Here is a 54,144-nt window from a genome sequence, read left to right on the forward strand (position 1 = left end):
CCGCCCCCCCCCCCCCCCCCCCCCGCGGCCGGCCCCCCCGCCCCCCCCCGGGGGGGCCCCGGGGGGGGGGGGGGGGGCCCCCCCCCGGGGGGGGGGGGGCCCCCCCACCGCCCTTCGTCGTGTCCGGGTCGGCGCCGGGGGCGGTGCGCCCCTCAGCGGCGCCGCGGGTCCCCGGGCCGGCGGGGCCGGGCCAGTGTCAGTTTGTAGAGGAGTCGACACTGCTCGGCCGTCCCGATGAGGTCCGAGGTCTCGACGGGCCGGTTGGCGCTGAAGTGGGTGCGCTCCACCACCAGCACGGGTATGCCGGGGGCCGATCCGAGCAGTGAGGCCTCGGAGTCGCGCAGGGAGCGCACGCCCACCTCCTCGACCACGCGGTCGACCGGGTGGCCCGCGGCGCTGAGCCGGTCGAGCAGGCCGATGTCGGGCGCCGCGTCGAAGGGGGTGCGCAGGGTCCCGGCGGTGAGTGACGCCGGTTCCCAGGACTGGTGCAGTGTGATGGGCAGCTCCGAGGCCAGGCCCCGCGAGGTGGTCCGGTAGACGGGCTCCCCGTCGCGCAGCCGCAGCCGTGAGCTCAGCGGCGCCGAGCACGGCTCCTGCTCGGTGCCGATGTCCTCACGTCGGAGTTTGCCCAGGCCGGAGCCGGAGGAGGAGTCCGTCCGGCACAGCCGGAAGAGCTCGGGGACCGTGCGTACGAAGTACCCGGAGCCGGGCCTGGCCTCGACGAGGCCCTCGGTCACCAGGAGTCGGAGCGCGGTACGGGAGATCTGCTCGCTGACCCGGTAGGAGCGTGCCAGCCGGGTCCTGGAGGGGAGACGTGTGCCGGGCGGCATCTCCCCGCGCAGGATCGGCTCGCGAAGCTGCTCGGCCAGCCACAGGTAGCGCGGTTGCCTCACCACGGTCATGAGGCCCGGTACGCGGGGCCTCCCGTGGACGGGGTGTCTCTGTGCTTGCGCGAAATGGGGGCGGTACGCCCGAGTTGGTGGTCGCGGGGGCCGGTGCCGCCACCGTTTCCGGTGCAGACGCCGGTTCGGAGGAGGGGAGTGAACCTGCAAGATCGCCGAAGCTCGCCCATGGTTCCCAGTAAAGCAGTGAAAAGACCTGGTAGGGGGCGCTAATCGAAAGTCTTCGGTCCGGCCGCGCGCGGTCCGAAGAATCGGAACCGGGACCCCAAGGCGGGGAAACGCCCGAAAACCACGAAATGCACGGGAGTGGGCACCCCAAAAGACTACTCTGCGTGACAATACGATCACGTCATGCTTGGGAGAGTCATGTTCACGAGCCTTGCTGACAGTACGGACACTGCCGTCGCCTGGATGAGCGGGATCACCGGGCTGGTCTTCCTGGTCATCGGTCTGGCCCTGCTGGTGCTGGTGATCGCCGCCGTGGTCTCCGCGCTGGCCCACGGCGACACCACGGGGGGCGGCAAGCTCCTGTGGATCATCTTCATCCTCTGGTTCCCGCTGTTCGGCGCCGTCGCCTGGTTCGTCGTCGGCAAGAAGGGGCACCTCAACCGCTTCCTCGGCATCGACAAGGGGAGGGCGCGCCACACGCTCCCGTCCAGTGTCGGCCAGCACAGCAACGTGGCCAACGGCCGGAACGGGGGCCCGGGAGGGGCCCAGGCGCACCAGGGCGAGGACCGGCCCGGGACGGACGGCGACCGGCTCGGGGAGGACGACGAGCGCCCCGGCGCGGGCGGGGACCGCCTCAGCATGCGTGAGGCCCTTCCCGCGGCGCGTGAGGACCGGCCGGGGGCGCGTGAGGCGCGGCCCGTGGCGGACGAGGACCGGCCCGGCGTGCGCGAGGTCCGGCCCGTGGCGGGCGACGAGCGTCTCGGCATGCGTGTGAGCCGTCCCCGGATGGGCTACGGCGGTCCCGCGATAGGCCACACCCAGCCGGAGATGGGGCACGCCTGACCGGGAGGCCCCGGGCCAAGGAGCGACCCCGGACGGGAGGCCCCGTCCGGGGTCGCCGCATGTCGGCGGGGCCTCCCCGGCCGCGCAGTCCGGCGGTCCCGTGCTCGGTCGCGGACCGGTGGCGTCCCACGGCGGCCGGTCAGTCCCCGGCGGCCTCGAAGTCGGCGAAGTCGAAGCCCGGCGACACGAAGCAGCCGGCGATGACCTCCTCGTCCGACAGCGGACGGGCGGTCTGCCAGGTGTCGCGGGGGACCACGAGCTGGAGGTGCTCGCCCTTCTCGATCGCGGGGCCCAGCACCGCGCCGCCCTCGGACACGGGGGAGTCCCCGCGCCCGCCCAGCTCCAGCCACAGCGGACCGCCGCGGTGGAAGGCCCACACCTCCTCGTGGCCCAGCCGGTGCCAGCGCGACTCCTCACCGGGCCCCAGCAGGAACGTGATCCCCGTGGCGGTGGGCCGCGGCCCCGGGCGGCCCCCCGGCCGGACCTGCGTCCCGGCACGCCAGGTCGGCCGGTACCAGCCGCCCTCCGGGTGCGGCAGCAGGTCCAGGAGCTCGGCGGTGGCCGACCGCTCCTCCGCCGCGGTGTAGCCGCCGAAGGGGTCCCTTCTCAGGTGGAGCACCTTGCGCACCGCGCCCCGCGGCAGGGGGCCGTAGACGTGCGGGAAGAGCACCTCCGGGCCCACCCCCGGCGGAGGGACGGGGTCGGGGGCCTCCCAGCCGACCTCGGCCTCGACGGCGTCCGTGTCCACGACGAGGGCGACCATGGGGCCGGCCGCGTCGGAGTACAGCGCGTTCGCCACGGCGAGCAGCGTCGGCTCGTCCGGGGAGGCGTGCACGAACCCCTGTTCGCGCAGGGAGTCGGCCTCGACGTCGCCGCCGGCGGTCCAGCGCTCCAGCTCGGTCAGGTGCAGGATGAGGGCCATGCGGCCGACCGTACCCGGCCCGCACCGCAGCGGGGGGCCGTCGAACGGATGCCCTTCCCGGTCCCGCCGGAGATCGGCGAGAGGGACCGCACCGTTCCCCGGGCGGGCCGGCGGCACCCGGACCCGCACCGGGCGTTCCCGCGTGCCACCCGCTCACCCGTCCGGGTTCTCGGCCCGGTCCAGCGCGGCCCCGACCGCGCTGGACCAGATCACGTCGGGGACGTACTCGTGGCGGGGATGGCCCGCGAAGGCGGCCCGGATGCCGTTCTCACTCGGGGAGCTGGTGGCTGTTCTCCAGTTCGGAGCGCTTGGAAGCCGGCCACGACAGCGACTCCACGAGCTGCTTGCCGCTCAGGTCGGCTTGTCGGCGCAGCTCGCGGAGCCGCTTGCCCAGAGCGTTACGTGCCTCGCGGACGTTGGACGCGCTGGATCCGCTGGTCGGCGGCAAAATCGTCCCGTCTGGTGGCGTGGTGCCATGCCGCGTCACGCCAGTGGTTGTGCTGAACGATCACGTCCGGATCCTCGACGATCTCACCGCCAAAGAAGGTGTCGGAGTCATCGAAATGCATCCTGAGGAGGGTGCGTGAGTCGAACAGCCAGTAGTCGTGCTGGGGTAGTCCGGCGGTTTCGGCTTCGCCGCGTTCGAGGTAGCGGATGTCCTCGCCGGCGCCGTTGGTGAACTGGGCGCACCAGACACCGAAGCGGCTGTAGTCGGTCAGCGGGATCGTGACCACCCGAACCCGGGAGAACCGACGTCCTGCGGCGGTGGCCTCCCTGATCATGTCGAGCCAGCTCTGCATCCAGGGCAGGTCATCGGGTTCTTCGGCGAGGAACTTGCGCAGCGACTCGTTCTCGTACGGAGCGTCGTAGCGGTCGCGTGTTTCCAGGCGGAAGGCGGTGTGCTCGAAGGATTCGAAGAGCTCTTGGAACTCCGGTCCGGGGTTGATGAACCTGGTCAGCGGTCTTCCTCCTGGCAATGGTGGGCGTAGTACCTCAGGACCCCTTCGGGGTCCTCGATCAGCGTCTCGTGGTCGGGAACGGGGCCGACCTCCGCGAGCCCTGTGGGCCTGTCAACTTCCAGTCCTGCGCTGTGTAGGTAGTGCGGTCCGTCCTGTCGGTGACGCATGGGCCTGTACCGGGTGCTTCCACATGCCCAGGCAGGAGCGGAGGGTGTGGGCACCGCTCCGCGCGTCCACCTCCAACGTGAGGGAGTTCAAGCCTGGCCACCCCGCCTCTTCCCACATCGTGTACGCCTTCGTGAAGGCGGTCAGAGCCCTCGTGCCGTTGCCTGTGGCTGAACCGTTCGGCCAGATGTGGGTCCAGTCGTCGCCTTCTCCCAGGGCGACGACCGGTGCGGCGCCGCCCGCCCAGGGGCGGCCTCCCACGGCGATGTACAGCTCCGGGCAGGTGAGCACGAGCCGGGTCAGCCGGTCGTTGCGCAGGAGGTCCCTCGATCCCTCGGGGAAGACCGTTTGCTCGGTGGCCTCCTCACCGGTTCCCGGGAACCTCTGCCGGGCCCCGCGCTGTCTGCGGTCGCGCATGAACGAGGCGTCACGGACCAGTGGGCCGACGGCGGTGGCGGGCCCCGTCCTGCGCAGCGCGACGACGGGTGTGGGCCCGCCCTCGGGGTAGGGCGCCCAGGGGACCACCAGCCGCGCGTCGCGACCGACCAGTTCCACCCATGCGAGGGGGACCCGCCGGACCGCGCACGTGGCGATGAGGGCGTCGAAGACCTCGGATCCGCCCGGGGCGGTGCCGGTAACCACCTCCACGTCGGTTCCCGTGAGGCGGCCTCGGGCGTGCGCGGCCACGTCGGGGTCGATCTCCACGCTCGTCACCGATCCGGTGGGGCCGACGAGGGACGCGAGGATCGCGGCGTTCCACCCGGTTCCGGTGCCGATCTCCACCACACGCATGCCCGGTTCGATCTCGGCCGCCCGGAGCATGTCCGCCATGAGCTGGGGCGCGGAGGAGGACGAGGTCGGGATGTTCACGGGGCCGGCGGCGCCGTCGTCGGTCTGCGTGGTGACGTAGTCGTCCGCGTAGACGGAAGCCGCCCACCCGTCCGGGTCGTCGGCCCGGTCCAGCGCGGCCCCGACCGCACCGGGCCAGATCACGTCGGGGACGTACTGGTGGCGGGGGTGGGCCGCGAAGGCGGCCCGGATCTCGTCGGTGGTGTCCAGCCGGTCCGTCAGGAGGGCATGGGCCCGGTCGAGGTCGGTCACTCCCTCATACCTTCCCTGTTCCGCTGCACAGCGGGCACTGCACGGGCTGTTTGTCGGTCCACGGTCCTTGACCGTCCCCACCGGGGAAGACCCATCCGCTTCCCCGGCAGTTGTCGCAGTCGGCGGCACGGGGAAGGAGTGGCCGGCGCCGGGGCGGGCTCGGGAGGGTCGTCGTGCCCTTGGGAGGAGCGATAGCTGTCATCGATGTTCTCAACGCCGTGGTCGTCGTCACCCTGGGTCGGGACCGCCGCGTCGCCGAGGTCGATCGGGGTCGGGCGCCATCGAACTGCTCTTCCATGTGAGCCCCTTTCGTTGAACCTGGGAGCAAGCTATGGAAGTGAGTACCTCTCGACTACGAAGATTCTCAGGTATTCGAATGAGAAACATAATTTTGGCCCTGGAGAGAATAATCCAGAATAATGCTGGACGCTCGTCCCTGGGTCGTTTATTGGTCAAGTGCTGGCTTGTCTTGCCGCGTTTCCGATCAGGGTCCTTGCCTGGCTGTTGAAGCAGGCGCCCGACGCGGTCATTTGGAAAACGTGAAGGTACTGCTCGACCTCGATTTGGTGGCTTAAGGTCAGTTCAGCGGAAATCGTTTCGACGACAACAGATGTTTCGTCCCGGATCAAAAAACCGTGGTTGGGTAGATAAGGGGAGGATGAGTCAAAAGGGATGATGCCGAAGGAGATATTGGAAAGCCTGCTCAACGTGATCAGTCGATCCATCTGGGCGGCCATGGTGTCTCGGTTGCCACGCCTGTGGTGTAAGGCGGCCTCGGCGACGATGTAACGAAAACTCTTGTCGCGGCGGTAGAGCACCTCTTGGCGCTTGATCCGTTGCTGCACGGCGTCTTCGATGTCAGAGGCCGACCTGTTCTTCCGGTTCGCCGCCTCAAGCACCGCACGAGCGTAGTCCGGTGTCTGGAACAGGCCGGGAATGAGCGTCGGTTCATAGCCGCGGAAGACACGAATTTGCTTCTCTTCGCTGGCTATGCGTGCCTGGATCCCGCTATGGCCATGACGCAATTGGTCTTTCCAGGCGATCCACATCGACTCAAGTTCGTTCAAACGGTTGATGAGGTCGGCCGCCTCGTCTGCCCTTCCGCAGGCCTGGACCCAGTTGGCAATCTCAGTTGCCTCCGGGGCCTGGCGCCCGGTCTCGATCTTGGAGATTTTTGGCTGGCTCCACGCCAACAGCTCCGCGAGCTGTACGCCGGTCAGTCCCGCTGACCGGCGTATCTCGCGGAGCCGCCTGCCCAGATCCTGCCGGGCACGATCGATGCTGTAGGTCACCTAGATATTGAACCGCTCACTGCTCTTGGGGTCGTACTCGCCGTGTGGGATCGCATGGTGCCAGGCGATATCGCGCCACCGGCAGTAGCGGGCGATCGTGGCCGGGTCATCGATGCTCTCGGACTTGAAGGGGACGTCATCGTCATCGAAGTGCAGGAGGCAACCCCACTCGCTGTCGAACAACCAGAAGTCGAAGTTCGGTAGCTCAGCCGCACCCGGGTGGTGCCGGGGGAGCCATCGGATGTCTTCTCCTGCTTCGATGTTGAAGCGGGTGACGGCATGTTCCCAGCGGATGTAGTCGCTCAAGGGCTCCGAGACGACTCGGACGCGCTGCCAGGTCTTTCCCTCGGCGCGACCGCTGGTGACGTTCCTGTGCCATGCAGAGGTCTGGGCGAAGTTCGCCTCACGCCCGAGGTCGCCGGTCTGGAGGAACCACTGGATGTCCTGGGTTTCCTTGCCGACGTTGTAGCGGTCGCGGACCTCCAGTTTCCAGGCCGTGTGCTTGAAGTCCTTGAACTGCTGTGAGAACTCGTCGTCGGTGATGACCCTGGCCATGCGTCACTTGCCTTCGTTCGCGTACCGGAGGAGTTCGCTGGGGATCTCGACCAGGGTTTCGTTGTCCGCCAGGTCTCGGACGTCGCCCATCGCTTCGGGATCGAAGACCTTGTACCCCTGAACAACGATGGTGCCGCGATCTGTCTTGTAGAGGGTCGGGCAGTGTCCGTCCTCGCTGTCGGTGCCCAGGAACGTCAGCCGCATCAGCGCCTGCCTTCTCATAGTCGAGAATATTCTAGGAGGATCGTGTCATGACTCTGCGGGGTCGACCAGACGTTTTACGTGACCGGATATGGCCACGAGAGTGTCGTGCGGCTGCGCCTCAGGTCCGATGCCGCACGGGAGCAGTTCCGCGCCTGGTCTGCTTCCTGAACGACGACGCCCCCGGCCGACGACCGGGGGCGGAGGTGGTGCGGAGGCTAGGGCTGGTCGCTCTGGGCGGTGCTGAGGAAGGCCCGCCACTCGGCGCGGTCGAAGGCGAGGGGAGCCTGCTCGGGAGACTTGGAGTCCCGGACCGCGTGCAGGTTCGGCGCGTCCGCGACTTCGACGCAGTTGTTCGAGCCGCCGCTGTAGCTGGACCTGCGGAACGTCAGGGTGTTCATCACTCGAAACCTTCTCTGATGCTGGCCACGAGGGCTTGTGTGTCGGTTGTGTTGAGCGCGGACTTCCGCAAATGCTCGAAGATGCGGCGGTAGTGTTCCACGTCCTTCGGCCAGTCCAGGAAGAGCTGTGCCGTAGGTCCTTCGATGAACACGGTGGACAGCCCTGCCTCCTGAACGTCCAGCACGGTGAAACATGCCATCTCCATAGCGCTGTGGCTACCGGATGAATAGGGAAGGACCTGAAAAGTGACACGTTCCTGGACTTCGCTCAGCTCCAGAAGCCGCTCCAGCTGCTGCCGCATGGTGGACGGTCCACCGACCGCTTGCCGGATTGCAGCCTCACCGACGATGGCCCAGACATGCGGTGTTCCCCGCTCTTGCCAGGCGGACTGACGGCGCATGCGGACTTGAACCAGATCCTCGATGTCCTCTGGTGACGCCCGGTTCGCCACATGGACAGCTCGGATGACCGAACGCGCGTAATCCTCTGTCTGGAAGAGCCCTGGGATCAGCTGGGACTCGAAGGTGGACAACTCGAAGGCGGCTTCTTCGAGACCGATGAAGGTGCCGTAGTGCTTCTCGACGTCATGTCCCTGCCACCAACCCGGGGTGCGAGCGATCCTGCGCAGCTCCATGATGCGAGCGACCTCGTCCGGTCCCACCTCGTAGTACGCCAGTAGACGCTCCAGGCTGTGCACACCCGGGACCTGCCCGTCAGCCTTTCCCGATTCCCAGCGGGACAAGGAGGACGACTGCGCCCGGACGGCCTTGACCACCTGGTTGAAGGGGCGGTCACCTCGGAGCCGGCGAAGTTCTCGGGCCAGTATCCAGCGCGCGACCGTTGGGGCGGTCGGGGGAGAAGCCTTGGCGGTCATGTCTCCAGAATGCCACACACCACGTCAAGGAACCTGTGAAACGAACTTCCCAAACGAACTTGCTAAAGCAGGTTGTTTTTTAGCGAGCGTTGGGTGACACTGAACGTCCGGGTGGCACAGAGATACGAGGAGTCACACAGTGTGCTCGTGTGGCTCTCAAGCTCTCGTGTGCCGCCTGTTCACAGGTAGATTCCGTGAGTTTCGGAAGGCGAGGTCCAATGGCGAACTCTGGTGGGCGTCGAGGGACAGACGAGGTGAGGGGCGGTCCGGACGGGGAGTGGAAGCGGTTCGGGCGGCGGGTGGGGGAACTGCGGGAGGCGGCCGGGCTCAGCCTCAACGACCTGGTGATACGGGAGGTGTGCGGGGCCTCCGAACTCCGCCGGGTGGAGGAGGGCGACACGGCCGTCCCGCGCCATCTCGCCGAGTACCTGGACCGCAAACTCGACGCGCAGGGCAGCCTGGTCAACGCCTGGGCCCGTGCCACGCTCAACACCCATCTGGAGTCGGGGGCCCGGCCGCACGAACTCGACTCCTCGGTGAGCGCCCTGCGCGAGTTCCACCCCGGGGCGCTTCCCACGACGGTCCAGACCCACGCCTACGCGACCGCGCTCGGCCGTGCGCGGGGAAGGGCCGTGGGGCAGTCGCTCGGCTGGAACAGCACGGCTTCGCTGCGGGTGGTGGTCAACGAAGCCGCGGTGCGGACCCGGGTGGGCGGGGCCGAGGTGATGCGCGAACAGCTGGGCCGCCTCATCGGTTCCATGCGGGCGAGCGGGCTGTGTCTCCAGGTCGTCCCGGCCGACGTGGCCGAACACCCCTGCCCGATGGGACCGTTCCGCCTCCTGTCCCTGGGACCGGTGTACACCGTCGCCCACCTGGTCTCCCCCTGCGGGGACGGTCAGCTCGTCTCCGCGCCCCAGGAGGTCCGGGCCTTCTCCGACCTGTTCGAGGACCTGCGCGGCGCGGCACTCCCGGTCAGCGACTCCCTGGACCTCCTGGTCCACATCGCCGAATCCCTCAAGCCCCCGGCGGAACGCAAGGCGATCACCAGCGGCGACGGTGAGGACAACGGGCTCGTGGCCGCCCTCTCCCCGTCCCGGGTCTCCCGCTGAGGCCCCTCGCGAAAAAGCTCTGGCGGGTGCTGAGAACACCCCCAGAGCAGGCCGACACCACCAAGCGATAATCCAGAAAGCGAGTTGTCGACATGTCCATTCTGCCGCACACGATCCCCGCGGAACACCGATGGCCTGCGCGGATCTACCCCGGAGACCTCTCCCGGACGAGCACGATCCGTGCGGACCTGCGCTCCGACCTCGCCGGGTTCACCGAGGACCTGGTGGAGACCGTCGTCCTGTGCGTGAGCGAGATGGCCGCCAACGCCGTCGAGCACACCCGCTCGGGAGCCGACCCGGACGGCCGGGTGCTGCGCGCGCTCCTCGTACCGGAACCGGGCGTGCTGCGCCTGGTCGTCGTGGACGACGGGGCACGGGAGTCCTCCCCGGAGATCCCGGCGCGGCGCACCGAAGCGGAGTGGACGAGCGCCGAACGCGGACGCGGCCTGCTCCTGGTCGACGCCCTCGCGCGAGCGTGGGGCACCTACCCGGTGGTCCCCTTTCCCTTCTGTGCCGGCCTGGGCACGGCCGTGTGGGCCGAGTTCACCACCGGGGGGACCGGCTGATGACCACCGCCGTTGACCCGCACATGCGTGCGGTGCCCTCCATGCCTCGTGGACACCGTCCCTCCCGCACCGCTCTCACCTCCCACACCCCCGGGCCCACCCCGCCCACCAGGGAACAGCAGCTCCTCGACCGGATGCACGGCAACCCACGGGTCGCCTACCGGCTCGAACACGGAGCCCTGCCCCACTGGATGAGGGTGGCGGAGGAACGTCGCGTTCAGCTGGAACGGGCCCCGGCCCGATCGGACGTCCCGGAGGCGGGTCCCGTGTCCGCCGAAGGTGGGCGTCATCGGCGGCCCCGTGCCCGACGGGTCCGGTGGTCCGGACGGCGGGCGCTGTCCTACGTCCTCGCCGTCGCGGGGGGCGTCCTCCTCGGCCAGGTCGTCGCCATGTCGCCCTGGTGACCTGTCGCCCCGGCCGCCCGCACGCCTTCCGGCTTCTTCGCCGGACCGCTTTGTCCACAGGCTGTGGACAGGGCTCGCCGACCCGCCGGCGCGCGGCGGTTCCGGGAACGGCGGACGCCCCGGCCGTTGCTCGGCCGGGGCGTCCGCGTGCGGGTGCTGCGGGTGCTACAGGATGATCCGCATCGGCTCTTCCAGGATCTCCGCGAGGTCCTTCAGGAAGGCCGCGCCGACCGCGCCGTCCACCGCGCGGTGGTCCACCGACAGCTCCAGGGAGATCCGGTTGCGCACGACGACCTCGCCGTCCACGACCACCGGCTCCTGGCGCATCGCGCCGACCGCGAGGATCGCCGCCTCCGGCGGGTTGATGACCGCCGAGAAGCTGTCCACGCCGAACATGCCCAGGTTGGACACGCTGAACGTGCCGCCGCTCATCTCCTGCGGCTTCAGCTTGCCGTCACGGGCCTTGCCCGCCAGCTCGCGCGTGCGCGTGGAGATCTCCGACAGCGTCGCCTTGTCGGTGTCGTGCAGCACCGGCACGACCAGCCCGGCGTCCACGGCGACGGCCACGCCGACGTTGATCCGGTGGTGCTGGAGCAGCTTGTCGTCGACCCACGAGGTGTTGACGGCCGGGTGCAGCTTGAGCGCCGTCGCGCACGCCTTGACGATCAGGTCGTTGAAGCTGATCTTCGCACCCGTGGACGCCAGCTGCTCGTTGATCTGGCCGCGGAAGCCCTTGAGGGCCTCGGCGTCGATCGTGCGCCGCAGGTAGAAGTGCGGCACCGTCTGCTTGCTCTCGGTCAGGCGGCGCGCGATCACCTTGCGCACGTTGCTGACCTTGAGCTCCTCGGAGTCGCGGCCGTCGTCGAACGCCGGCGCGGCCTGGGCCGCGGCCGGTGCGGGCCGCGTCTCCTTCGCGGCCGGCGCAGCGGGGGCCGACTCGCGGGCCGCCCCGTCCTTGGCGGCGGCCTCGATGTCGGCGCGCACGATCCGGCCCTTGGGGCCCGACCCCTGGATGCTGTTGATGTCCAGGCCGTACTCCCGGGCCAGCCTGCGGGCCAGGGGGGACGTGCGCGGACGCGGACCGTCCTCGCCGCCGCCGGACGACGGGGCGGGGGCCTCGGCGGGAGCGGACTCCTCGGCGGACTCGGAGGCGGCCTCCTCCGCCCCGGCGGAGCCGGAGGACTCCTCCGCGGGCTCGGAACCGCCGGAACCGGAGTCCTCCGGCACCGCGTCGGGGGAGTCGCCGATCACGCCGATGACGGCGCCGATCGGCACCGTGTCGCCCTCGGACACGGACTGCTTGACCAGGTAGCCGTCCTCGTAGGCCTCGTACTCCATGACGGCCTTGTCGGTCTCGATCTCGACCAGGACGTCACCGGAGGCGACCTTGTCGCCCACCTGCTTGACCCACGTACTGATGACGCCTTCCTCCATGGTGTCGGAGAGGCGCGGCATCTGGATCTCGCTCATACTTGGAATCTCCCTCTACCCGACCCGTTTGCCGACGGCGCTCAGGGTCTCCTTGATGGCGGTGCTGATCGACTCGACCGACGGCAGGGCGGCCGTCTCCAGCGGCTTGGCGTACGGCATCGGGACCTCGGCCATCGCGACCCGGCGCACCGGGGCGTCCAGGTAGTCGAAGGCGCCCTCCTGGATCGACGCGGCGATCTCCGCGCCGATGCCGTAGGTCAGCCAGTCGTCCTCGCAGATCACCGCGGCGCCGGTCTTCTTGACCGAGTCGACGAAGGTCTGGCGGTCGAGGGGCCGGAGGCTGCACAGGTCGACGACCTCGACGCTGATGTCCTCCTCGGCCAGCTTCTCGGCGACCTGGGTGGCGACCATCGCCATCCGGGAGTAGCCGATGAGGGTGATGTCGGAGCCCTCGCGGGTCACCTTGGCCCGGCCGATCGTGGCGACGGTGTCGTTCGACGGCTGGGCGTAGTCGTCGGGGACCTCGCCCTTGGAGTTGTACAGGCCCAGGTTCTCCAGGAACAGGACCGGGTCGTCGTCGCGGATGGCCGCGCGCAGCATCGCGGAGGCCTCGGCCGGGGTGCTGGGAGCGAGCACCTTGAGGCCGGGGATGAACGAGTAGAACAGCTCGATGTTCTGCGAGTGCGTGGCGCCGAGCTGCTGGCCGCCGCCCCCGGGGGTGCGGATGACCATGGGCACGCTGGTCTGGCCGCCGAACATCCCGTAGATCTTGGCGGCGTGGTTGATGATCTGGTCGATGGCGATCAGCGAGAAGTTGATCGTCATCAGCTCGACGACGGGGCGCAGGCCGAGCATGGCCGCGCCGATGGCGGCGCCGACGAAGCCCTCCTCGGCGATCGGGGTGTCCTTGACCCTGCGGGGGCCGAACTCCTTGAGCAGGCCCTCCGTGATCTTGTAGGAGCCCTCGAAGACGCCGATCTCCTCGCCCATGACGAGGACGTTCTCGTCGCGGACCATCTCCGCGCGGAGCGTGTCGCGCAGAGCCTGGCGGTAAGTGATCACAGACATGTGCTCGGTCCCTCTCTACTCTGCGAACACCGGGTCGGCGGGCATGCGGCGCGACTCGTTGGGGACGGGCGTGGCGTACGTGTAGTCGAACAGCGTGGACACGTCCGGGTGCGGGCTGTTCTCGGCGAAGTCGGCGGCCTCGGCCACCTCCTCCTTGACGGACGCGGCGAGCTCGTCGCGCAGCTCGTCCGTGAGGATGCCGGCCTCGGAGAGCCGGGAGTCGAAGAGGGCGATCGGGTCGTTCTCCTCGGACCGGGCCTCGTCCTTCTGCTCGTCGGTGCGGTACTTGGCCGGGTCGACCACGGAGTGGCCCTTCATCCGGTAGCTCCACGCCTCCAGCAGGAACGGCGTCTGCTCCTCGCGGGCGCGCTCGACCAGGCGGGCGGCGGTGTCGCGGACCGCGAGCACGTCGCGGCCGTCCACGCGCTCGCCCTCGATGCGGAAGGCGGAGCCGCGCTTGTACAGCTCGGGCTCGGCGGAGGACATGTCGACGGTGGTGCCCATGCCGGTGAAGTTGTTGATCACCACGAACACGATGGGCAGGTTCCACAGCTTGGCGATGTTGAGGGACTCGTGCCAGGCGCCGATGTTGGTGGTGCCGTCGCCCATCTGGCACATGACGACCTCGTCGCCGCCCCGGTAGGAGATGGCCAGGGCGGCGCCCGTGGCCAGCGGGAGCTGGCCGCCGACGATGCCGTAGCCGCCGAGCATGCGGGTCTCGGTGTCGTACATGTGCATGGAGCCGCCCCAGCCCCTGGACACGCCGTCGGAGCGTCCGTAGAGCTCGGCCATGACCCGCTTGGGGTCCATGCCCTTGCCGATCGCGTACCCGTGGTCACGGTAGTTCGTGAACAGGTAGTCGCGCTGCTGGAGGGCGGTCATCAGGCCGACGACGGTGGCTTCCTCACCGAGGTTGAGGTGGCAGTAGCCGCCGATCCGGGCCTGCGTGTAGGCCTGCGCGGTGCGCTCCTCGAACCGCCGGATGAACAGCATCTGGCGGTAGTAGTCGAGGAGGACGTCGGGGGTCTCGCCGGCGAGGCCGGCGGCGGTGTCCTTGCGACCGCGCCGCCGGGTCCCTGAGGACCGGGCGGTGCCGGTCTTCGGCTTGGCCGTGTCAGCCATGGTGTGCCTTTCTACGTACGAGAAGGCCTGTCGCCCCGGCCTGTGGGCCGGGGTGCCAGGCCCGCCGCGGTCCCGCTGTCGGGCGCGACCTCGGCGTGCGCCGCCGCCGGGCTCATTCGGCTGCGGTGCTCTGTGGCTGTTGCGGGGCGCGTCGCGGGAAGCGTGGCTCGTCCTTCCCGGACGCGAAGCGCTCGTGGGGTCTCGTGTGCAGTTGTCGCCCGGACCCCCGACCGCATTGCTTCCCGGTCTCCACTGCCCTATGCATCCGTGGCTCGGCGTGGCAGTGTCGGTCGCGAGGGTTCGTCCACCGGCCGGATGAACGACTCCGCGCATCCGAGGGGGCGCGCGCGTACGTGTGACGTGCGTCGCGCACACTCTACGGTCTGATCGATGATCGATCAATACGACTTTACGGCAGATAGCCCAAGTTTGGTGCAACGGGGCAGGTCAAGGCCGAAAGGCGGGATCCGGGGCGGGAAGGCGACACGCGGGGAGGGATCCGGGCGCCTCCCCCGAAGCGGAGAACGGCCTCAGCGCACGCTCTCGTGGGACTTCAGCGCGGCCTCGACGTAGTTGAGGACGTGCTCGCTGACCATGTCCCCCACCGACGGGTCGCCGTCACGGAACGCCCGGGTGATCTGGTCGTGGTCGGCGGCCTTGGCGTGCAGCTCCATGTTCAGCCAGCGCACGGACAGCGCGGTCCACACCTCGACGCCCAGCGACTCCCACGTGTGCAGCAGCACGCTGTTGTCGGCGGCCCGCACGATCTCCCGGTGGAACTCCACGCTGTGCCTGATCTGCTCGGAGACGTCCCCCTCCGCGGTCGCCCGCTTGAGGGCCTCCACCTCGCGCTCCAGCGCGGAGGGGTCGGCGGCGAGCCGGGGCGCGGCCAACCTGGCGGCGACGAGCTCGAGGCCGGCGCGGACCGGGTAGATCTCCGCCATGTCCTGGACCCCGAAGTCCCGCACGCGGGCGCCCTTGTTGGGCACGGTCTCGATCAGGCGCAGGGTCTCCAGCTCCCGGAGCGCCTCGCGGACCGGCGCCTGGCTCACCTTCAGCTCGGTCGCGACGCGGCGTTCCACGATCCGCTCGCCGGGCTGCCAGCGTCCGGACAGCAGGCCCTCGACCAGTACCTGCCGGATCTGCTCCCTCAGCGGCTCGCGCGCGAGCTTCGAGGGATCATCCGGCAACTGGGGCAGGTCGACCATCCAGGGCCCTTCCGTTCCACGGCCCGCGCACACCGTGTGCCCGGGCCGGTTCGCTCAGCTTCGTACAAGCTCTTTGAAGGGTGCCACACGCCGACGGGTCAACCGGCCAGTAGGCCTCGAAAGGCTAACGGATGGCTCACGAACGTGTCGCGCCGCGGTGAACCGCCGGGGACCGCAGACGGGGCCCGCGGCAAAGCACGAGGCAGAGGCGCCGCACTTGAGCGGCCGTGCCGCCGATGCGGCGAAGTGTCCGGGTAGGCTCATCTGTTGGCAACACTCACCCACCGTTGTACGTGGTAGGGGCCACGCAACGGCAACGAGTCCGACAAGAGCGCCTTGACCTGCGCCGAACATCGCCGGGAGGGACCCGGCGCGACACATCCAGCACTGTTGGGCCGCGTCTTCCCCGACACGGCACCCGACCGGTGGCCGGTCACGACATAGTGAACCAGTCCCCGGGTAGGGCCGTCGAACGGGATGAGCGGGGTAGGTCTACCCCGGCGCCCGTCCCAACCCCGAGTCGACCCTGAGGACGTCAGGATCAGTTCCAGCAACCACGGCTAGCCCGTCCCCCACGCTTCCCAGGTGCCACAGGCAAGCCCACGACGTGTGAGACAGCACTGAGCACATGACGCACTCTTCGAGGACCCGACATCCACGGTCCAGGCAGTTGAACCAACCACACGACAGGGAAGAGCGTACGACCCCGGCGGCGGGGCCGTACAGCGGACCCATCCCCGTGGTGCGTGCCACCGAGTACGCCCCCGGCCCCCCTGTCGTGCGCGCGGTCCGCTGGCCGAGCGTGAGCGAGATCGCGTGGGGCGTCGCCTCCGACCGTGTGGCCATCATGCTCGCCGTGGCGCTGATCGTGATGACGATGCTCGCGGCGGGCCCGCTGCACCCCGTGGACAACTTCCTGAACGAGCTGCCCCGGCCCTACTGGGACGTGCTCCGCGAACCGCTGATCCTCTGGCCGGACACGGTCGCCTCCCGTGCCGTGGCGCTGCCCGTCCTGGGTGTCACGGTGCTGCAGCTCGCCTACTGGCACCGGAGCTGGCGGCCGATCGTGCTGGGCACGGTCGGGGTCGTGGGGATGATGTCCCTGGTGTCCGTGATGAAGCTGGGCACCAACCGCGGGCACGCCAAGCACTTCGACCCGGACTTCTTCATGGGCCCCGGGAACGTGGCCTTCCCCTCCGGGCACGGGGCCAACGCGATCCTGATCTACGGGCTGGTGCTCTTCCTGATCATCAGGTTCGGCGCCGCGCGGCCGCACATCATCCGGCGCCTGGCGTACTGCATCGTGGGCATCGCCCTGCTGCAGTCGACCGTCTCCATCTACCTGCACTTCCACTGGTTCACGGACCTGGTGGCCGGGATGCTGGCCGGCGGGTTCGCGCTGAGGGTGACCATCCGCCTCGACCGGATGATCCCGCACGGGCGCACGGTGGAGTGGTGGCCCTGGTACGGCCGCAAGGAGGGCCCGCTCGCGGCGAAGGAGTGAGCGCCCCGCCGAGGCGGGGCGGGACCGCGGCCCGCGACGACGGCGCCCGCCGGACACTGTTCCGGCGGGCGCCGTCCGTCGTCCGGGGCCGGTCTCCGAGGGCGTGCGGGGAGGTCCGGGTCCCGGCCGGTCACGCGGTGGGTCCTCCGGTCGCGGAATGCCGGATACCGGCGCGGGACGCCGCGCATTCTACGGCAAGCGCTTACCGATCAAAGTCCTGAAAATACGCCGGGAAGGCATATCCGTGCGCGGTGCCACCTGGGACGGCGTCCATTTCGGAGAATGCCGACGCGGTTCCAGCAGGTGATCACAAGCCCGTTCACCAGGGAGGATGTCGCGGATTCCCTTTGGCGCTGCGTAATCGGACGGTGATTCTCCGGACATGGAGTGTTGACATGGCGTCGGTCGCCGATTTACCGTCCTGGCACGGAAAGCGCTTTCAGATCATGGTCGGACCGCTCGGGCAACCGGGCGGCAACGGCACACCGGCCCCGGACCGTGCGGGGCCGCGTCACTCTTCAGACCCCTCCCGGAAGAGACCCGCCATGCGCACACCCCTGGGCACGCCGCACGCACGAACCGCGTCACCGCGGGTCGGGGCCGTCGAAGGCCCCGCGGACCCCGCGAATCGCGCCGGTCACGCCGCGGCGCCGGGCGGTCTCCGACCACAGGCCCGGCGGGCGCGGTCCCCACTCTCGCGTCCGCCGGAACGGAGCCGGCGCCGACCGGTGCGCGGCCGGCCTCCGGAGAACCCCCCGGCGCACCGCCCCTCCCTCACACCAGAACGAGGAGAACCCCCCATGAGAACAGAACACCCGAAGACCCCCTCGGTCCGGGCGCTCGGCGTCGGCGGCGCGGCGCTCGGCGCGGCCGCCCTCGCCCTCGGACTGCTCGGCGTCCCCGGCAGCGCTTCGGCGGCGGCGGGCAGCCCGCAGGGCTGGGCGTCCCAGAACGGCGGCACCACCGGGGGCGAGGGCGGCGACACCGTCACCGTCTCCTCCGGATCCGAGTTCCTCGACGCCCTGGAGGGCGACGGGCCCCAGGTCATCCAGGTCAGCGGCTCCATCGACATCTCCGGCATGAACGACGTGCCCTCGGACACGACGATCATCGGCCTGGACGGCGCGGAGATCACCGGCGGCGGGCTCGACATCAGCGGCGTCAGCAACGTCATCGTCCAGAACATCGCCTTCTCCGGCTGGGACGACGACGCCGTCAACATCCAGGAGGGCTCGACCAACATCTGGATCGACCACAACAGCTTCACCGACGGCTACGACGGCGCGGTGGACACCAAGCGCGAGTCCGACTTCGTGACCGTCTCCTGGAACCACTTCTTCGACCACGAGAAGACGTCCCTCGTCGGGCACTCGGACGGGCACACCGAGGACGAGGGGCACCTCCGGGTGACCTTCCACCACAACTTCTACGACGGGACGGGGAGCCGGCACCCGCGGGTGCGCTTCGGCAACCCCGTCCACGTGTTCAACAACTACTACCTCGACAACGCGGAGTACGGTGTCGCCTCCACCATGGGCGGCGGCGTCCTGGTCGAGGGCAACTACTTCGAGGGGGTCGACAACCCGACCCACACCGGCTACGCCGACTCGGACATCGGCGCCGTCGAGGAGCGGGACAACGTCTACGACGGCTCGGGCGAGCCCGAGACCGGAGGCGGCGACGTCGCCGCGATCCCGTACGCGTACGACCTCGACCCGGCCGAAGACGTCCCCTCGATCGTGCGTGGCGGCGCCGGGCCCGGGAACATCTAGATGTCCGCGGAGTCCTTCCGGTAGCGGGAGGGGCACCGCGGGAGGCCACCGTCCCGATCGGATACGGGACGGTGGCCGTCTCACGGCCGCCGCCCGCCCCCGCCCCGGCGTGCCCGGTCCGGCAGGAGGCGCCGCCACTCCGGGTCGAACGCCGGGTGGTCCTCGTAGGCGAGCGCGACGCACGCGAGCACCCGCACCGCCACCGCGGCGGCGGTCCGCTCGGGATCGTCCCCGAAGACGCCGGGGTCCGCAGCCGGGTCCTCCTCCGCGGGGTCGTCCCCGGAGAACCATCCGCCGAAGACGTCCGCGAGGGTCTCCGCCCAGTTCCGGTCCTCCTCCTCGGACGCCTCCTCGCGGAGCGCGTCCACGGTGGCGAGGAGCGCCAGGTGGGAGCGCGTGCACGGGTCCGGGCGGCCGCGGTCGGCCTCCCCGACCCGGTCCCTGACGAACCGTTCCAGCCTCCGGTCGGCCCTCGTCCTGGTGTTCATGCCGTCCTCCTCCCGGCGGGTTCCGTCCTGCCCGGTCATCCGGGCGGGCGCAGCGAGTCCAGATGGGCCCGCAGGACGCCCGTGGTCCGCTCGGCGACGGCCTCCGGTCCGCCCTCGGACGTGAGGGCGTGCAGGGCCAGGCCGTCGAGCAGCGCGTGCAGGCGAAGCGTCTCGGCGTCGAGATCGGCGTCCGGGCGGACGCGGCCCCGGTCGAGCAGGTGGCGCAGCACCCCGTGGCAGGCGGCGCGGATGCCGCGGTGCGCCTCCTCCTGGATGGCGCGGAGCCCGGGGTGCGCGGGCGTCTCGGCGATGATCGCCACCTCCAGCTCCATCTCCGCCCGGCGGGTGCTGTCGAGGGGGAGGAGCTCGTGGAGGACCGCCTCGGCGAGCGCGAGGGGGTCGTGCAGGCCGGTGTGCCGCGCGACGCGCTCGCGCGCCCGGGCGTGCACCAGCGCCATGGAGAACTCCAGGAGCTCCTTCTTGCTCGGGAAGACGTGCCGCACGGAGCCCACGGCCAGGTTCGCCTCGGCGGCGACGGTGCGCACGGAGACGGCGCCCACCCCCTCGCGGAGGATGACCCGCCAGACGGCCTCCGCGATCTCCTCCCGGCGGTGTTCGTGGTCGATCAGTTTCGGCATGGGTCCATGCTAGCACGACTGTGCTAGTGTGGTAGCACGATCGTACTAACAAAGATCGGGGCGAACGGCGCCGCGAGCGATCGCCGGGGGTGTGTCCAGTGGTGGAGTTCATCGTCCAGAACCCCGTGGCCGCGGTGATCGTCCTGTGCGAGTTCGGCCTGTGGGTGCTGCTGGGCCTCGGCCTGGCACTGCGCTACCTGTTCCGGCTGCGGCGCGCGAGCGCGCTCGTCCTGTGGTCGATCCCCCTGCTCGACGCCGTCCTGGTCGTCGCCACCGCCCTCGACCTGCGCGGCGGGGCGGACGCGGGCACGGTCCACGGCCTCGCCGCCGTCTACCTGGGACTCAGCGTCGCCTTCGGGCCCGCGATCGTGCGGTGGGCGGACGCCCGCTTCACGTACCGGTTCGCGGGCGGTCCGCCGCCCCCGAGGGCGCCGCGGAGGGGGCCCGGGCGCCGGGCCCACCTGCTGCGGGAGTGGTACCGCGCCGTCAACGCCGCCGCGATCGCGTCGGCCGTGCTGCTCGGCCTCATCGTGTTCTTCGCCGCCCCGGAGGGGCGCGAGGTGCTCGCCTGGTGGATCGGCCGCGTGTGGATCGCGGCCGGCCTCTGGTACGTGTTCGGCCCGCTGTGGGAGGGCGGAGGCGGGTCCGGGCACGGAGGGGCCGACGCGTCCGCCGGCGACGCGGGCCGCGGGGCCCGCGCCTGAGGGTCCGGGAGGGCCTCCGCCGACCGCGCCCGGAGCGCCGCCGGGGGAGCGGAAGCCCGTCCCCCGCGGGCGTCGCGGGGGTGTCGTCGCCGTTCCGGGGCGGTACGGCCCCGGACCGGCGGGGTTTCACGTGAAACATCCCGGGCGCCCCGGCGGCGGTCGGGGCCGGGCGTCACATGGACGTCCGGGCGTACTCGTGGAGGGAGTCGCGGACGAACGCGGCGCCCTCCACGGTCCCGTACGTGGTGGAGAAGTTCGGGTCCTCGACGTACATGGCGCCCAGGCAGCGCACCAGCTCGACGGAGCGCTCGCGGTCGCCCTCGGCCACCGGCGTCCCCGGGATCGCCCGGAGCCACTCCACGTGCCGGGCGGCCAGCGCCTGCGCGCGGTCCGACCCGGGGGACACGCCGTCCTTCCAGGCTTCGGCCCACGAGTCGACCAGGTCGTCGGTGTCCCGCTTCCACGCGATCTGCTGCCGCACGGTCTTGCCGTGCCACCAGTCGTTGCTCTCCTGGAAGACCCGCTCACCCCAGCGGGCGACGACCTCGTCCCGGTAGGGGTCGTTGAACCCCTCCAGCATCATCTGCATGGAGGGGTCCGACCCCGAGGCCCGGGCGTCCAGGGTGTGGCGGACGGCCCTGATCCGCTGGTCCAGGCGGTTGCGCTCGGCCTCCAGGAGGTCGATGTGCTCGCCGAGGGCCCCCTCCTCGTCCCCCTGCCGGTCAAGGACGTCCGCGATCACGGGCAGGCCGAGGCCGAGGTCCCGCAGGAGGAGGATGCGCTGGAGGCGGGCCACCGCGTCCATGTCGTAGTAGCGGTAGCCGTTGTCGCCCACCCGTGAGGGGTGCAGGAGCCCGATGCCGTCGTAGTGGCGCAGGGTCCGACTCGTCACACCGGCGCGGGCCGCGACCTGCTGGATGGTCCACTCCACGCACCCCCCTCTCCGGGCCCCGCGGGCCCTACTCCCCGACGACGAAGTCGCCGCTCCGCATATTCTCCTCGACCCACTCCTTGGCGTCGTCGGCCTCCGCCTCACGGTAGGCCGTGAGGACCACCCGGTTGCCGTCCGGGTCGTCGACGGTCAGGTCGGAGGTGAACCAGGGGGTGTCCGAGGGGCCCTCGACGGCGGCGCCCGGCGGCAGGTCGGCCCGGAGGGCCTCCGCCAGTGCGGTGAGGTCCTGCCCGCCCGCGGAGAAGCTGGCGGTGGTGCTGCCGCGCTCCGGCTCGCCGGGGACGAGGAGGATGTCCTGGTACTTCATCCGCCGCAGGTGGACCACGGCGGGGGGCCCGTCCGGGTCCCCGAGGACGGCCAGGGAGATGAAGCCGACGGAGTGGTAGAAGGATTCGGCGGCGGCGATGTCCGCGACCCGGAAGGTCACGAACATCGGCATGGGGTAGACGGTCCGGTCGATGACGGACGCGGTGTTCTCGCTCATGCCGCCGACCCTAGGAGTTGACGTAGCGAGAAGGTCAAGCCGTGATCGCGCGGACGGGTCCGGGGCGCGTCCCCGCCCGGACGCACCGCGGGCCCGCCCGGAGGGGCGGGCCCGCGCGGTTGCTCAGACGGAGAGGACGACCCCGGCCCCCGCCCCCACCCGCGCCTGGGGCACGGTCGTCGGCGTCTGGTGGTCCAGGCAGGAAGCCATCGCCCGGTGCCAGCGGTTGCCCCTCAACCGCGGCTCCAGCACGGACACCGTGGCCCCGTACTTGCTGAACCCCACCTCGCGGAAACCGTGCTGGTGCAGGCGGCGCTCGGTGGAGGTGAGCCCGCCGCGCGTCTTGATCTCCAGCAGGACCATGTCCGGCCTCATCCCCACCGACCACCCGTTCCGGTACCCCACCAGGTCCGTGTCCACGGTCACCCGCTCCTCCCCGGAGAACGACACGACGGTGGCGCGCCGGTAGTCGGTGACAGCGCTCGCCGTGAGCACGTCCGGCGGCTCCATGCCGTACCCGAGCAGGGTGTCGTCCAGGAACCTGCGGGTGAGGGGGGTCAGCCGGTCTGGAGGCCCCTCGTACTCGATCCGCGTCTTGTCGGTGATGCCGCGGGCGCCCTTCAGCTTCACCTCGAACATGCGGGTCCCCGTGTCCACGTAGGTGCGCACCCGGGCCTTGAACCGCACCCGCCGCCCTCTTCGGTGGTCGTGGAAGGTTCTCAGGTCGGGGGTGTCGAGGTAGGTCGACGAGTACCGGAACACCTGCTGCCCCCCGATCGTCAGCACCCCGAACCGCTCCTCGGCCCCCTCGAACAGGGCGTCCGCGAAGGTGACGGGCACCAGGTACTTGCGGCAGGTGCGGGTGACCAGGGCAGCGCGCGAGTTGATCTCGGACAGCGTCATCGGGCGGAGGGCGGCCAGCGCCTCGGAGAGGCCCGGGGCGGAGGTGTCGGTGCTCATCGGTTGCCCACCAGCCAGGACGGGAGGGCGACGGTGCGCTCGGGGGAGGACAGGGCCGCGTCGGACCTCGACGCGAGGTAGCGGACGTCCACGACCATGAGGTCCCGCACGTAGTCGACCTCGGTGACGTCGACCCGCTTCACACGGCCCCGCAGCCGCGCCTCCAGGTCCTGCCGCAGCGCGACGGGGTCCTCGTGCACCACGTCCAGCGTCATCACCCGGCGCAGGTGCCGTGAGAGCAGGCGCGGGTGGTCCGCCGCGTACAGGCCGGTGAGCAGGAGGACGTTGAGGCCCAGCAGGATCCAGGGCGTCTGTGCCGCGACCGCGTTGACCAGGCCGAGGGTGATCGCGGTGAAGTAGTAGCCGATCTCCCCCTGACTGATGAGGTCGGACCGCAGGCGCAGGATCGACAGCACGCCGAACAGGCCGAAGCCGACGGCGAGCCCCACCTCCTGGTTGGTCAGCATCGACACCACCGCGAAGATGCCCGTGTTGAGGGCCACGTAGGCCAGCAGCAGGTCCCGACGCCCGTGGCGGCGGAAGTAGAGGGCGTACGACAGGACGGAGATCGCGGTCAGGTCGACCGCCAGAGCGAACCAGAACATGGTGATCATCCTCTGGACGGGGGGTGAGGCGTCCATGAGGAGCACATGAGGGAATCCTCATCCGGTCATCCCGGTGACACGGAGCCGGGGGCCGTCCCGTACGCGAACGGGGCGGAGGCGTCACCGACGCCTCCGCCCCGCGCTTCCCCCGTGTCACCGGACCCGCGGCCGGCCCGCTCAGCCGGTCAACCGGTACCCCATGCCCCGCACGGTCACGATCCGCTCCGCGCCGACCTTGCGGCGCAGGGCCCGCACGAACACGTCCACGACGTTCGACCCCGGGTCGTAGTCGTAGCCCCACACGTGGGACAGCATCTGCTGCCGGGTCAGGACCTGCCCGGGGTGCCGCATCAGCAGCTCCATCAGCCCGAACTCCCGGGCGGTGAGGTCGACCGCGTCGCCGTTCACCGCCACCCGTCTGGTGCGCAGGTCGAGGGCGAGTCCCCCCGCACGGAGGACCGTCAGGTCGGCGGGCCGCTCGTTGCGCATCCGCAGCCGCACCCTGGCCAGCAGCTCCTCGAACCGGAACGGCTTGGTGACGTAGTCGTCCGCGCCGATCTCCAGGCCGGTCACCGTGTCCCGCACGCCGTCGCGGGCGGTCAGGATGACCACGGGGATGTCCACGCCCAGCGACCGCACGCGCCGCAGCACGTCGAACCCGTCGGTGTCGGGGAGACCGAGGTCCAGCAGCATCATGTCGAAACCGCCGGTCACCGCGTAGTCCACGGCCTCAGCCCCGGTCCCGACCACGGTGGTGGTGAACCCGCTGGCCTCCAGGCCCTTGCGGACGAACGAGGCGATGCGCTCCTCGTCCTCGACGATGAGGATGCGGCTCACGCGTACTCCCTTCCTGCGATGGTGGGGATGACCAGGGTGAACGTGGATCCGGCCCCCGGTGCGGACCTCAGGTCCACACGGCCGTGGTGGGCCTCGGCGATGGCCCTGACGATGGCGAGGCCCAGCCCGGCGCCCCGGTCGCCCCGGGCGGCCCCGCCGCCTCGGGAGAAGCGCTCGAAGATCCTGCCGTGCTCCTCCGCCGGGATGCCGGGCCCCTCGTCGGTGACCCAGAACAGCACGTCGGGGCCGCTGACCGTGGAGCCGATCCGCAGGGTGGAGCCGGGCGCGGTGTGGCGGACGGCGTTGGCCGCCAGCTGCACCACGGCCTGGGTGACGCGCTGGGGGTCGAGCCGGGAGACCCCCTCGGCCACGGACTCCAGGCGCCAGTCGCGGTCGCCGAGCTTGCGCACCTTGGCGTCGATGTCGCTGGTCAGCTCGGCCAGGGACGCGTCCTCGGGACGGAGGAAGTCGGGCTGCTGGGACTTGGCGAGCAGCAGCAGGTCCTCGACTATCCGCGCCATGCGGTCCAGCTCGTCGGTGACCAGGCGCACGACCTCGCGGCGTTCCTCGGGGTCGTCCCCCATCAGCTCCAGGTGGCCGCGCACGATGGTGATGGGGGTGCGCAGCTCGTGCCCGGCGTCGTCCACGAACTGGCGCTGCGAGGTGAAGGCGCCCTCCAGGCGGTCCAGCATGCTGTTGAACTGCTCGGCGAGGGCGGCGATGTCGTCGCGGCCGGACACGTCGATGCGGCGGGTGAGGTCCTCCTCGGTGATGTACGCGGCGGTCTGCCGGATCAGCCGCACCGGTGCGAGGATGCGCCCGGCCACCCACCAGGCCGCGGTGCTCGCGACGAGCAGGCCGACCAGGCTGACCAGCGCGATCGTCTGCATGGTGGTGATGACGGTGTCCTCGTCCGACTCGGTGAAGTAGCCGATGACGAACCATCCGGAGGCGCCGTCCCCGTCGGGGGGCAGGACGCGGATCTTCTCCCATTCGACGGGGCCGGCGGGGGAGTCCGCGGTGCCCCGGGCGTTCGGGTCCTCCAGGATCGCGGTGACCGCGTCGGCGTCGGCCGACAGGTCGTAGGGGGGCTCCTGGCCCTGGCGGATGCGCCCCGCCGGGGTCTCGGCGCCGCCGGGCGCGCCGCCCGCGCCCCCGCCCGCGGTCTCGGACCCCTCCACCCAGGCGAACAGGATCTCGGCCTCGTCGGGGTACTGGCGCTCCAGGTGGGCCCTGACGAGGGTGGACACGTCCGTGAAGGCCTCCCCGGTGCCGGGGTCGACGCCGACCTGCGCGAACTCCTGGAACTCGCCGATCTCCTGGGAGAGGGCGCCGTCGACGCGTTCGTCGTTGCGCGTGGTGAGCGCGCTCCAGGTGACCACGTTGACCAGGACGAGCACGACCGTCATGAGCAGGACGACCCAGGCCATGATGAGGAGCCGGGCCGGGATCCGCCGCCGCTGGGGGGCCTCGGGCTGCGGGCCCTCGAAGACCATGGTCGGGTACACGGAGGTGTCCTCCGGCCGGGACCACGCGCCCCTGCCGGGCACGCCGCTGAGGTCCTCCGTGGGGGAGTCCGCGCCGAAGTGACCCTCAGTCGTCATCGTCGTCGCCCCAGTCGTCATCGTCGCAGTCGTCGTCATCATCATCCCCGCTCCCGCACGTGTGTGCAGGTGACGGCTCCGGCTCGCCGCTCGGAGTCGAGGAGAAGGACTCCGAGGGCCGGGCCGTCCCGGGGTGGTCGGGGTCCTCCTCGTCGGGGGTTCCGTCACCGTCGTGGTCGGTGACCGGGGGCGGCGGGGGGACGACGTCCTCGTCGGCCTGGTCCACGGGTTCGGCGCCGGGCGACTCCCCGACGACCACCTCGTGCGGGGGCACGGCGTCCGACCCGCTCCCGGGCAGGGCCCACACCAGGACCGCACCCGCGACCAGGACGGCCGCGACGGCTGCGGCCAGCAGGGGCACCAAGGGTGATCTCATAGTCCGAGATCATCTCTGCTCCGGGCGAATACGAGATGAAACGGACATGAGGATCTTTTCATCATGGCAGGTGGGGCGAGGGCTTCCGGGCCCGGTCGGCCACACGCGTCCTGCGCACGGACGCCCCTCGACCCGGGGCGGGCCTCCGGGGCCGCCCCCGATCGGACGGCGGGCCCCGCGGCGCGGGGCCCGGCGCCCGGGCCCGGGCGCCGCGCGCCCGGCGGAGCCGTCCCGGCCCGGAGGCGGGAGGCGCCGAAGTCCTGTTCGAGCCGTTCCACCGGGGGACGCGGCGAGGCTGCACGCGGAGCGCCCGGACAGCGGGCTCGGGCTGTCCGTCGTCCGGTCCGTCGCCTCGGCGCACGGGGCGACGGCGACGGCCGCGTCCTGGCGGGGGCTCGTGGTCACCGTCGGCTTCCCCGGAGGGTGGGCGCGCCCGGTCCGACGGCGCTCCGGCCGGGGGCGCGGAACCGGGCCGGTCACGCGCGCATCCGCCGGCCTCCGCCGGGACGCCCCCGCCGGGGCGCGGCTCAGGAGATCGGTTCGGGCTCCCGCTCGGGCGCGCTGCTCTGGGGGACGGTGAGCAGCCTGATCCCGTACGCCCCCAGCACGGCTCCCGCTGCGGCGACCACGCCGCCGACCCAGCCGCCCCCGTACGTCTCGCCCATGAAGCCCACCCCCACCACGGTCGCGGCGAGCGGGTTGGTGAAGGTGGTGATCCCCAGCGGGGCTCCCAGGTCCATGCCCTGGTAGGCGGCCTGCGCCAGGAACAGCCCCAGCACGGCGATCACCGGGGTGGCCAGCGCGGAGGAGTGCAGCAGACCCGCGGCGCCGACCTCCCCGATGACGGCGACGGCGGTCTTGACCGTGGCCGAGGAGACCCCGAAGGCCACGCCCGCGGCGCCCGCCAGGAGGTAGCTGCGCCAGGCGGCGGACCGGACGCGCCCGGCCAGCCACGCGGTGGCCAGCAGCAGGACCGTGGTGCCCAGGCCGACCACCGCGGAACCGGAGTCGTCGAGGACCCCGCCCTGCCCGCCCGTCACCGTCACCGAGAGCAGGGCGGCCAGCGCCACCACGGTGAACGCCGCTCCGCGCCACTCCTCGCGGGTGACCCGCCGCCCGCCCAGCCGGGCCGACCACGGGATACCGAACACCAGGACCAGCACGCCGAGCGGCTGCACCACGCTCAGCGGGGCGTGGCTCACCGCCGCCACCTGGAACCCCGCGCGGCCCCCGTTGAACAGCAGCGACACCCACCACAGCGGGTGCCGCAGCAGCGCCTTCAGCTGCCGTCCGCCGGTGAGCGGCTCCGCCACCCGCACGGCGAGCCTCCGCTGGGCCACCGCGGCGGCCGTGTAGGCCGAGCACGACAGCACCGCGAACATGATTCCCAAGCCCGTCCCGAACACCATGACTGCCATGATCGCGCCCTCCGGGGGCGGCCGCGCCCCGGGGGAGCGGCCGGACGGCGGGAACCTCCCCGGGGGACCGGCCGGAACCGGGGCCCGTCCGGGCGGGCCCCGCCGTCCGGAGCCGCTTCCGGGGAGGTCCCGGGCCCGCGGAGCCCGGGGTCCTGTGCCGGAACCGGACGCCGGGGCGCCGTGTCCGAGGCCACAAGCGGCCACGTGCGCGCACCCGCCGCGGGGCTCCCGCCGGGACGCCCCCCGCTCCGCCGTCCAGGAGGCCGCCGTCCCCGGGCCCCGACCCGTCGGCCCGCCGCCGGCGCTCCCGTCCTCCGCATGCCTCCGCGGCCGACCGAACCCCTTTCCGGGGCCCGGGGCGGACGGACCCGGAGCGCGGGGCGCGCCCCCTACCCGCGTTCGGCGACGGCGCCCCGGTACAGGGCGGAGACCACGCCCTCGATGTCCGGTTCGCGCAGCGTCAGGTCGACGACCTCGTGGCGCCCGGCGACCCGGGAGATCACCGCGGCCGGGTTGCCGGACAGCTCCAGCCACTGCCGGGGCCCGTCCACGCGCACGCACGCCCCGCCCTCCACCTCGATGGGCGGGGCGGGGGCGGCGAGGTCGACGACCAGGACGCGCGGCGTGGGCACGCTCGCGCGCAGCCCCTCCAGGTCGCCGTCGTACGCGAGGCGCCCCTTGTCGATGACGACGACCCGCCTGCACAGGCGCTCGACGTCGCCGAGGTCGTGGGTGGTCAGCAGGATCGTCGTGCCCTCCTCCGCATTGAGCCGGAGGAGGAACTCGCGGATGGTCGACTTGCTGACCACGTCCAGCCCGATGGTCGGCTCGTCCAGGACCAGCAGGTCGGGGCCGTGCAGCAGCGCGGCGGTGAGGTCGCCGCGCATCCGCTGGCCCAGGCTCAGCTGCCGCACGGGAGTGGCCAGGAACGGTCCCAGCTCCAGGAGTCCGGTCAGCTCGGCCAGGCGGCGGGCGTGGTCGGCGGCCGGGACCCGGTACATGTGCCGGACCAGCTCCAGGCTGTCCTTCAGCGGCAGGTCCCACCACAGGGTGGTCCGCTGCCCGAACACCACGCCGATCCGCGAGGCCAGGCGGGTGCGGTCGCGGGAGGGCTCCAGCCCGTTCACGCGCAGGTACCCGGTGCTGGGGGTGAGGATGCCGGTCAGCATCTTCATCGTGCTGCTCTTCCCCGCACCGTTCGGCCCGAGGTAGCCGACGATCTCGCCCGTCCGGACGGTGAAGGTCACGTCGGCGACCGCGCTGACGGTGCGGCGCCTCCGCCGCAGGAACGGGCCCTCGGAGAGGACGAAGTCGCGGCCCAGGCCGACGGCCTCGATGACGGGGCCTTCGCCGCCGGGGTTCGGTTCGGACGTGGTCATCATCAGCTCCCGGTGGATCGGTAGTGGCGGAGGCCGAACCTCCAGCAGGCGGCGGCGACCGCGCACAGGGCGACGGCGACGAAGGGTGTGGCGAAGCGCAGGGGTTCCGGCAGCCCGGTCGGGTCCGGCCGGTCGAGGAGGTAGAGGGCGGGCTGCCAGGTGACGAAGGCCAGCGGCAGGACGAAGGTCGCGGCGCGCACGACGTTCTTCGGGTAGATCGCCATCGGGTACTCGGTGAGGGCCTGCCCGCCGTAGGTGATCGAGTTGGCGGCCTCCCGCGCGTCGACGACGAAGAACTGGAGGCAGGCCCCGATGACCCAGACCGCGCAGCAGATCGCGGTCGCCGACACCAGCAGCACCGGCAGCATCAGCGCCTTGCCGACGCTCCAGTCGATGTCGCACGCCGCCAGGGCCACGACGGTGACCGCCGAGCCGGGGACGATCCGGCCCAGGCGGCGGGGCGCGAAGCGGTCCGTCGCCATCTGGACCAGCGGCGGGACCGGCCGCACCAGCATGACGTCGAGGGAACCGGTCCTGATGTGCCGTCCCAGGACCTCCACCATGCCCATCACCATGTCGGCGCAGGCGAACGCGGTCGTGGCCATCCCGGCGATGAGCAGGCCCTCGGCCATCCCGAACCCGGAGACCTCCCCGGCATGGCCGAACACGACGAAGACGGCCCCCATCTCGGCGAAGGCGCCCAGGGCGGTCGACAGGGTCATCATGACCAGGGACGCCGGGTACTGCGCCAGGGCGCGGCACCAGGTCCATGCGAGCAGCACGTAGGCCCGGACCGGCCAGAGCACGGACTCGCGCGTGCGGGCGAGGAGGTCAGCCACCCTGGACCACCACCTTCCGCGTGGCGTGGGAGGTGATCCGGGCGCCGAGGGCGAGGAGGGCGGCCGCCCACGCGGCCTGGAGGGCCAGGCCGCCGAGGGGGCTCCCGCCGGGCAGGGACTCCTTGCCCAGGAAGACCTCGGCGGGGATCTGGGCGATGGAGGCCCACGGGAGCACGCGCAGCACGTCGGCGACCGCCGGGGGGAACAGGGGGAGCGGGATCAGCATCCCGGCCGCCACCGGGCCGAGCAGCCCGGCCACCGCCCAGATCCCGGTGGAGTCCATGAGCCAGAACCCGGCCAGCTCGTACAGGTAGCGCAGCGCGAACGACACGAGCGCGGCCAGGACGAAGGAGACCAGGGCGATCGCCCAGCGGACCGGTTCGGCGGGGACGACCAGGTCGAACAGGACCAGGCCGACCGCGAACGTGGGCACTCCGCGGAAGACGAGGTTGAACGTGGCCCGCCCCATGTCGTCGGCCAGCCACCAGCCCATCATCGAGACGGGGCGGAGCATGTCGGTGGCGACCGCCCCGCTGCGGACGCGTTCGCCGAGTTCCAGGGGCGGCCCCATGATGGCGACCATGCCGATGAGGGCCTGGCCGACGAACACCTGGGTGACGGCGTCGCCCGCGTCGTAGCCGTTGATCTCGGGCCGCACCGAGAAGAGGGCGAGCATGACGGCCGCGTTGATCGCGCCGAAGACGGCGTTGGTGAAGATCCCGGCGATCGTGGCGACGCGGTAGGTGGAGTAGCGGTGCAGGCCGAGGGCGTACACCGCGAGGTAGACGCGCATGGGCGCGGGCTCCCGGAGGTCGAGACGTGCAGGTGGTGACCGGTCCCGACACCGGGGCGGAGCCCCGGCGGAGACGCGGTGTCCGGCACGTCCCTGACGCCGTGGGGCTCAGGTCCGGGTCGCCGCGAGGGACCGACGCTAGCACAGCCCGGGCCGGCGCACCGGGGGGATCCGCGGGCCGGGACCGTCCGGCCCGGCGCCGCGGGAGGCCGCCCCTCCGACCGGGGCGGCGGGGATCGGGGAGTCGTCCCCGGTGGAGGCCGGTCCGGGCGGACGACGTTGCGGCGTCCGGCGCAACGTCGGGCGCCTAGGTTCTCCCGATGTGAACACAGAACAGCAGACGGGACCGGCGCGGGCCGCCGCGTCGCCGCCCCGAGAACACCGGACCATCCGGCCGCGCATCCTCTACTTCGGCACGCCGGTGGTCCTGGTCTCCACCTCCAACGACGACGGCACGCCCAATCTCGCGCCGGTCTCCTCGGTCTGGGCCCTGGGACACCTGCTGGTGCTGGGGCTCGGCGCCACGGGGCAGACCGCGCGCAACCTGGCGGAGCGCCCCGGGCTCGCGGCCTGCTTCCCGGCGGCCGAGGACTGGTCGCACGTCGAACGCCTGGCCCCGCTGACCGGGCGCGACCCCGTGCCCCCGGGCAAGCCGCCCGGCTGCCGCTTCGAGGCGGACAAGTTCGCCGCCGCCGGCCTGACCCCGCAGGAGTCCGAGCTGGTCGCCCCGCCCCGCGTGGCGGAGTGCCCGCTCCAGCTGGAGGCCCGGGTGGTGCGGGCCGACGCCGACGCCTCGGGGGACCTCGTGGTGGTCCAGGCCGACGTGCTGCGGGTGCACGCGGACACCCGCGTGGTGGTGCCGGGCACCGACCACGTCGACCCGTCCCGCTGGAACCCGCTGATCTACAACTTCCGCCACTACTTCGGGCTCGGGCGGCAGCACGGCCACTCGCACCGCTCCGAGACCCCGGCCCGCTGACGCGGGGTGTTCCGGACGGGGGCGGGGCGCCGGTGCCTCCCCGGTCACCGGCGGCCGCGCCGCCCCCGCCGCTCAGCCCGACCCGCCCCCTCTCCCCCGGGAGGGGGCTCCGGGTCAGGCGAGTCCGCGCCCTCCGGAGCGGCCCGACACGGACATGCGGACCACCGTCGGCAGGCGTTCGAGTTCGAGGGACTCCCTCAGGGAGGCGACCGGCCCGTCCCGGCAGGTGCGCCACACGTCGGCGGGGTCCGCGTCCTCGGTCAGCACCAGGTCCAGCCAGAGGCGGGGCTCGCGGGAGGACTCGGTGAAGTGCGCCCGGCCGCGCCGCACCCGGGGGTCCGCGCAGACCTCGGCGACGACGGCGTCCCCGGCGGCGGACGCGGGGACCCCGGTCCGCCCCGACGCCGTGTCCTCGCCCACCCGCAGCCGTCCGGCGCGGTTCGAGCGTCCCTGCACAAGCAGCCACCGCACCGCCGACACCGTCACGACCAGGGCGACGGCGGCGGCGACGTACGGGGTCCACGGCCAGGCCAGGGCCGGTTCCAAGGGGCCGCCGCCGACCGGCGCGGCGGCGGTGGCGCCGCCGAGGAGGCCCCCTCCGGCGGCGAGGCCCGCGGCCCCGCACAGCACCAGGGGCAGCCCCGTGAGGACCAGACCGAGCCTGTTGCCGCGTGCTGTCCTGCGGGCCCCCTTGTGCGGGAACCCCCGGATCGTGGACGCGGTCGGCCCCGGGAAGGGCCCGTCCGGCTCCGCGGCCCCTCCCGGCGGGGCCTCCCGCAGGACGCCGTTCTCCTCCATGGTCACGCCTCCTCCCTGAGCCGGACGACGACCCTCGGGGCACGGAGCGGCCGGAGGTCCTCCACCCTCTGGCGCACCACCGCGTCCACCCGCTCGCCGAGCCAGCCCGCCTCGCGTATGTGCGTCCGGACCTCGATCCGTACGGTGCGGCGCCCGCCCCGGACCCGGACCGAGCCGACGCCGTCGACCCCGCGGGCCTCGACGGCGAGGATGTCGCGCAGGCCCCTGCGGCTCAGGCCCGCCACCGTGTCCCGGTCGTCGGTCCGCAGGGCCAGGTGGCCGCCGGCCCCCGGCAGGAGCGCGGTCAGCACCAGTGTCAGGCCGACGGCGGCGGCCACGGCCGAGAGCACCATGGCCTCGGGCGCCTCCCAGGGCGTGGACGACACGCGGGAGAGGCCCCCGCCGATCCCCGGGAGCGGCGACGGCGCCCCGCCCGCACCCGCGGTGGTGACCGCGACCGCCAGCCCGCCGACGACGGCCACCGAGGCCGCCGCGACGGCGGCGGGCAGCGACCGCTGCGGCCGGAAGACCCGCACGGCGGTACGCCGCGCGGACCGGTCCCCGGCGGGGGAGGGACCCGCGGGTGTCCTCTGCGCCTGTGACGCCTCCTGGAGGGAAGTCATGTCCGCGTCCTTCGTGTCAGGGGTCAGCGCACCCGCGGGGCGGGCACGAGTTCGACGATCTCGATGTCGGCGCTGTGGACGGTGAGGCCGGTGAGCGCCTCCACCGTCGCGGTGACGTGCGCTCGGACCTCCTCCGCCGTCCGCGCGAGGGGCGACGGGTAGGCGACGGCGATCTCCAGGCGCAGCGCGACGCGGGAACCCCCGCGCCGTACCCCGGCCCGTGCCGGCCCGCGCCCCACCAGCCCCCCGAGCCGTTCGGCGAGGGGGCGGACGCGGGGGTGCTCGGCCGCGGCCGAGCACGCCATGCGCTCCACCACCCGGTCGGCGACGGTCGTGGAGCCCCGCTCCTCCGGCGGGGCCGGGGAGGGCCCCGCGGGCGCTCCCCCCTGCGCGGGGGAGCGCGCCGCGTGCGCCCGCCGGTCCGGCGCCCCGGCGCGGATCACCGCCGGTCACCGCGCTCGCGCCGGGTGAACAGTGCGGCGAGGTCCACCTCGCCCGCGTACGCCCGTCCGGCCAGGAACCCGGCCGTCCCGAGCACGAGGACGAGGAGGAAGGCCCCGAAGCCGCCGAAGGCGGCGGCGAGACCGAGGACCGCTCCGAAGGCGAGTCCGACGATCGGCCACATGGGTCCCGCCCCTCCTCCCGTGCCTGCGGTCGGCCCCCGGTCCGGGAACCGGCCGGTTCTCATCGGACCCTCGGCTCCGCGGCGGGCTGGTCCTCGCCCTCGTCGGGGAGGTGGATGTCGTCGACGGTCACGTTGACCTCGGTGACCTCCAGGCCCGTCATGCGCTCCACCGCGGTGATGACGTTGCGCCGCACCGCGCCCGCGAGGTCGGGGATGGAGACCCCGTACTCGACGACCAGGTTGATGTCGACGGCCGCCTGGCGCTCGCCCACCTCGACGGCCACGCCGCGCGCGGCGGTGTTCGTGGAGGTCGAGCCGGGGATGCGCTCGCGGACGGCGTCGAAGGCGCGGGCGGCCCCGCCGCCCATCTGGTGCACGCCCCGGACCTCCCGGGCGGCCATGCCGGAGATCTTGGCGACCACGTGGTCGGCGATCGACGTGCGTCCGTTGCCGGAGCCCGCCTCCCGCCCGCGGTCGGTGCGGGCGGGGGCCGAGGCGTCCCGCAGCGGGGCGAGGCCGCCGCCGGTCACCGCCTCGTCGCCGCGGTTCCCGTCGTTCTGAGCGCTCTTCGCGGTCATGGGCCGTTCTCCTTCGTCGGTGGACGCGTCGTGCGTTGTCGCGTCGTCACAGGGGAGGACACGGGGAACGGACCCGGGCTCACGCCCTCCCTTATGTGACCTGCATCACTATCAGGATACGAGCACCGGGGCGCTGCCGTGCGTGTTCGATCGAAAACCTAGGGTAGTTTCGCCGTGCGCGTGTACGGGGAGGGGTGGCCGCACCACCGATGCACAGGGAAACCGCACTGCCGGAGAGCGTGCTCGTGGAGCGCGCCCAGGACGGGGACGACCGGGCCTTCGAGATCCTCGTCCGCAGGCACCAGGACGCCGTCTACCGGATCGCCCTCCGGGTGGTGGGCGACCCCGGCGACGCCCGGGACGCCGCCCAGGAGGCCCTGGTCACGGCCTGGCGCAAGCTCCCCGAGCTCACCGATCCCCGGAGCTTCCCCGCCTGGCTCCACCGGATCGTGGGCCGGCGCGCGCTGAACGTCCTGAGGGCCAGGAGGCCGGAGGCGCCCGTCGAGGACGACGACGCGTTCGCCGCCCCCGGCCCCGGGCCGGTGGGGGAGGCGATCGCGGGCGACCTCCGGGAGGCGCTGTTCCACGCGCTCTTGGGGCTCCCGCCCCCGCAGAGGATCTGCTGGGTTCTGCGCGAGATGGAAGGATTGGGTTATGAAGAGATAGCGGCGATCGTCGACACGACCCCGACCGCCGTGCGTGGACGCATTCACCGCGCGCGTACCCATCTCGTGGAGGCGCTTGAGCCATGGCGGTAGACCCGTCCGACGACCACGACCGGCTCCCCTGCGGGAATTCGGTGGACGCCCTCCTGCGGCACCTGACGTCCGGGGAGCCCACACCGCACGAGTCCTCCTGCGAGTACTGCCGGGAGCAGGCGGAGGAGCTGCGCCCCCTCGTCTCGGCGGTCCGGGGGGCCGGCGACCAGGAAATCGGTGCGCCCCCCGGCCTGCTGGCGGACGTGATGCGCGCGGTGCGCGCGGAGAGGCGCACCGGCGGCACCGTCGTCCTGTCCGGCCCCGGGCCCGGAGGCACCGAGATCCGGGGGTCCGCCGTGGCCGCCATGCTGCGCGCCTCCGTCGAGTCCGTCCCCGGCGTGGTCGTGGGCCGCTGCCGGGTCGAACAGACGCCGGAGGGGCTCGTCGTCCTGGCCACGGCGCGGGTGGCCCTCGGCCTGCCGATCGTCGAGGCCGCCGAGGAGGCGCGGCGCGCCATGCGATCCCTGGTGGAGGACCGGCTGGGGCTGCGTGCGGCCCGCGTGGACATCGACGTCGTCGACCTCGACGACCACGCGGGATAGCCGCGCCGGGCAGGCCGCCGGCACGCCTCCCCGCCGTTCCTCCCGGCGGGTTCCGCACCGTCCCCCCGGTCTTCCGGCGGGCTCCGCACCGTTCCCCCCGGCCGACCGGCGCCCCGATCCGGCCGATCGGGGGATGCCCGCCAGGCTCCCCGCGCGCCATTCTCGGTCGGAGGGCACGCCGACGGGAGGACGCACGGGATGGACGCAGCAGCGGTGCCGCGGGAACGAGGGGAACGCCGACTCGCCCCCGACCTGGCGCGGGGGTTCATGCTGCTGCTCATCGCCATGGCCTACGCCGGGGTGTACGCGGGGGCGGGCTTCGGCACGGACGTGTCCGGGGAGACCCCGCTCGACAGGGGCGCGGCCTTCGCGACCACGCTGCTGCTGGACAACCGGGCGTTCCCGATGTTCGCGATCCTGTTCGGCCACGGACTGGCGTGGACGGTCGCCCGCCAGACCGCGCGGGGCGCCCCCGAGGCGGAGGTCCGCCGCCTGCTCCGCAGGCGCGGGCTCTTCCTCCTGCTGTTCGGCTTCGTCCACGCGCTGCTGGTGTTCCCCGGCGAGATCCTCGCCTCCTACGGCGTCGCCGCCCTGGCCACCGGTTGGCTGCTGCTGCGCTCCACCAGGGCCGTGACGCGCGCGGCGGCGGTGTTCGCCGCGTTCTACGCGGTGACCGTCCCCCTGGCGATGGTCGGGACGAGCCTGGGCGCCGCCGGCGCCGGGGAGGGCGAGGCGTACGCCGTCGCGGGGTACCTCACGGCCGAGGACTGGGCGGCCCGCCTGGTCGGGCTCCCCCTCGGGCCGGTGGTCATCGCGATCGCCTACCCGTTGTTCCTGCTGGTGGTGCTCGGCTACCGGGCGGGCCGCGCGGGACTGCTGGACGACCCGGAGGCGCACAGGGGGCTGCTGGCGCGCGTCGCGGCGGTCGGCGTGGCCGTGTCCGTCGCGGGAGCCCTGCCCTCCGCCCTCACGGCGGTGGGCGCTCTGGAGCCGGGAGCGGTCGCGCAGGGCCTGATGATGGCGCTCCAGGTGCTGACCGGAGTCTTCGGCGGGGCCGGGTACGCGGCCCTGTTCACGCTGTGGGCGCTCCGGACGGACCGCGGCCGGGGACCGCTGACCCGCGCCGTCGCGGCGGTGGGGCAGCGTTCGCTGACCTTCTACATCCTCAACTCGGTGCTGGTCGCGGCCGTGCTGCACCCCGACCTCGCGGGGATGGGACCGAGGGTGGGGGGTTTCGGCGCGCTGGTCGTCGCGGCCCTGGTCTGGCTGGCCGGCCTCGGCCTGGCCGCGTGGCTCGCCCGGACGGCGCGTCCCGGGCCCCTGGACGCGCTCATGCGCCGCCTCGTGCACGGGGGCCGGCGCCGCGCCGGGCCGCGCGCGGGCTGAGCCCGCAGGCCACGCCCACCTCGTACGGCGCCCCCGCGGGTCGGGCCCCGGACCGCCCCGCGGACGCGGTGGCCGCCCGGTCTTCCCGGCTCCCCCGCACGCCGTCGGCCGGGGACTCGTCCGACCCGGCCCCGTCGTCCGGGCCGGGCACGAGCGCGACCATGATCAGGGAGAGGCCGACGGCGCTGATCAGCGTCAGGGCGAGCATCATCTCGGGTGACCGCCAGACCGCGTCGACCCCTTCGGGGCCGGTGCCCGGGACTCCGAGGCCGGCTCCGGCCCCGATCGACGTCAGGCCCTGGACGGGGAAGCCCGCCAGGCCGGCGGCGATCTCGGCCGCTGCGAGGACCGTCACGGCCCCGGCGGCGGCCCTGACGGCGAGCAGGGGACCGTTGCGGTGGGGGCCCGGCCGGGGTTCCGCCCTCCGGCGCGCCCCCGGGGACGCGCCGCGGGCTCCGGCGGCAGTTCCGGTCGGCTCGATGTCGGTCACGTCGCGCACCTCGTGGATCGTCGCGTGCGAGTGGTCGCACCTCGCTTGCACTCCACCCCGTGGAACGGTGACGGCCGACCGAACCATCGCAGGTCGAGAGCGGTTTTGCTCACATTTGCCATGTGTTCCCGGCGTGATGCCGTGCGCGGGCGCGCCGGACCGGAGCGCCCGTCCGGGCCGGGCCCGCGGCGGACCTCCGGTGCGAGGGGCCGCCGCGGGCAGGGGCGGCGGCCGGGCGGGCCGCGGACGGCGACTCCGCTCCGTGACGGACGTCACTCCGAGTCGTTACCTCGTCGTCACGGAGTGACGAACGGACGCAACGTCCGCCGGGCACCTTCGGGTCCATGGACGTCTCCGATGGTGACCACGGGACCAATGACCACCGCCACGGCTTCCTCGGCCGCGAGGCACTCGACCTGGGCGCCCTGCTCCTCGCGGCGGGCGCCTCGCACGTCGTGGTGCTCTCGCTCGGACACAGCGACGGCGGTGTCCGAGCGCTGATCGGCGTGGGGGTGCTCCTCCTCGCGGTCTCCGCGCTGCACCGCTGGCACCGGCACCGGGCCGCGCACGCGCCCCGGCGCCGCGGACCGGGCGCGGCCGGGAGCGCGGCGGGGACCGGGTCCGCGGCCGGAGCGGCCCCGGCTCCGACCGGCGGGCCAGCGGCGGACGGCGGATCCGGGAGGGGCGGCGGCGCCGGGGCGGGGACCGCGCCGTACGCCGCGCACGGACCGGCCGACGACCGGTTGTGGGGGGTGAGGGTGACCGTCGCCGACGTGCCCGGCGGCCTGGCGGCGCTCACCGCCCGGTTCGCGGCCCTGGGGGTCGACATCCGGCTGATGCAGGTGCACCCCGCCGGGACCGACGCCGTGGACGAGTTCTTCGTCAGCGCCCCCGCGCACGTGGGGGAGGAGGCGCTGCACAGCGCCGTGCGCGAGGCGGGCGGCCGGGACGCGCTCGTGCGGCCCGCCGACGTCCACGAACTCAGCGACACCACCAGCCGCACCCTCTCCCTGGTCAGCGCGCTGATCGCCGGATCGGCCACCCTGGAGCGCTCCCTGCTCGCGCTCACGGCGGCCCGCGAGGTGGAGCACGCCGACGGCCCTCCCGCCGGGATGGGGAGGGAGGACCTCTCGGGCGCCTCCATGACCCTGCCCGCACCGGACGGGGGCGTGCTCACCGTCCGCCGGAACGGGGTCCCCTTCACGGCGGTGGAGTTCGCCCGGTGCCGCGCGCTGGTCCAGGTGGCCTCCTCCCTGCACGCCCGGACGCGCCGGGGCTGAGCCCGCACGGGCCGCGGCGGGGGGACCGTGCCGCGGCCCGTGCGGCGGGGCCGCGGTCGGCGGCCCGGGGGCCGGGACGGGCGTCCGGAAAAAGGGAGCACGCGCGTGACGTGCCACGACGCGCGGAGGCGTCCACAGGTGCGTGGATTCGGGGAGAGCCGGCGTTTTCGTGGGTACAGGTGACGTATGGCAACTCCCCCCTCACTCCTCACGCTCCCCCCGCCCGCCCGGACACGGTCCGTCCGCTCGATGGTCGCGGTCCTGGCCGCATCGTGCGCCCTCCTCCTGGGCGCCGCCGTGCTCGCGCCCCCGGCGTCCGCCTCCGCCGCCCCCGGCGCCGCCGCCTCCGGACCGGAGCTGCGCCAGGGCAGCACGGGTCCGGAGGTGACCGCCCTCCAGGAGCGGCTCACCGAGCTGGGCTACTGGATCGACGGCGTGGACGGCCAGTTCGGCTTCCACACCGACCAGGCGGTCGTGGCCCTCCAGAAGGCCGCCGGCCTCGACCGCGACGGCGTGGTCGGCCCCGCCACCCGCGCCGCGCTCGACGAGGGCGTGCTCCCCTCCGCCACGACCACCTCCGGCGACCTGCTGGAGATCGACCTGGAGAGGCAGCTGCTCCTGGTGGTCTCCGACGGCGAGGTCGAGCGCGTCGTCAACACCTCCACCGGCTCCGGTCAGCCCTACGAGGGCTCGGACGGCAGCGAGCGGATCGCCACCACCCCCACCGGCACCTACACCGTCTTCCGCGACGTGGACGCCTGGGACCCCGGCCCCTACGGCGCCCTCTACCGGCCCAAGTACTTCAACGGCGGCATCGCCGTCCACGGCTACCCGAGCGTTCCCGCGCAACCCGCTTCCAAGGGGTGCGCGCGGGTGAGCCTGGCCGCGATGGACTGGCTCTGGGAGAGCGGGAACATCGACGTGCACACCTCCGTCCTCGTCCGCTGACCCCTCCCGGCGCCGTGGCGCTCCGCCCCGGCGCCGGGCGTCGGCCGGGCGCCGCGGCTCCCGTCGACGCCCGGCAGGAGCGCACCGGCCGACGCGTCCGGTGCGCGTCCCGGGCGGCGGCCCGGCGTGAACGCCGTCCGGGCGGGAAGGTGACGGGCAGCCGGGCGCAGGCGCCGCCCGGCGGTGAGGAGCTGTTCCGGTGCCCTTCCTGATCGCCACGGAGCCGGGCGACCCCGGCAGGCCGAACGAGGACTTCGCCGCCGCCACCGCGACCAGCGCCGTGCTGCTGGACGGGGCCACCGCCCCGGACGGCCTGGACGACGGCTGCTCCCACGGTGTCGCCTGGTACACGCGGCGGCTCGGCGCGCTCCTGCTGGCCGGAGCGGACGCGGGGGCTCCCCTCCGCGACGCCCTGGCCGAGGCCGTCGCCACGGCCTCGGCGCTGCACGCGGACACCTGCGACCTCGGCAACCGGCAGACGCCGTCGGCGACGGTGGTGGCGGTGCGGGTGGGCGGCGGGCGACTGGAGTACCTGGTGCTGTCCGACTCGGTCCTGCTGGTGGAGGACGGGGCGGGCGGAGCGGTCGTGGTCGCCGACACCCGGCTCGACGACCTGAGGGCCCAACCGGCCCGCCGGGGCGCGATCAGGGACCTGCGCAACGTGCCCGGCGGTTTCTGGACGGCGGGAGCGGACCCGCGTGCCGCCGAGGAGGCGATCACCGGAACCCTGCCCGCACGCCCCTTCGCGGCGATGACCGACGGGGCGAGCCGGGTGGCCGAGACGTTCGGCGACCTGAGTTGGGGACAGATTCTCGCCCTGGTATCGGACAAGGGACCCCGTTCCCTGGTGGACCGGGTCCGCGTACTGGAAAGGGCCGATCCGGAGCGGTCGGAGTTCCCGCGGGGCAAGGCGAGCGACGACGCCACCGTCCTGGCGTGGGCACCGGAGGGCTAGTTTCGGTCCTGCTAGAACTGGCTTTTCGGTTAACCTGCTTTTCGGGGAAGCAAGATCATTTCCATGCTTTCCCAGGTCGCGCCGCTCCCATCATTTCCTAACATTGCGGACGTTTCCCTCGGTGCGCCAGATGACATTTGCTGTGTTGCGCACAAAAATTCCCCGGCGGGGCGCGGCGGGGCGTCCACGTCACAGGCCAGAGAGACCCACGCCTCTCCGGAACCCGGGCACCAGGCGCTTTCGCGTGTCGTGTTCATCCGGTAGATTTCCTGGTAACCGAACCGTCGGAGTTCCCTCCACAACATCCCGAGACCGACCTTCGGTGTTCTCTCAGCCCCCTTGTTCGCGTTTGCGCCACTCGGGCGTACCACGCACGGAAGAACTACATGACGTCGATTTCGACCGGTGAAAAGGAGACGATGTGAGTCCCACAAACATCCTTGAGCCCACCGGTCCCAACATCGCCCTCGGCCGCACCACATGGCTGGACAGCGTCCTGTCCACCCCCAGCGCAACCGTCGAGCGCCGCCTTCCCGTGCGGGCGCTGGTCGGCTACGAGCAGCGCCCCAACCCCCTGGACGCGGAGAACCCCGCCGAGTTCCTGCTGACCATGCGCCGCTACCTCGTCTGGGCGGGTGACTGGTCCTACCTCGAACTCGAGTACCTGTGCGGGGGAGCGGTCAAGAGCTCCACCTTCCAGCAGGCCCTCGAAGGCACCGAGCTGCCCAGATACGTGTTCCTCATGGCCTTCGTCACCGCCTGCGCGGGAACCGACGACGGTGAGCGCCGTCGCTGGGTCACCGCCTGGCAGCGGCTCCGCTCCGCCGGGTACTGACCTCCCCGGAGGGCCCGTCCCCCTCCGGAGACGCCCGCCCCGCCTGCCGTGGGCGCGTGTCCGAAACACCCACGCCGCTCGCGGCGGCCCGCCGACCCGTCGGGTCCCACCCCTGCCGGCGCACCGCCCCGGACGCCGTCGGCGCCCGCCGGGCGCAGGGGCCCCGACGCCTTCGGACCGCCTTCCACCGGGTTCCGGCACGACCTTCGCCGCCCCCGCATCGGCCCGCAACCCCGGCCACCGCTCCGTCGTCCCCGCGCCCGGCCCCGCCGTCCAGGTCCGGTGTGCGGCCCGCCGGGAGGCGGGGGACGCACACCGGAGCGCCCCGTCGTCCTCGTGCACGACGCCGGCCCGGTCCCGTACGGGGGACCGGGGGAGTTCTCCGAACAGGGCCACAACGGCACCCGGCGAAGGGATACTGGTTCCCGCCCGCGCGGTCCCTTCACCCCCGCGACACCACCCGTTCGGCTGTCCCCCGTCCTGAGCTGGTTGGCTTCGGCGCGGGCGTGTCCGCGCCCCTTCCCCCGAACCCCCAGGAACGACCCATGAGCAAGACCATGGCGGCCACGGCGGCTCTCACCGTCGCACTCACCGGGGCGGCCGCACCCGCTCACGCCGACGACCGGCATTCCGCCCGGACGGACGCCGGGGGCATCGCACTGTCCGCGGTCGGCACCTACCGCACGGACTCCTTCGACGCGGCGGCCGCGGAGATCGTCGCCCACGACCCGCGCTCCCAGCGACTGTTCGTGGTCAACGCCGAAGCCGCCTCGGTCGAGGTACTGGACATCTCGGACCCGTCCGCGCCCGCCAAGCTCCTCGACCTGAGAGTTTCCGGCGTGGCGGCCGCGGACGGGTCGGTGGTCGGGGAGGGCGCGATCGCCAACTCCGTGGCGGTCCACGACGGCGTGGTGGCCGTGGCCGTCGAGGCCGCGGACCGCACCGACGACGGCTGGGTGGTCTTCTTCGACACCGGGGGCAGGGCGCTGAACGCGGTCCGGGTCGGCGCCCTGCCGGACATGGCGACCTTCACCCCCGACGGACGACACCTCCTGGTCGCCAACGAGGGCGAGCCCGACGACGCCCACACCGTCGACCCGGAGGGCTCCGTCAGCCTGATCAGGGTGAACCGCAGGCCGGCCGCCCTCACCCAGGACGCCGTGCGCACGGCCGACTTCCGCGCGTGGGACGGGGACAGGGAGCTCCACCCCGACGTGCGGGTCTTCGGGCCGGACCGGTCCACCGGCGAGCCGGGGACCCCCGGACGGGTGGCGCGCGACCTCGAACCCGAGTACATCGTCGCGGACACCGCCTACAGCGCGCACGTGGTCCTCCAGGAGGCCAACGCGTTCGCCGTCCTGGACCTGCGCACCGCGGAGTTCACCGACATCGTGCCCTTCGGGGTCAAGGACCACCTGGAGCCCGGCAACGAGCTGGACGCGTCCGACCGGGACGGGGCGGTCCGGATCGAGAACTGGCCGGTGTACGGCATGTACCAGCCCGACGGCTTCGCCAGCTACCGGTGGCGGGACCGGACCCTGCTGGTCACCGCCAACGAGGGGGACTCCCGGGACCGGGACGGCTACTCGGAGGAGGCCAGGCTGGCCGACCTGGTCGAGGAGACCCCGCTGTGCGAGGACTCCCCGCGCCTGCGCGACTTCGTCGACGGCAACGACCTGGGCGTCACGTCGCCGGAGGGGCTCGCCGACGACTCCGCCCTCGGGCGGCTGACGGTCACCACGGCCGACGGTCTGCGCGAGGACGGCTCCTGCTACGAGGACGTGTACGCGTTCGGCGGCCGGTCCTTCTCGATCTGGACGGCGGACGGGGAGCAGCTCTTCGACTCCGGCGCCGACTTCGAGCGGATCACCGCGGAGGCCGAGCCGGACTTCTTCAACTCCAACCACACGGAGAACAGCTTCGAGAGCCGCAGCGACGACAAGGGCCCCGAACCGGAGGGCGTCGTGCTGGGCGAGGTGTCCGGCCGCACGTACGCGTTCATCGGCCTGGAACGCGTGGGCGGGGTCATGGTGTACGACGTCACCGACCCGAACGCCGCGTTCCACGTGCAGTACCTCAACAACCGGGACTTCTCCGCCGAGCCCGGGACCCGGGAGGCCGGAGACCTCGGCGCAGAGGGCCTGTCGTTCATCGCGGGCGACGACTCGCCCGTCCCGGGGGTGCCCCTCCTGGCCGTGGCCAACGAGGTGTCCGGGTCGACCACGCTCTACCGGGTGGATCCCGCCTGACGCCTGACGCCGGGCCCGGACCCGGCGTCGGGCCCGGGCCCGAACGGCCTCCCGGGGCGGCTACTCGGTGAACTCCAGGCAGAACGGGTGCCCGGCGGGGTCCGCGTAGACGCGGAACGGGACGCCGGGGGCGTCGTGCGTGCGCGCCAGCGGTGTGGCTCCGAGGGCGACCACCCGGTCCTCCGCGGCGTCGATGTCGTCCACCCGGATGTCGAAGTGCATCTGCTGGGGCCGCTCCGGATCCGGCCACGCCGGCGGCCGGTGGTCCGTGGCGAGCTGGAAGGCGAGGTGCGGTCCGGCGCCGCCGCCGATCTCCACCCAGGAGCCGTCGGCGTCCTCGTGGGTGACGGGCAGCCCCAGGAGCTCGGAGTAGAACCCGGCGAGCGCGGCCGGGTCCGGGCAGTTGATGGCGATGGTGCGCAGCCGTCCGATCATGGCCGCAGGATGCCACAGGCCCGCCGGGGCGACCAGGCTCCGCGCGCGGTCGGGCCGCTGACCGCGGCGGTCCGGCCGCCCGGGCCCCGGCGCGGCGTCCCGGCCGCCCGGGCGTGCTCCACCGGTGGTCGGCGGACCGCCCGGGAGGGGGTTCCGTTCCCGTACAGTGGTCAATGCGGAGAGTGAGACGTAGGTCACTCAACGATATGGCGCTCTCCGCGTCAGACCTCCGTTCCGGCTCCGTCAGGTGGGTGAGGCGCCGCCGCGGAGTACCGGCCGTGTCCGGCGCCGGACCACGACACGGAGAAGGAACAGGAAGGCCACCATGGCTCGCAAGGACCGCGACCCCATCCCCGACGACCTGACGCCCGAGGAGCGCAAGGCCGTCGAACGCCAGGGCGACCAGCTCGCCTGGGAGCGGAGTCAGGGCAGTATCCCCGGTTTCGGCGAGCACGGCTGCGGCTCGTCCGGCGGTGGCGACTAGTCCTTCCGGGGCGCTGCGGGGGCGGTGGCGCGTGGGACGGAAACCGGGAGGGGTTCTCCGTCCCGCTGCGCGGTCCGACCGCGCGGCCGGGGGCCGGTCCGAAGGGTGACGGGACGCCGTGGCGTTCCCCGGACGGCGTCGCGGGTGCGGCGGGCCGGCACGGGTCCGCCGCACACGGTCGCCGCCGGGCCGGAGGCGGCGGCGTCCCGAGTGTGACTAGGTGCACCCAGTGCTTCGTTGCACCTAGTGCACGCAGGTGCCTAACGTGAGACCGTGAACGACCAGCACCGTCAGCCCTCACGTGACCGGCGCGCGGCACTCAAGTCGCGCCACCGTCGCGCCATCGTCGAGGCCGCCGCCGCGCTGATGACCGAGACCGGGGGGACCGGCTTCACCGTCGACCAGCTCGCGGAACGGGCCGACGTCTCCCGCCGGACCGTGTTCAACCACTTCAGGTCCCTGGACGACATCGTCCTCGAGGTGTTCGGCCAGATGCTGGAGGCGATCGTCGACAGCATCGAGGCCAACCTCACCGCGTCCGACGGTGACCGCCCGGGGAGCATGTTCGACGAGTTCGCCGCGGCGATACGCAGCACCGACCTGCTCACCCCGATCACCCGGCTCAAGCAGTTCCTCAAACAGGAGGGGCACGAACCGGCCCCGAGCCGCGCGGCGCTGTTCGAGCGGGCGATGAACGACGTGAGCGCCCGCCTGGCGGCGATCATGACGCGCCGCCACCCGCGGGTCGACCCGCTCGTGGTCGACCTCATGTGCGGTGCCCTCATCAGCGGCGGCGCGGTCACGGTCCAGCGCTGGGAGCAGACCACCGGGGGAGTCGTCACCGCATCCTCCCGCCGGGTCTGGTCCGAACTGCTGGACCGCATGATCGCCGTCAACCGGGACGGGTACGGCTCGGTCGGCCCCGCCTCCTCCTGAGCGCACGACGCTCTCCCACCACCCATCTCCGTTTGGCAGACAACAACCATGGCTGAATTTCTCTACAGACTCGGGCGTGCGTGCGCACGCCGCGCCAAGACCGCCATAGCGATCTGGCTGGCCCTGCTGGTGGCGGCCGGTACCGCCTTCTTCCTCTTCTCCGGGGACCTGGAGGACAGCTTCTCCATCCCGGGGACGCCCACCGACGAGGTGGAGCAGCTCCTGTCGCAGGAGTTCTCCGGTATGGGCGGCGGCGCGGGCACCGTCGTCTACCGGACCGAGGACGGCTCGGCCTTCACGGAGGAGCAGCAGGACGCGATCGCCGACCGCGTGGAGGAGGCCGCCGAGGTCTCCCGCGTCGAGACGGCGGTGGACCCGTTCGCCACCGAGGAGCAGCGCGCCGACCAGCAGCAGGAGCTGGAGGACGGCCGCGAGGAGCTCGAGGCCGGGCTCCAGGACCTCGAAGCCGGCCAGGCGGAGCTCGACGCGGGCCGCGCCCAGGCCGAGGCCGCCGGGATGCTCGACCAGGCCGAGGCCGGGCTCGACGCCGAACAGGCCGTGATCGACCAGAACCTCGAGGAGATCGAGGCGGGCCTGGAGGAGCTCGAACGGGGCGAGGCCATGCTGGAGATGGCCTCCGGCATCCGCACGGTCTCCGAGGACGGCAGCACCGCCCTGGTCAACATCGCCTTCACCGACAGCCAGACGGAGATCTCCCAGGAGACACGCGACGCCGTCATGGCGGTCTTCGAGAGCGACCCGGTGCCCGGCACCACCGTCGACTTCGGCAACGACATGGCCATGGCGATGCCCAGCCTGGTCAGCACCGCCGAGGTGATCGGCGTGATCGTGGCCGCCGTGGTGCTGGTGGTCATGCTGGGAACCCTGGTGGGCGCCGGCCTGCCGATCCTGACGGCGCTGATCGGCGTCGGTGTCGCCACCCTGATCGCGATGTCGCTGTCCGGGGTGCTGGAGATGGCGTCGGTGACGCCGATCCTCGGCCTGATGCTCGGCCTGGCCGTCGGCATCGACTACGCGCTGTTCATCGTCAACCGCCACCGCCGCCAGCTCAAGCAGGGCGCCGAGGTCGGTGAGTCCATCGGCCTGGCCAACGGGACCGCGGGCAACGCCGTGGTCTTCGCGGGAACGACCGTGCTCGTCGCGCTGCTGGGCCTGAACCTGACCGGGATCGGCTTCCTCGGCCTCATGGGCAGCGTGGGCGCGATCTCCATCGCCGTCGCCGTGTTCATCGCGATCACGCTCGTCCCGGCGCTGCTGTCGCTGATCGGCCCGCGCATCCTGTCGCGCCGCGAGCGCGGACGCCTCGCGGAGGAGGCCGCCGCGTCCGCCGCGGGCGGTGACGCAAGCGGGTCCGAGGTCATCCGGCCGATGTCCACCGGTCGGGCCGTGCTCCAGGCCGCCGTCGCCGTGATCGCCCTGGGCCTCATCGCCCTGCCCGCCCTGGGGCTGCGGCTGGGCATGCCGGACGGCTCCTCGGAGCCCACCGACTCCACCCAGTACCGGGCCTACACCGCCGTGGAGGAGAACTTCGGCGCGGGACAGAACGGCACGCTCCTGGTCGTCGCCGAACTCACCGGCGGACCGACCGACGAGGCCGCCGAGCAGAACGCCCTGGACGAGCAGGCGCAGGTCGCGGAGGAGCTCTACTCCCACGACGACGTGGCGGCGGTGGCCCCCATCGGGATCTCCGACGACCACACCCTGGCCATCTTCCAGGTCGTGCCCGTGGACGGCCCGTCCAGCGAGACCACCGAGGAACTCGTGCACACCCTCCGCGCCATGGAGCCCGTCGAGGGCACCGGGCCTCTGGGCGTCGCGGGCATGGCCAGCGGCAACATCGACATCTCGGAGACCCTGAGCGAGTCGCTGCCGACCTACCTCACCGTGGTCGTGGGCCTGTCCCTGGTGATCCTGCTGCTGGTGTTCCGTTCGGTCTTCGTGCCGGTCGTGGCCACGCTCGGGTTCGTGCTGTCCTTCTTCGCCTCGTTGGGCGGGGTGGTGGCCGTCTACCAGTGGGGATGGCTGGGAGGCCTCTTCGGGATCGAGAACACCGGGCCGGTGCTGAACTTCCTGCCCACGCTCCTGGCCGGCATCCTGTTCGGCCTGGCGATGGACTACATGCTCTTCATCGGTACGGGCATGCGCGAGGCCTACGTGCACGGCGACCCCGCCCGGGTGGCCGTGGTGCGCGGGTTCCACGCCGGCCGCGCCGTGGTCACCGCCGCGGCGATCATCATGATCTCGGTGTTCGGCGGGTTCGTCTTCTCCCACAGCGTCATGATCAGCTCGATCGGGTTCGCGCTCGCCTTCGGCGTGCTCATCGACGCCTTCGTCGTGCGCATGGCGCTGATCCCCGCGCTCATGCACCTGGCGGGGAACGGCGCCTGGTGGCTGCCCGGGTGGCTCGACCGGATCCTGCCCGACATCGACGTGGAGGGCGCCGCCCTGGAGAAGCGCCACCCGCACGAGCAGGGGGCCGGGGACGGCGACGCCGCCGGTGACACGGTCTCCACCCCGGAGAAGGACGCCGGCGAGGTGTCCTCCCGCCGAGGCTGAGGCACTCGTCAGGCCAGGGCCCGGGGGCAATCGCCGCCCCCGGGCCCTCGCCGTGCCCGGGCCGGGGACCGTCCGGCGGCCGGGTGCGATCTCGCCGGGCGAGTTGCCGCGGACGTGCACCGTCCGCGCCCTAAGCTGGCATGACTGTGCGTTCGACGAGAACACCGGGGGTAGCGATGGGGTTCACGGACACCAGGATCGACCACTTCGTGGACAAGGCGGTCGCGGCCGAGGAGAGGGGAGACCTGGAAAGCGCCCGGTTCTTCGCCTCCCTGGCGAACGCCAAGGCCCTGTCCGACATCTCCAGGGCCCTGCGCGGCCTGAACCTGGAACCGGTCGGACGGTTCACCGACGGTCAGGTCGACGACTAGGCGTGCCCGCCGGACGCGCCCCGGTGGCGCGGTCCCGCGCGCCGAGGGCCCCGGGGCCGGACGGAAGACGCCCGGCCGTGTGCACTGAATGTGCAACGCGCCCCCGACGGGGCTCTTCGACGTGGGCATACAAAAGAGAGCGCCCGGCCTGTGGTTAGCAGGTCGGGCACGAGTTGTGGGGACACAAAGAAGCTGCCGACCCGTTGGTGGCGGGTCGGCAGCTTCTCCACTGTCTCAAGGTGGTGCACTCGGGAGGACTCGAACCCCCAACCTTCTGATCCGTAGTCAGATGCTCTATCCATTGAGCTACGAGTGCAGGTGTTCAGTTGTGTGTCGCCCGGTTGGCCTGGCCTCCCTGGCGACGTCTCCGACTCTATCACGGTGCCGGAGGGCCTCGAACCGTTGTGTGCGTGTGTGACCCGTCATGCCGGTCCGTGTCCCCGGCCGCCCCGCGAGGGGCCGGCGGCCCCGGCGCGAGGGGCGCCGGGGCCGCCGAACCGGAGGGGGCGGTCGCGGTGGTCAGCACCCTCCGCCGAGGACGACCCCGTCGACGCGGGAGACACCGGCGTTGCGCTGTTCGCCCACGCGCCGGTTGACCTCCTCGGGGGCCACGGACTCGCCCTGCTGGTGGTACACCCAGTCGACGTCCTGCACGTAGGTGCTCGGGCCGCCGACGTGGCCGGTCATGTCGATGAACCACTGGTTGAAGTTGATCGACATCGGCGACGACGGGTAGTACTTGCCGCTGTGCTCGGCCACCAGGTGCGTGTCCACGTAGTAGCGGACCACGCCGTCCTCCACCTGGATCACCAGGTCGCGCCAGCCCTCGAAGGAGCGGTTCACCACGTCGCTGACGTTGTCCGCCACCCAGGGGTCGCGCTGGTACGTGTGGTACGAGGTCAGGTACATGGCCTCCGCGGGGGCGCCCCACCCCGAGTTGGGCAGGTACTCGAAGTCGAGCTCGCTGTAGGCGGGGTCGTTGTCGTAGGCCAGCGGGGTGATCGTGTAGAAGGTCTGGAGCACGGTGTCGCCGTCCTGGCCGGAGACCGGGGCGTCGGCGAACCTGACCATGGCGGCGTAGGTGCCCTCGTGGAACTTCTCCTCGCCGAAGGCCAGCTCGGCCTGGCTCGTGCCCGCGGGGGTGCCGTCCGTGGTCGAGGTCAGGCGCAGGACGGAGTTGCCGCCCTCCTGGGCGAAGGAGACGTTGTCGGCGTCCCAGGAGGCGCCGGGCACGCCGGGGCCGCCGTCCCAGCTGCGCACGTTCCAGCCCTGGGCGCGCAGGGCCGGGTCGGTGTGGTCGCCGTAGTCGAAGTCGTCGAAGAACAGGCCGCACGGGGCGGAAGCCGTGGACGTCCGGTCGGAGACGGTCTCCACCAGGGCGGGGGAGCCCGTCGCGCAGGCCGCGAGGGGGAGGGTGACGGCGCAGGCCAGGGCGATGCCGCCGAAACGGAGGGGGACGGGCACGGGGGACTCCTCTGAGGGGTGCGGAGGGGCCGGGCCGGGGGCGGCCCGGAGCGGGTGGCCGGAGCCGTGGAGACGGGCCCAATCTGTCGATCGTGAAACCGCCGCGTCAACCCGGTGGGGCGGCCCTTTCGGAGGGTTTCCGTGTCGTCACTGGTGATGACGCCGCCGTGTGTCTCATGTCATAGATCGACCGCACGGCCTTCGTTCTTTCCGGGTGAACGTTCTCCGACGGGCGCGTGGCCGGGGAGGATCTCCTGGTGGGAGAGGGTCTCGGGGGAGGCCGGGTCCCACCCGCCGCGGCGGCCGTCCCTCGCATGGCCTTTCCTTTTCGGCGGGAGGGGGCGCGAGAGGAGGAGGCGCCCGGGGCGCGGCCGGTCCGGTCTCGGGGGTCTCCGGGAGCGGGCGGCATCCGACGCCCGGCCGATCGGCCCGTCCCGACCTTCTCGGCGGTCCGCGCGTTCGGGGCCCTGACCCGGAACCGGGAGCCCGCCGCGTCCCGATAGTACGCATATGCACATGGAAGCGTTGGCCGGGTCGGAGGTCCACGTGCCGGTCGCCCGGCCCGTGCCCGTGTGGGCGCTTCTCGTCCTCTCCCTGACCGGCGGGCTGATCCTCGGTGTGGTCACCATGTCCGTCCGGCTCCTGCTGCCCGACGCGCCGGGGTGGATCGCGAACCCCGGGACGGTGTGCGCCGTGTGGGCGGCGGCCGCCTTCGCGGTGGGCGCGGTCGGCTGCGGGCACCACTGGTGGTTGTGCGCCCTCGCGGGCGGTCTCACCCAGGTGGGCGCGGTGGTCGGCTGCCACGTCGGCGCCGCGATCCTGCTCTTCGGCGGCCAGGTCCTCCACGCGCCCCTGGCGTGGGGAGCGGTCGGACTGGTCCACGGGCCCCTCCTCGGTGCGGCCGGGGCCTGGTGGTGCGGCAGCTCGGGCTGGTGGCGGGCGGGCGCGGGGGCCCTGCTCGGCACCGTCCTGGCGGCCGCGGGCGCCTTCGAGCTCCTCCACCGGGGGGAGCTCCCGTCCGCGCCCGGCACGACCTGGGCGCAGGCGCTGCTCGGGCTGGCGGCGCCCCTCCTCCTGCCGGGCGGCCCGTCGGACCGGTTGCGGTCGCTGGCGGTGCTCGCCGCGCTCGTCCCGCTGGGTGCGGGCCTCCACCTGCTGGCGGGCGCCGTGGCCGCCCCGGGGTGAGGGCGCCGGGCGGCGTACCGCCCGGCCCCCTCGCGGCCGGTCAGGAGGAGACGGCCTCCTCGACGGAGGCCGCCCACAGGGAGACGGCCGTGTCGACCTGGTCGCCGTCGACGATCAGCGGCGGGATCATCCGCACGACGTTGCCCGCCGGGCCGCAGGTGAGCAGCAGGAGCCCGTTGCGCGACGCCGCCTGCTGTGCGCGCAGCGCCGTCGCGGCGTCGGGGGAGCCGTCCGGGGCGGTGAACTCGTTGGCGAGCATCAGCCCCCGGCCGCGCACGTCGCCGATCACCTCGTTGGCCCCGGCCACCTTCTCCAGGCCCTGGCGCAGCCTCTCGCCCATGCGGGCGGAGTTCTCCACCAGGCCCTCCTCCCGGATCACGTCCAGGGTGGCGAGGGCTGCCGCGCAGGACACCGCGTTGCCCCCGTAGGTGCCGCCCTGGGAGCCGGGCCACGCCTTCTCCATGATCTGGGCGGGCGCCGCGATGGCCGACAGCGGGAACCCGCTGGCCAGCCCCTTGGCGGTGATGACGATGTCGGGGCGGATGCCCGAGGGCTCGTGCCCCCAGAACGTTCCGGTCCGGCCGAACCCGGTCTGCACCTCGTCGGCGACCAGCAGGAACCCGTGCCGGTCGGCGCGCTCGCGCAGCCCCTGGAGGAACGCGTCCGGCACCGGCACGTAGCCGCCCTCGCCGAGCACGGGCTCGATGAACACCGCCGCCGTGTCCTGCGGGGAGGTCACCGTCGCGAACAGGTAGTCCAGCTCGCGCAGGGCGTGGGCGACCGCGTCGGACTCGGACAGGCCCAGCCGGTAGGCGTACGGGAAGGGGGACACGACCACACCGGGCACCAGCGGACCGATGCCCGCGCGGATCTTGACCCCGGACGTGGTCAGGGAGGCGGCCCCCATGGTGCGGCCGTGGAACGAGCCCTGGAAGACGACGGCGTTCTGCCGGCCGGTCGCCTGGCGGGCCAGTCGGAGCGCGGCCTCCACGGCCTCGCTGCCGGAGTTCACGTAGAACAGGCGGTCGACCCCCTCGGGCAGGACCTCGCCGAGGCGCTCGGTGAGTCGCAGCAGGGGGCGGTGCATCACGGTGGTGTACTGGCCGTGGATGAGGGTCGCCACCTGCTCCTGCGCGGCGGCGACGACCCGGGGGTGGCAGTGCCCGGTGCTGGTCACACCGATGCCCGCGGTGAAGTCGAGATAGCGGCGGTCGTCCTCGTCGTAGATGTAGACACCCTCTCCTCGCGCCGCGACTACGGGTGTCGCCTGCTTGAGGACCGGGGAGAGCTCCGCCATGCGTGGCCTCGATTCCGTGGTTCGGGTTCCGTAGGATTGTTGACAATCGACACTGCTATGGAAACATCCGTGCAGTGGCGGTGTCCAGTGGGCGCACGTCGGGCAGTTCTGACCACAGGCCGACCGAAACGGGTGGGCCCGTCGACCGGGGAGTAGTGAACATGTCGGACCAGGAAGCACGGGTCGTCGCGCAGGTGGACAAGAGGCTCTTCGTCGGAGGGGAGTGGCGCGACGCGGACTCCGGGGCCTCCTTCGAGGTGGAGGACCCCTCGACCCGCGAGGTGCTCTGCGAGGTCGCGGACGCCGGGAAGGAGGACGCCCTCGCCGCGCTCGACGCGGCGCACCGGGCCCAGCCCTCCTGGGCGCGGACGGCGCCCAGGGAGCGCAGCGAGATCCTGTACCGGGCGCACGGGCTCCTCATGGAGCGCCAGGAGGACCTCGCCGTCCTGATGACCCTGGAGATGGGCAAGCCGCTGGCCGAGGCCAAGGGGGAGATCGCCTACGCGGCGGAGTTCTTCCGCTGGTTCGCGGAGGAGGCCGTCCGCATCGAGGGCGGGTTCTCCACGTCGCCGGACGGCAAGTCGCGCTTCCTCATCATGCGGCAGCCCGTCGGGCCCTGCATGCTCATCACCCCGTGGAACTTCCCCATGGCGATGGGCACCCGCAAGATCGGGCCCGCCATCGCGGCCGGGTGCACGATGGTCCTCAAGCCCGCCCACCAGACCCCGCTGTCCGCCCTCGCCCTCGCGGGCGTCCTGGCCGAGGCCGGGCTGCCGGAGGGGGTGCTCAGCGTCCTCCCCACCACGGACCCCGGCGCGGTCACCGAGCCCCTGCTGGGCGACGGCCGCGTCCGCAAGCTCTCCTTCACGGGTTCGACCGCCGTGGGCAGGAAGCTCCTGGAGCAGAGCGCCGGACAGGTCCTGCGCACGTCCATGGAGCTGGGCGGCAACGCGCCCTTCCTCGTCTTCGACGACGCCGACCTGGACGCCGCCGTCGAGGGGGCGATGCTCGCCAAGATGCGCAACATCGGCGAGGCCTGCACGGCCGCCAACCGCATCTACGCGCAGTCGGGGATCGCCGAGGAGTTCTCGGAGCGCCTCAGCGCCCGCATGGGCGCGCTGCGCCTGGGGCGGGGGCTGGACGAGGGCGTCGACGTGGGCCCGCTCATCGACGACAAGGCGCGGGACAAGGTGCAGCGGCTGGTGGACGACGCGGTCGGACGCGGCGCGAACGTGCTGGTCGGCGGGGGGCCCGGTGACGGCCCCGGCCACTTCTACCGGCCGACCGTGCTCGCGAACGTCCCCTTCGCCAGCGAGCTGTCCACGACGGAGATCTTCGGACCGGTGGCCCCGGTGCTCACCTTCGAGACCGAGGAGGAGGTGGTCCGGGCCGCCAACGACACCGAGTTCGGCCTGGTCAGCTACCTCTACACCCGGGACCTCAACCGGGCGCTGCGGGTCGGCGAGGCGTTGGAGACCGGCATGGTCGGCCTCAACCAGGGGGTGGTCTCCAACCCGGCGGCGCCGTTCGGCGGGGTGAAGCACTCCGGCCTGGGCCGCGAGGGCGGCCGCGTGGGCATCGACGAGTTCCTGGACACCAAGTACGTGGGCATCGGCGGGATCTGACCGGGCGGGGTCCCGCGCCCCGCGCGCGGGCCCCTGTCGGCGGCGTCGGTCGAGGCTCCCCGCGCCCGGGCTCCCGCCC

57 protein-coding genes, 1 tRNA gene and 1 pseudogene are annotated in these 54,144 nt (G+C 72.5%); 22 read left to right on the forward strand and 37 right to left on the reverse strand.

Translation table 11 applies throughout. The annotated features are described in order from the left end of the window. Positions 1-152 precede the first annotated feature (152 nt). On the reverse strand, positions 153-902 hold the full coding sequence (locus ACIRPH_RS18860; protein WP_378554227.1) for a GntR family transcriptional regulator: 750 nt from the start codon (positions 900-902) through the stop codon (positions 153-155). 366 nt (positions 903-1,268) lie between these two features. Between ACIRPH_RS18860 and ACIRPH_RS18865 the strand changes: the two are divergent. Continuing rightward, a pseudogene (locus ACIRPH_RS18865) lies at positions 1,269-1,601 on the forward strand (PLD nuclease N-terminal domain-containing protein); the annotation flags it as partial. 451 nt (positions 1,602-2,052) lie between these two features. Here ACIRPH_RS18865 and ACIRPH_RS18870 read toward each other — a convergent pair. The 9 genes from ACIRPH_RS18870 to ACIRPH_RS18910 form a co-directional block, all read right to left on the reverse strand. Next, entirely contained in the window at positions 2,053-2,835 is a 783-nt protein-coding gene (locus ACIRPH_RS18870) for a cupin domain-containing protein (RefSeq protein WP_402916033.1), read from the reverse strand. A 268-nt stretch (positions 2,836-3,103) separates the two neighbouring features. Beyond that, complete coding sequence (locus ACIRPH_RS18875) at positions 3,104-3,283, reverse strand: helix-turn-helix domain-containing protein (RefSeq protein WP_402916035.1); 180 nt, start codon at positions 3,281-3,283, stop codon at positions 3,104-3,106. After that, entirely contained in the window at positions 3,234-3,812 is a 579-nt protein-coding gene (locus ACIRPH_RS18880; RefSeq protein ID WP_402916037.1) for a DUF6879 family protein, read from the reverse strand. Before ACIRPH_RS18880 ends, ACIRPH_RS18875 begins: the two co-directional genes overlap by 50 nt. A gap of 93 nt (positions 3,813-3,905) precedes the next feature. Beyond that, positions 3,906-5,060 carry an rRNA adenine N-6-methyltransferase family protein gene (locus tag ACIRPH_RS18885; protein ID WP_402916039.1) on the reverse strand — a complete coding sequence of 385 codons (1,155 nt, stop codon included), beginning with the start codon at positions 5,058-5,060 and terminating at the stop codon, positions 3,906-3,908. 452 nt (positions 5,061-5,512) lie between these two features. Beyond that, a complete protein-coding gene (locus tag ACIRPH_RS18890) occupies positions 5,513-6,352 on the reverse strand; it encodes a helix-turn-helix domain-containing protein (protein WP_402916041.1) in 840 nt (279 codons plus the stop codon). Then, entirely contained in the window at positions 6,353-6,907 is a 555-nt protein-coding gene (locus ACIRPH_RS18895; protein WP_402916043.1) for a DUF6879 family protein, read from the reverse strand. Between the two features lie 3 nt (positions 6,908-6,910). After that, positions 6,911-7,111 carry a hypothetical protein gene (locus tag ACIRPH_RS18900; protein ID WP_330160020.1) on the reverse strand — a complete coding sequence of 67 codons (201 nt, stop codon included), beginning with the start codon at positions 7,109-7,111 and terminating at the stop codon, positions 6,911-6,913. A 215-nt stretch (positions 7,112-7,326) separates the two neighbouring features. Then, positions 7,327-7,509, reverse strand: coding sequence for a DUF397 domain-containing protein (locus ACIRPH_RS18905; protein WP_402916045.1), 183 nt, complete (start codon positions 7,507-7,509; stop codon positions 7,327-7,329). Further along, positions 7,509-8,384, reverse strand: a complete 876-nt coding sequence (locus ACIRPH_RS18910; RefSeq protein ID WP_402916047.1) for a helix-turn-helix domain-containing protein — start codon at positions 8,382-8,384, stop codon at positions 7,509-7,511. Before ACIRPH_RS18910 ends, ACIRPH_RS18905 begins: the two co-directional genes overlap by 1 nt. Before the next feature lie 254 nt (positions 8,385-8,638). Here ACIRPH_RS18910 and ACIRPH_RS18915 point away from each other — a divergent pair, with 254 nt between their 5' ends. The 3 genes from ACIRPH_RS18915 to ACIRPH_RS18925 all read left to right on the forward strand — a co-directional run bounded on the left by ACIRPH_RS18915 (position 8,639) and on the right by ACIRPH_RS18925 (position 10,463). Continuing rightward, on the forward strand, positions 8,639-9,493 hold the full coding sequence (locus tag ACIRPH_RS18915) for a helix-turn-helix domain-containing protein (RefSeq protein ID WP_402916049.1): 855 nt from the start codon (positions 8,639-8,641) through the stop codon (positions 9,491-9,493). Between the two features lie 92 nt (positions 9,494-9,585). After that, a complete protein-coding gene (locus ACIRPH_RS18920) occupies positions 9,586-10,059 on the forward strand; it encodes an ATP-binding protein (protein WP_402916051.1) in 474 nt (157 codons plus the stop codon). Continuing rightward, positions 10,059-10,463, forward strand: a complete 405-nt coding sequence (locus ACIRPH_RS18925) for a hypothetical protein (protein ID WP_402916053.1) — start codon at positions 10,059-10,061, stop codon at positions 10,461-10,463. The genes ACIRPH_RS18920 and ACIRPH_RS18925 overlap by 1 nt, the downstream gene beginning before the upstream one ends. Positions 10,464-10,628: 165 nt before the next feature. Here the strand turns inward: ACIRPH_RS18925 and ACIRPH_RS18930 are convergent, their stop codons facing one another. From ACIRPH_RS18930 to ACIRPH_RS18945, 4 genes are all read right to left on the reverse strand, one after another. Beyond that, positions 10,629-11,933 (reverse strand): dihydrolipoamide acetyltransferase family protein, encoded by a 1,305-nt coding sequence (locus ACIRPH_RS18930; RefSeq protein ID WP_402916055.1) that lies wholly within the window; start codon positions 11,931-11,933, stop codon positions 10,629-10,631. A 15-nt stretch (positions 11,934-11,948) separates the two neighbouring features. Continuing rightward, the gene (locus ACIRPH_RS18935; protein WP_402916057.1) at positions 11,949-12,962 is read right to left on the reverse strand and encodes an alpha-ketoacid dehydrogenase subunit beta; all 1,014 of its coding nucleotides are present in this window, start codon (positions 12,960-12,962) and stop codon (positions 11,949-11,951) included. A gap of 15 nt (positions 12,963-12,977) precedes the next feature. Further along, a complete protein-coding gene (pdhA, locus tag ACIRPH_RS18940) occupies positions 12,978-14,084 on the reverse strand; it encodes a pyruvate dehydrogenase (acetyl-transferring) E1 component subunit alpha (RefSeq protein WP_402916059.1) in 1,107 nt (368 codons plus the stop codon). Between the two features lie 530 nt (positions 14,085-14,614). Continuing rightward, positions 14,615-15,292 (reverse strand): GntR family transcriptional regulator, encoded by a 678-nt coding sequence (locus ACIRPH_RS18945; RefSeq protein WP_402916061.1) that lies wholly within the window; start codon positions 15,290-15,292, stop codon positions 14,615-14,617. Positions 15,293-16,031: 739 nt separating this feature from the next. Here ACIRPH_RS18945 and ACIRPH_RS18950 point away from each other — a divergent pair. After that, positions 16,032-16,796 (forward strand): phosphatase PAP2 family protein, encoded by a 765-nt coding sequence (locus tag ACIRPH_RS18950; RefSeq protein ID WP_330160001.1) that lies wholly within the window; start codon positions 16,032-16,034, stop codon positions 16,794-16,796. An 800-nt stretch (positions 16,797-17,596) separates the two neighbouring features. Further along, positions 17,597-18,568, forward strand: coding sequence for a polysaccharide lyase family 1 protein (locus ACIRPH_RS18955; protein ID WP_402916064.1), 972 nt, complete (start codon positions 17,597-17,599; stop codon positions 18,566-18,568). 80 nt (positions 18,569-18,648) lie between these two features. On the opposite strand, the gene ACIRPH_RS18960 is transcribed toward ACIRPH_RS18955, so the two are convergent. Next, entirely contained in the window at positions 18,649-19,056 is a 408-nt protein-coding gene (locus ACIRPH_RS18960; protein WP_402916066.1) for a hypothetical protein, read from the reverse strand. Between the two features lie 35 nt (positions 19,057-19,091). After that, entirely contained in the window at positions 19,092-19,694 is a 603-nt protein-coding gene (locus ACIRPH_RS18965) for a TetR/AcrR family transcriptional regulator (protein ID WP_402916068.1), read from the reverse strand. A 98-nt stretch (positions 19,695-19,792) separates the two neighbouring features. On the opposite strand from ACIRPH_RS18965, the gene ACIRPH_RS18970 reads away from it, so the two are divergent. Beyond that, positions 19,793-20,398: a hypothetical protein gene (locus ACIRPH_RS18970; RefSeq protein ID WP_402916070.1), complete on the forward strand. Its 606-nt coding sequence runs from the start codon at positions 19,793-19,795 to the stop codon at positions 20,396-20,398. Between the two features lie 172 nt (positions 20,399-20,570). Here the strand turns inward: ACIRPH_RS18970 and ACIRPH_RS18975 are convergent, their stop codons facing one another. From ACIRPH_RS18975 to ACIRPH_RS19025, 11 genes are all read right to left on the reverse strand, one after another. Next, positions 20,571-21,329, reverse strand: a complete 759-nt coding sequence (locus tag ACIRPH_RS18975; protein WP_402916072.1) for a MerR family transcriptional regulator — start codon at positions 21,327-21,329, stop codon at positions 20,571-20,573. A 28-nt stretch (positions 21,330-21,357) separates the two neighbouring features. Beyond that, positions 21,358-21,834 (reverse strand): VOC family protein, encoded by a 477-nt coding sequence (locus ACIRPH_RS18980; protein ID WP_402916074.1) that lies wholly within the window; start codon positions 21,832-21,834, stop codon positions 21,358-21,360. A 123-nt stretch (positions 21,835-21,957) separates the two neighbouring features. After that, entirely contained in the window at positions 21,958-22,794 is an 837-nt protein-coding gene (locus tag ACIRPH_RS18985; protein WP_402916076.1) for a polyphosphate polymerase domain-containing protein, read from the reverse strand. Then, on the reverse strand, positions 22,791-23,399 hold the full coding sequence (locus ACIRPH_RS18990; RefSeq protein WP_402916878.1) for a DUF4956 domain-containing protein: 609 nt from the start codon (positions 23,397-23,399) through the stop codon (positions 22,791-22,793). The genes ACIRPH_RS18985 and ACIRPH_RS18990 overlap by 4 nt, the downstream gene beginning before the upstream one ends. 177 nt (positions 23,400-23,576) lie before the next feature. Further along, the gene (locus tag ACIRPH_RS18995; protein WP_330159993.1) at positions 23,577-24,236 is read right to left on the reverse strand and encodes a response regulator transcription factor; all 660 of its coding nucleotides are present in this window, start codon (positions 24,234-24,236) and stop codon (positions 23,577-23,579) included. Continuing rightward, entirely contained in the window at positions 24,233-25,840 is a 1,608-nt protein-coding gene (locus tag ACIRPH_RS19000; RefSeq protein ID WP_402916078.1) for a sensor histidine kinase, read from the reverse strand. Before ACIRPH_RS19000 ends, ACIRPH_RS18995 begins: the two co-directional genes overlap by 4 nt. Then, on the reverse strand, positions 25,830-26,216 hold the full coding sequence (locus tag ACIRPH_RS19005; RefSeq protein ID WP_402916080.1) for a hypothetical protein: 387 nt from the start codon (positions 26,214-26,216) through the stop codon (positions 25,830-25,832). The genes ACIRPH_RS19000 and ACIRPH_RS19005 overlap by 11 nt, the downstream gene beginning before the upstream one ends. 527 nt (positions 26,217-26,743) lie before the next feature. Further along, on the reverse strand, positions 26,744-27,625 hold the full coding sequence (locus ACIRPH_RS19010; protein ID WP_402916082.1) for a DMT family transporter: 882 nt from the start codon (positions 27,623-27,625) through the stop codon (positions 26,744-26,746). Positions 27,626-28,023: 398 nt separating this feature from the next. Continuing rightward, positions 28,024-29,013 (reverse strand): ATP-binding cassette domain-containing protein, encoded by a 990-nt coding sequence (locus tag ACIRPH_RS19015; RefSeq protein WP_402916084.1) that lies wholly within the window; start codon positions 29,011-29,013, stop codon positions 28,024-28,026. 2 nt (positions 29,014-29,015) lie between these two features. After that, on the reverse strand, positions 29,016-29,852 hold the full coding sequence (locus ACIRPH_RS19020; RefSeq protein ID WP_402916086.1) for an ABC transporter permease: 837 nt from the start codon (positions 29,850-29,852) through the stop codon (positions 29,016-29,018). Beyond that, positions 29,845-30,645, reverse strand: coding sequence for an ABC transporter permease (locus ACIRPH_RS19025; RefSeq protein WP_402916088.1), 801 nt, complete (start codon positions 30,643-30,645; stop codon positions 29,845-29,847). Before ACIRPH_RS19025 ends, ACIRPH_RS19020 begins: the two co-directional genes overlap by 8 nt. 322 nt (positions 30,646-30,967) lie before the next feature. Between ACIRPH_RS19025 and ACIRPH_RS19030 the strand changes: the two genes are divergently transcribed. Beyond that, positions 30,968-31,624: a flavin reductase family protein gene (locus ACIRPH_RS19030; protein ID WP_402916090.1), complete on the forward strand. Its 657-nt coding sequence runs from the start codon at positions 30,968-30,970 to the stop codon at positions 31,622-31,624. Positions 31,625-31,738: 114 nt separating this feature from the next. Here the strand turns inward: ACIRPH_RS19030 and ACIRPH_RS19035 are convergent, their stop codons facing one another. From ACIRPH_RS19035 to ACIRPH_RS19055, 5 genes are read right to left on the reverse strand one after another with little or no spacing between them, the layout of a single operon-like run. After that, positions 31,739-32,422, reverse strand: a complete 684-nt coding sequence (locus ACIRPH_RS19035; protein WP_402916880.1) for a hypothetical protein — start codon at positions 32,420-32,422, stop codon at positions 31,739-31,741. 2 nt (positions 32,423-32,424) lie between these two features. Continuing rightward, entirely contained in the window at positions 32,425-33,045 is a 621-nt protein-coding gene (locus tag ACIRPH_RS19040) for a DUF6286 domain-containing protein (RefSeq protein ID WP_402916092.1), read from the reverse strand. A 23-nt stretch (positions 33,046-33,068) separates the two neighbouring features. Next, positions 33,069-33,488: an Asp23/Gls24 family envelope stress response protein gene (locus tag ACIRPH_RS19045; RefSeq protein WP_402916094.1), complete on the reverse strand. Its 420-nt coding sequence runs from the start codon at positions 33,486-33,488 to the stop codon at positions 33,069-33,071. Then, on the reverse strand, positions 33,485-33,670 hold the full coding sequence (locus ACIRPH_RS19050) for a hypothetical protein (protein ID WP_402916096.1): 186 nt from the start codon (positions 33,668-33,670) through the stop codon (positions 33,485-33,487). Before ACIRPH_RS19050 ends, ACIRPH_RS19045 begins: the two co-directional genes overlap by 4 nt. Before the next feature lie 59 nt (positions 33,671-33,729). Continuing rightward, on the reverse strand, positions 33,730-34,248 hold the full coding sequence (locus tag ACIRPH_RS19055) for an Asp23/Gls24 family envelope stress response protein (protein WP_402916098.1): 519 nt from the start codon (positions 34,246-34,248) through the stop codon (positions 33,730-33,732). A gap of 209 nt (positions 34,249-34,457) precedes the next feature. On the opposite strand from ACIRPH_RS19055, the gene ACIRPH_RS19060 reads away from it, so the two are divergent. From ACIRPH_RS19060 to ACIRPH_RS19070, 3 genes are all read left to right on the forward strand, one after another. Beyond that, a complete protein-coding gene (locus ACIRPH_RS19060; RefSeq protein WP_402916100.1) occupies positions 34,458-35,006 on the forward strand; it encodes an RNA polymerase sigma factor in 549 nt (182 codons plus the stop codon). Continuing rightward, positions 34,997-35,548 carry a hypothetical protein gene (locus ACIRPH_RS19065; RefSeq protein ID WP_402916102.1) on the forward strand — a complete coding sequence of 184 codons (552 nt, stop codon included), beginning with the start codon at positions 34,997-34,999 and terminating at the stop codon, positions 35,546-35,548. The genes ACIRPH_RS19060 and ACIRPH_RS19065 overlap by 10 nt, the downstream gene beginning before the upstream one ends. 198 nt (positions 35,549-35,746) lie before the next feature. Next, positions 35,747-36,934, forward strand: coding sequence for a DUF418 domain-containing protein (locus ACIRPH_RS19070; protein WP_402916104.1), 1,188 nt, complete (start codon positions 35,747-35,749; stop codon positions 36,932-36,934). On the opposite strand, the gene ACIRPH_RS19075 is transcribed toward ACIRPH_RS19070, so the two are convergent. Then, positions 36,879-37,475 carry a hypothetical protein gene (locus tag ACIRPH_RS19075; protein ID WP_402916106.1) on the reverse strand — a complete coding sequence of 199 codons (597 nt, stop codon included), beginning with the start codon at positions 37,473-37,475 and terminating at the stop codon, positions 36,879-36,881. The two genes, ACIRPH_RS19070 and ACIRPH_RS19075, sit on opposite strands and share 56 nt — an antisense overlap. A 293-nt stretch (positions 37,476-37,768) precedes the next feature. Between ACIRPH_RS19075 and ACIRPH_RS19080 the strand changes: the two genes are divergently transcribed. The 5 genes from ACIRPH_RS19080 to ACIRPH_RS19100 all read left to right on the forward strand — a co-directional run bounded on the left by ACIRPH_RS19080 (position 37,769) and on the right by ACIRPH_RS19100 (position 43,691). Continuing rightward, positions 37,769-38,704 (forward strand): ACT domain-containing protein, encoded by a 936-nt coding sequence (locus ACIRPH_RS19080; protein ID WP_402916108.1) that lies wholly within the window; start codon positions 37,769-37,771, stop codon positions 38,702-38,704. Positions 38,705-38,890: 186 nt separating this feature from the next. Next, positions 38,891-39,652 carry a peptidoglycan-binding protein gene (locus ACIRPH_RS19085; protein ID WP_402916111.1) on the forward strand — a complete coding sequence of 254 codons (762 nt, stop codon included), beginning with the start codon at positions 38,891-38,893 and terminating at the stop codon, positions 39,650-39,652. Positions 39,653-39,851: 199 nt separating this feature from the next. After that, positions 39,852-40,607 carry a hypothetical protein gene (locus ACIRPH_RS19090; protein ID WP_402916113.1) on the forward strand — a complete coding sequence of 252 codons (756 nt, stop codon included), beginning with the start codon at positions 39,852-39,854 and terminating at the stop codon, positions 40,605-40,607. Positions 40,608-41,028: 421 nt separating this feature from the next. Then, positions 41,029-41,442 (forward strand): hypothetical protein, encoded by a 414-nt coding sequence (locus tag ACIRPH_RS19095; RefSeq protein ID WP_402916115.1) that lies wholly within the window; start codon positions 41,029-41,031, stop codon positions 41,440-41,442. Positions 41,443-41,987: 545 nt separating this feature from the next. Continuing rightward, entirely contained in the window at positions 41,988-43,691 is a 1,704-nt protein-coding gene (locus ACIRPH_RS19100; protein ID WP_402916117.1) for a choice-of-anchor I family protein, read from the forward strand. A 60-nt stretch (positions 43,692-43,751) separates the two neighbouring features. Here ACIRPH_RS19100 and ACIRPH_RS19105 read toward each other — a convergent pair whose 3' ends face one another. Then, positions 43,752-44,126: a VOC family protein gene (locus ACIRPH_RS19105; RefSeq protein ID WP_402916119.1), complete on the reverse strand. Its 375-nt coding sequence runs from the start codon at positions 44,124-44,126 to the stop codon at positions 43,752-43,754. Positions 44,127-44,451: 325 nt separating this feature from the next. On the opposite strand from ACIRPH_RS19105, the gene ACIRPH_RS19110 reads away from it, so the two are divergent. From ACIRPH_RS19110 to ACIRPH_RS19125, 4 genes are all read left to right on the forward strand, one after another. Next, positions 44,452-44,610: a hypothetical protein gene (locus tag ACIRPH_RS19110; RefSeq protein WP_402916121.1), complete on the forward strand. Its 159-nt coding sequence runs from the start codon at positions 44,452-44,454 to the stop codon at positions 44,608-44,610. Between the two features lie 273 nt (positions 44,611-44,883). Next, positions 44,884-45,546: a TetR/AcrR family transcriptional regulator gene (locus ACIRPH_RS19115; protein ID WP_402916123.1), complete on the forward strand. Its 663-nt coding sequence runs from the start codon at positions 44,884-44,886 to the stop codon at positions 45,544-45,546. Positions 45,547-45,594: 48 nt separating this feature from the next. Beyond that, positions 45,595-48,123 (forward strand): MMPL family transporter, encoded by a 2,529-nt coding sequence (locus ACIRPH_RS19120; protein ID WP_402916125.1) that lies wholly within the window; start codon positions 45,595-45,597, stop codon positions 48,121-48,123. A gap of 176 nt (positions 48,124-48,299) precedes the next feature. Continuing rightward, positions 48,300-48,494 (forward strand): hypothetical protein, encoded by a 195-nt coding sequence (locus tag ACIRPH_RS19125; protein ID WP_267947255.1) that lies wholly within the window; start codon positions 48,300-48,302, stop codon positions 48,492-48,494. Between the two features lie 240 nt (positions 48,495-48,734). Here the strand turns inward: ACIRPH_RS19125 and ACIRPH_RS19130 are convergent. After that, positions 48,735-48,810 (reverse strand) — tRNA-Arg (locus tag ACIRPH_RS19130). Positions 48,811-49,013: 203 nt separating this feature from the next. After that, positions 49,014-49,958 (reverse strand): glycoside hydrolase family 16 protein, encoded by a 945-nt coding sequence (locus ACIRPH_RS19135; RefSeq protein WP_402916128.1) that lies wholly within the window; start codon positions 49,956-49,958, stop codon positions 49,014-49,016. A 516-nt stretch (positions 49,959-50,474) separates the two neighbouring features. On the opposite strand from ACIRPH_RS19135, the gene ACIRPH_RS19140 reads away from it, so the two are divergent. After that, entirely contained in the window at positions 50,475-51,143 is a 669-nt protein-coding gene (locus tag ACIRPH_RS19140; RefSeq protein WP_402916130.1) for a DUF6518 family protein, read from the forward strand. Between the two features lie 40 nt (positions 51,144-51,183). Here ACIRPH_RS19140 and ACIRPH_RS19145 read toward each other — a convergent pair whose 3' ends face one another. Further along, complete coding sequence (locus ACIRPH_RS19145; RefSeq protein WP_402916132.1) at positions 51,184-52,440, reverse strand: aspartate aminotransferase family protein; 1,257 nt, start codon at positions 52,438-52,440, stop codon at positions 51,184-51,186. A gap of 161 nt (positions 52,441-52,601) precedes the next feature. On the opposite strand from ACIRPH_RS19145, the gene ACIRPH_RS19150 reads away from it, so the two are divergent. Then, positions 52,602-54,065 carry an NAD-dependent succinate-semialdehyde dehydrogenase gene (locus ACIRPH_RS19150; RefSeq protein WP_402916134.1) on the forward strand — a complete coding sequence of 488 codons (1,464 nt, stop codon included), beginning with the start codon at positions 52,602-52,604 and terminating at the stop codon, positions 54,063-54,065. The last annotated feature ends 79 nt before the right edge of the window (positions 54,066-54,144 follow it).

Source organism: Nocardiopsis sp. NPDC101807, from assembly GCF_044766605.1.
GTDB classification, from domain to species: Bacteria; Actinomycetota; Actinomycetes; order Streptosporangiales; family Streptosporangiaceae; genus Nocardiopsis; species Nocardiopsis tropica.

Excerpts from the sequence above, each read along its gene's own strand:
- ACIRPH_RS18860 (WP_378554227.1), bottom strand. The coding sequence starts at position 902 with ATGACCGTGGTGAGGCAACCGCGCTACCTGTGGCTGGCCGAGCAGCTT.
- ACIRPH_RS18870 (WP_402916033.1), bottom strand. The coding sequence starts at position 2,835 with ATGGCCCTCATCCTGCACCTGACCGAGCTGGAGCGCTGGACCGCCGGC.
- ACIRPH_RS18895 (WP_402916043.1), bottom strand. The coding sequence starts at position 6,907 with ATGGCCAGGGTCATCACCGACGACGAGTTCTCACAGCAGTTCAAGGAC.
- ACIRPH_RS18900 (WP_330160020.1), bottom strand. The coding sequence starts at position 7,111 with ATGCGGCTGACGTTCCTGGGCACCGACAGCGAGGACGGACACTGCCCG.
- ACIRPH_RS18905 (WP_402916045.1), bottom strand. The coding sequence starts at position 7,509 with ATGAACACCCTGACGTTCCGCAGGTCCAGCTACAGCGGCGGCTCGAAC.
- ACIRPH_RS18910 (WP_402916047.1), bottom strand. The coding sequence starts at position 8,384 with ATGACCGCCAAGGCTTCTCCCCCGACCGCCCCAACGGTCGCGCGCTGG.
- ACIRPH_RS18920 (WP_402916051.1), top strand. The coding sequence starts at position 9,586 with ATGTCCATTCTGCCGCACACGATCCCCGCGGAACACCGATGGCCTGCG.
- ACIRPH_RS18925 (WP_402916053.1), top strand. The coding sequence starts at position 10,059 with ATGACCACCGCCGTTGACCCGCACATGCGTGCGGTGCCCTCCATGCCT.
- ACIRPH_RS18930 (WP_402916055.1), bottom strand. The coding sequence starts at position 11,933 with ATGAGCGAGATCCAGATGCCGCGCCTCTCCGACACCATGGAGGAAGGC.
- ACIRPH_RS18935 (WP_402916057.1), bottom strand. The coding sequence starts at position 12,962 with ATGTCTGTGATCACTTACCGCCAGGCTCTGCGCGACACGCTCCGCGCG.
- pdhA (WP_402916059.1), bottom strand. The coding sequence starts at position 14,084 with ATGGCTGACACGGCCAAGCCGAAGACCGGCACCGCCCGGTCCTCAGGG.
- ACIRPH_RS18945 (WP_402916061.1), bottom strand. The coding sequence starts at position 15,292 with ATGGTCGACCTGCCCCAGTTGCCGGATGATCCCTCGAAGCTCGCGCGC.
- ACIRPH_RS18955 (WP_402916064.1), top strand. The coding sequence starts at position 17,597 with ATGAGAACAGAACACCCGAAGACCCCCTCGGTCCGGGCGCTCGGCGTC.
- ACIRPH_RS18960 (WP_402916066.1), bottom strand. The coding sequence starts at position 19,056 with ATGAACACCAGGACGAGGGCCGACCGGAGGCTGGAACGGTTCGTCAGG.
- ACIRPH_RS18965 (WP_402916068.1), bottom strand. The coding sequence starts at position 19,694 with ATGCCGAAACTGATCGACCACGAACACCGCCGGGAGGAGATCGCGGAG.
- ACIRPH_RS18980 (WP_402916074.1), bottom strand. The coding sequence starts at position 21,834 with ATGAGCGAGAACACCGCGTCCGTCATCGACCGGACCGTCTACCCCATG.
- ACIRPH_RS18985 (WP_402916076.1), bottom strand. The coding sequence starts at position 22,794 with ATGAGCACCGACACCTCCGCCCCGGGCCTCTCCGAGGCGCTGGCCGCC.
- ACIRPH_RS18990 (WP_402916878.1), bottom strand. The coding sequence starts at position 23,399 with ATGTTCTGGTTCGCTCTGGCGGTCGACCTGACCGCGATCTCCGTCCTG.
- ACIRPH_RS19000 (WP_402916078.1), bottom strand. The coding sequence starts at position 25,840 with ATGACGACTGAGGGTCACTTCGGCGCGGACTCCCCCACGGAGGACCTC.
- ACIRPH_RS19005 (WP_402916080.1), bottom strand. The coding sequence starts at position 26,216 with ATGAGATCACCCTTGGTGCCCCTGCTGGCCGCAGCCGTCGCGGCCGTC.
- ACIRPH_RS19010 (WP_402916082.1), bottom strand. The coding sequence starts at position 27,625 with ATGGTGTTCGGGACGGGCTTGGGAATCATGTTCGCGGTGCTGTCGTGC.
- ACIRPH_RS19015 (WP_402916084.1), bottom strand. The coding sequence starts at position 29,013 with ATGACCACGTCCGAACCGAACCCCGGCGGCGAAGGCCCCGTCATCGAG.
- ACIRPH_RS19025 (WP_402916088.1), bottom strand. The coding sequence starts at position 30,645 with ATGCGCGTCTACCTCGCGGTGTACGCCCTCGGCCTGCACCGCTACTCC.
- ACIRPH_RS19035 (WP_402916880.1), bottom strand. The coding sequence starts at position 32,422 with ATGGAGGAGAACGGCGTCCTGCGGGAGGCCCCGCCGGGAGGGGCCGCG.
- ACIRPH_RS19040 (WP_402916092.1), bottom strand. The coding sequence starts at position 33,045 with ATGACTTCCCTCCAGGAGGCGTCACAGGCGCAGAGGACACCCGCGGGT.
- ACIRPH_RS19050 (WP_402916096.1), bottom strand. The coding sequence starts at position 33,670 with ATGTGGCCGATCGTCGGACTCGCCTTCGGAGCGGTCCTCGGTCTCGCC.
- ACIRPH_RS19055 (WP_402916098.1), bottom strand. The coding sequence starts at position 34,248 with ATGACCGCGAAGAGCGCTCAGAACGACGGGAACCGCGGCGACGAGGCG.
- ACIRPH_RS19060 (WP_402916100.1), top strand. The coding sequence starts at position 34,458 with ATGCACAGGGAAACCGCACTGCCGGAGAGCGTGCTCGTGGAGCGCGCC.
- ACIRPH_RS19065 (WP_402916102.1), top strand. The coding sequence starts at position 34,997 with ATGGCGGTAGACCCGTCCGACGACCACGACCGGCTCCCCTGCGGGAAT.
- ACIRPH_RS19070 (WP_402916104.1), top strand. The coding sequence starts at position 35,747 with ATGGACGCAGCAGCGGTGCCGCGGGAACGAGGGGAACGCCGACTCGCC.
- ACIRPH_RS19080 (WP_402916108.1), top strand. The coding sequence starts at position 37,769 with ATGGACGTCTCCGATGGTGACCACGGGACCAATGACCACCGCCACGGC.
- ACIRPH_RS19085 (WP_402916111.1), top strand. The coding sequence starts at position 38,891 with ATGGCAACTCCCCCCTCACTCCTCACGCTCCCCCCGCCCGCCCGGACA.
- ACIRPH_RS19100 (WP_402916117.1), top strand. The coding sequence starts at position 41,988 with ATGAGCAAGACCATGGCGGCCACGGCGGCTCTCACCGTCGCACTCACC.
- ACIRPH_RS19105 (WP_402916119.1), bottom strand. The coding sequence starts at position 44,126 with ATGATCGGACGGCTGCGCACCATCGCCATCAACTGCCCGGACCCGGCC.
- ACIRPH_RS19110 (WP_402916121.1), top strand. The coding sequence starts at position 44,452 with ATGGCTCGCAAGGACCGCGACCCCATCCCCGACGACCTGACGCCCGAG.
- ACIRPH_RS19120 (WP_402916125.1), top strand. The coding sequence starts at position 45,595 with ATGGCTGAATTTCTCTACAGACTCGGGCGTGCGTGCGCACGCCGCGCC.
- ACIRPH_RS19125 (WP_267947255.1), top strand. The coding sequence starts at position 48,300 with ATGGGGTTCACGGACACCAGGATCGACCACTTCGTGGACAAGGCGGTC.
- ACIRPH_RS19140 (WP_402916130.1), top strand. The coding sequence starts at position 50,475 with ATGGAAGCGTTGGCCGGGTCGGAGGTCCACGTGCCGGTCGCCCGGCCC.
- ACIRPH_RS19145 (WP_402916132.1), bottom strand. The coding sequence starts at position 52,440 with ATGGCGGAGCTCTCCCCGGTCCTCAAGCAGGCGACACCCGTAGTCGCG.
- ACIRPH_RS19150 (WP_402916134.1), top strand. The coding sequence starts at position 52,602 with ATGTCGGACCAGGAAGCACGGGTCGTCGCGCAGGTGGACAAGAGGCTC.